The 46,114-nt window shown below is 64.2% G+C and carries 18 protein-coding genes and 1 riboswitch (1 of these 19 only partly in view); of the genes, 5 read left to right on the plus strand and 13 right to left on the minus strand.

What is annotated here, in order from left to right; genetic code table 11:
* On the minus strand, window positions 1–618 hold the 5' portion of the coding sequence (locus tag AC19YS_RS24230) for a polyamine ABC transporter substrate-binding protein (protein ID WP_106580308.1). 471 nt of this gene lie to the left of the window's left edge; 618 of the gene's 1,089 nt are visible here — the first part of the coding sequence; its start codon is at window positions 616–618; its stop codon lies beyond the left edge, outside the window.
* Window positions 619–641: 23 nt separating this feature from the next.
* On the minus strand, window positions 642–2,000 hold the full coding sequence (locus AC19YS_RS24235; protein WP_500602791.1) for a glutamine synthetase family protein: 1,359 nt from the start codon (window positions 1,998–2,000) through the stop codon (window positions 642–644).
* Window positions 2,001–2,139: 139 nt separating this feature from the next.
* Between AC19YS_RS24235 and AC19YS_RS24240 the strand changes: the two genes are divergently transcribed.
* Together AC19YS_RS24240 and AC19YS_RS24245 are read left to right on the plus strand one after the other, a co-directional pair.
* The gene (locus tag AC19YS_RS24240; RefSeq protein WP_106580310.1) at window positions 2,140–3,036 is read left to right on the plus strand and encodes a helix-turn-helix domain-containing protein; all 897 of its coding nucleotides are present in this window, start codon (window positions 2,140–2,142) and stop codon (window positions 3,034–3,036) included.
* A 97-nt stretch (window positions 3,037–3,133) separates the two neighbouring features.
* A complete protein-coding gene (locus tag AC19YS_RS24245; protein ID WP_500602793.1) occupies window positions 3,134–5,293 on the plus strand; it encodes a TonB-dependent siderophore receptor in 2,160 nt (719 codons plus the stop codon).
* On the opposite strand, the gene AC19YS_RS24250 is transcribed toward AC19YS_RS24245, so the two are convergent.
* On the minus strand, window positions 5,283–6,413 hold the full coding sequence (locus AC19YS_RS24250; RefSeq protein ID WP_500602794.1) for an MFS transporter: 1,131 nt from the start codon (window positions 6,411–6,413) through the stop codon (window positions 5,283–5,285). The two genes, AC19YS_RS24245 and AC19YS_RS24250, sit on opposite strands and share 11 nt — an antisense overlap.
* Window positions 6,414–6,510: 97 nt before the next feature.
* On the opposite strand from AC19YS_RS24250, the gene AC19YS_RS24255 reads away from it, so the two are divergent.
* Window positions 6,511–7,281, plus strand: coding sequence for an AraC family transcriptional regulator (locus AC19YS_RS24255; RefSeq protein ID WP_106580313.1), 771 nt, complete (start codon window positions 6,511–6,513; stop codon window positions 7,279–7,281).
* Between the two features lie 4 nt (window positions 7,282–7,285).
* On the opposite strand, the gene AC19YS_RS24260 is transcribed toward AC19YS_RS24255, so the two are convergent.
* Both AC19YS_RS24260 and AC19YS_RS24265 read right to left on the minus strand, forming a co-directional pair.
* Window positions 7,286–7,723, minus strand: a complete 438-nt coding sequence (locus AC19YS_RS24260) for a carboxymuconolactone decarboxylase family protein (protein ID WP_106580314.1) — start codon at window positions 7,721–7,723, stop codon at window positions 7,286–7,288.
* A 121-nt stretch (window positions 7,724–7,844) separates the two neighbouring features.
* On the minus strand, window positions 7,845–8,315 hold the full coding sequence (locus AC19YS_RS24265) for an Lrp/AsnC family transcriptional regulator (RefSeq protein ID WP_106580315.1): 471 nt from the start codon (window positions 8,313–8,315) through the stop codon (window positions 7,845–7,847).
* A 123-nt stretch (window positions 8,316–8,438) separates the two neighbouring features.
* Between AC19YS_RS24265 and AC19YS_RS24270 the strand changes: the two genes are divergently transcribed.
* Together AC19YS_RS24270 and AC19YS_RS24275 are read left to right on the plus strand one after the other, a co-directional pair.
* Window positions 8,439–9,686 carry a methionine gamma-lyase gene (locus AC19YS_RS24270; RefSeq protein WP_169366481.1) on the plus strand — a complete coding sequence of 416 codons (1,248 nt, stop codon included), beginning with the start codon at window positions 8,439–8,441 and terminating at the stop codon, window positions 9,684–9,686.
* A gap of 232 nt (window positions 9,687–9,918) precedes the next feature.
* On the plus strand, window positions 9,919–10,596 hold the full coding sequence (locus AC19YS_RS24275) for a helix-turn-helix domain-containing protein (protein ID WP_179677729.1): 678 nt from the start codon (window positions 9,919–9,921) through the stop codon (window positions 10,594–10,596).
* A gap of 56 nt (window positions 10,597–10,652) precedes the next feature.
* Here the strand turns inward: AC19YS_RS24275 and AC19YS_RS24280 are convergent, their stop codons facing one another.
* The 8 genes from AC19YS_RS24280 to cobW all read right to left on the minus strand — a co-directional run bounded on the left by AC19YS_RS24280 (window position 10,653) and on the right by cobW (window position 45,494).
* Window positions 10,653–12,611, minus strand: a complete 1,959-nt coding sequence (locus tag AC19YS_RS24280; RefSeq protein WP_106580317.1) for a MacB family efflux pump subunit — start codon at window positions 12,609–12,611, stop codon at window positions 10,653–10,655.
* A 3-nt stretch (window positions 12,612–12,614) separates the two neighbouring features.
* Window positions 12,615–13,766, minus strand: a complete 1,152-nt coding sequence (macA, locus tag AC19YS_RS24285) for a macrolide transporter subunit MacA (protein ID WP_106580318.1) — start codon at window positions 13,764–13,766, stop codon at window positions 12,615–12,617.
* A gap of 524 nt (window positions 13,767–14,290) precedes the next feature.
* Entirely contained in the window at window positions 14,291–25,615 is an 11,325-nt protein-coding gene (locus AC19YS_RS24290) for an amino acid adenylation domain-containing protein (RefSeq protein ID WP_500602795.1), read from the minus strand.
* Window positions 25,612–38,517 carry an amino acid adenylation domain-containing protein gene (locus AC19YS_RS24295; RefSeq protein WP_500602796.1) on the minus strand — a complete coding sequence of 4,302 codons (12,906 nt, stop codon included), beginning with the start codon at window positions 38,515–38,517 and terminating at the stop codon, window positions 25,612–25,614. The genes AC19YS_RS24290 and AC19YS_RS24295 overlap by 4 nt, the downstream gene beginning before the upstream one ends.
* A 214-nt stretch (window positions 38,518–38,731) precedes the next feature.
* Complete coding sequence (locus tag AC19YS_RS24300; protein ID WP_500602799.1) at window positions 38,732–39,334, minus strand: vWA domain-containing protein; 603 nt, start codon at window positions 39,332–39,334, stop codon at window positions 38,732–38,734.
* Between the two features lie 53 nt (window positions 39,335–39,387).
* On the minus strand, window positions 39,388–40,386 hold the full coding sequence (locus AC19YS_RS24305) for a magnesium chelatase ATPase subunit I (RefSeq protein ID WP_214248248.1): 999 nt from the start codon (window positions 40,384–40,386) through the stop codon (window positions 39,388–39,390).
* Between the two features lie 275 nt (window positions 40,387–40,661).
* Window positions 40,662–44,423 (minus strand): cobaltochelatase subunit CobN, encoded by a 3,762-nt coding sequence (gene cobN / locus AC19YS_RS24310; RefSeq protein ID WP_500602797.1) that lies wholly within the window; start codon window positions 44,421–44,423, stop codon window positions 40,662–40,664.
* A gap of 3 nt (window positions 44,424–44,426) precedes the next feature.
* On the minus strand, window positions 44,427–45,494 hold the full coding sequence (gene cobW / locus AC19YS_RS24315) for a cobalamin biosynthesis protein CobW (protein ID WP_106580323.1): 1,068 nt from the start codon (window positions 45,492–45,494) through the stop codon (window positions 44,427–44,429).
* Window positions 45,495–45,587: 93 nt separating this feature from the next.
* Window positions 45,588–45,792: riboswitch (cobalamin riboswitch) on the minus strand.
* Window positions 45,793–46,114: the final 322 nt, after the last annotated feature.

The following is a 46,114-nucleotide window of genomic DNA, read 5'->3' on the forward strand; positions in this document are numbered from 1 at the left end:
CAGCTTGGCTTCGGCCTGTTTGTAGTCCTCGGGGTTCTCGCTGCGCGGGTCCTTGCCCATGTAATTGAGGATCGCCGGGAACAGCTCGTCCGCCGAATCGAGGAAGGCGACGCCGCACTCGTGGAGTTTTTTGATGTTCTCGGGTTCGAACAGCACCGCCCACGAATCGATATGGTCGATGCCCAGCACTTGCTTGACCTTGTCGACGTTGTAGCCGATGCCATTGGTGCCCCACAGGTAGGGCACCGAATGCGCATTGCCCGGGTCGTTTTTCTCCAGCAGCTTGAGCAGTTTGGGGTCGAGGTTCTTGAAGTTCGGCAGCTGCGAGCGGTCGAGCTTGAGGAACGCGCCGGCCTTCACCTGGCGCGCCAGGAAGTGGTTGGACGGCACCACCACGTCATAGCCGGTGCGCCCCGCCAGCAACTTGCCCTCCAGGGTTTCGTTGGAATCGAAGACGTCGTAGACCACTTTGATCCCGGTCTTGGCCTGGAAATCAGCCAAGGTGGTCTCACCGATGTAGTCGGTCCAGTTATAGACGCTGACCGTCGGCGCGGCTTGGCTGGCACTGCTGAACGCGGCCACCAGGGCCAGCGGGAGAAGCTTTTTCACAAGACGCATATCGACACCCCTTTTGAGTTTTTTTAGACGCTCAACAGCAGGAACTCACGTTCCCAGGAACTGATCACCCGCTTGAAATTCTCATGTTCGGCGCGTTTGACTGCCACGTAGCCGCGCACGAACTTCTCGCCCAGGCACTGCTTGACCGTGTCGCAATCCTCCATCCGCGCCAGCGCGTCTTCGAGGGTGAACGGCAGGCGCAGGTTGCGGCGCTCGTAGGCGCGCCCTTCCACCGGGGCGCTGGGCTCGATCTTTTCGATCATGCCCAGGTAGCCGCACAACAAGCTGGCGGCAATTGCCAGGTATGGGTTGGCGTCCGCGCCCGGCAAACGGTTCTCCACGCGCATTGCCTCGGGGCTGGAAGTGGGCACGCGCAGGCCTACGGTGCGGTTTTCTTCGCCCCACTCCACGTTGACCGGCGCCGAGGTGTCCGGCAGGAAGCGGCGGAACGAATTCACGTTCGGCGCGAACATCGGCAGCAGCTTTGGGATGTACGTCTGTAACCCGCCGATGTGGTGCAAGAACAGCTGGCTCATCGTGCCGTCGGCATCGACAAACACCGGTTTGCCGGTGGCGATGTCCACCACGCTCTGGTGCAGGTGCATGGCGCTGCCGGGCTCGTCGGCTACCGGTTTGGCCATGAAGGTGGCGGCCACGTTGTGCTTGAGCGCGGCTTCGCGCAGGGTGCGTTTGAACACGGTGATCTGGTCGGCCAGGTGCAGGGCATCGCCGTGGCGGAAGTTGATTTCCATCTGCGCCGGGCCGTCTTCGTGGATCAGCGTGTCGAGGTCCAGGCCCTGCAGCTCGCACCAGTCGTAGACGTCTTCGAACAGCGGATCGAATTCGTTGGCGGCGTCGATGGAAAATGACTGGCGGCCGGTTTCGGCGCGACCGGAGCGGCCCACCGGGGTTTTCAACGGCAGGTCCGGGTCTTCGCAGCGCTGGGTCAGGTAGAACTCCATTTCCGGCGCCACAATCGGCTGCCAGCCTTGCTCGGTATACAGCTGCAGCACCTTTTTCAGCACGTTGCGCGGCGACAGCTCAATCGGGTTGCCCTGCTTGTCATAGGTGTCGTGGATCACAATCGCGGTGGGCTCGATAGCCCACGGCACCACGTACGTGGCGTTGGACACCGGGCGGCAGATCATGTCGATGTCGGCCGGGTCGAGCAGGTCGTAATAGATATCGTCGTCGACAAAGTCCCCGGTCACCGTTTGCAGCAACACACTTTCCGGCAGGCGCATGCCTCGCTCATGCAGGAACTTGTTGGTGGGCGCAATCTTGCCGCGTGCGATGCCAGTCAAATCACTGATCACGCATTCGACTTCGGTAATCTTGTGTTCTTTCAGCCAGGCGGACAGCTGATCGAAGGGGGCGTTCATAAGGACCTCGTCATGGGTTGGGTGCATGCGCCGGCTTGTACTCGCGGCGCATTGAGGTCTATCTTGATGCCGCCGCCCTGCGGCATCTATCCACTTTGCACCAACCACAACGCACCAATAGAGTGCGCCCAGGTTACCCATGACACAGGCAACAGCTTTGCGCGTACAGGCTTTCACTACCGGTGATGTGGCCGCTCAATGCAGTGCGACACCCGGTTGGGTGCAGCAGTATCAGCAGATGTCCCCGGGGCATTTTGCCGGGCAGATCCGTTACCTCGACCTGCAAGGCGTGCAGGTGTACGAAGAGTGCATGAACACGCGCGTGGAGCAGAACTTCAACGCGCCGCCCGGTGCATTGGCGTTCTGTTTCGATGGCAGCGACAACGCGCTGTACCTGCTCAATGGCGAAAGCCGCAACACCTGGATCACCCCGGAAAACTACCGCGAAGTGGCCGTGGTGTTCGGCCCGCAGTTCGTGCAGCGCCATGGCCTGGATGTGGCCAAACTCGAAGGCCTGTTCATGGCCCCGCTGACCTGTCAGCAGAACGCGCTGTTCACCCGTTGGCTCAGCGGCACCCTGACGCGGTTGTCCGCCACACTCGACCCGATCAGCCGCGATGCCCTCACCCAGCAGTTGCTCGACGATTGCCTGTTCATCCTCGACAACGCCTGCGTGTGCCTGGACCGCGGCTCATTGCAGCGACGCAGCGAAGAACGCCTGCTGATGGCGCGCATCGGCGAGTGGGCAGCGGATGCGCCGGATGAGACCGTCAACTTGCTGGAGTTGGCGCAGATCGCCGGTGTGCCGCTGCGCCAGTTACAGCAAGGCTTCAAGACCTACACCGGAATGAGCCCGGCGCAGTGGTTGCGTCTGCGCCGGTTGAACGGCGCGCGGCGCGAGCTGTTAACCGCAGCCGACACCACCGTGGCCGAAGTCGCGATGAACTGGTCGTTCTGGCATTTGGGGCGGTTTTCGAATAGCTACCGCGCATTGTTCAAGGAACTGCCCAGTGAAACCCTGAAGCGCTCCAGCTGAAAGATGGGACGACAGAACCGTTCTCAGTAACTTGTAAAACCCCGCACTTCCCCCTAGCTTATGCGCCCCCCGTCCTGCGCTATAAGGCCCTGCCTCCATGGTTTTGCGTTTTCGTCCTGCCGTTCACTCACGTTTCGCCCTCGGCCTGCTGCTCAGCGGCGGCATCGGTAGCAGCCTGGCGGCTGAAATAGAGCTGCCGGCGGTGAACGTCCAGGGCCAGGACGAGTCCGGCTACCGCAGTGAAACCGCATCGGTCGGCGGCTTCGATGAGGCGCCATTGCTGGACACCCCGGCCTCGATCACGGTGATCAACGCCGCGCTGATCAAGGACCAGCAAGCGCGCCTGCTCAGCGAAGTGCTGCGCAACGATGCCTCGGTCGGCGACAGCTATGCACCGATTGGTTATTACGAAAACTTTGTGGTGCGCGGCTTCTCGCTCAATGCGGCAAGCAGCTACAAGATCAATGGGCGTACCATCACCGGCGAGCAGAACGTCGCCCTCGAAAACAAACAGCAAGTGGAAGTGCTCAAGGGCTTGGCCGGTTTGCAGAGCGGCATTGCCGAGCCCAGCGGAGTGATCAACTACGTGACTAAACGCCCGCAAGACGTGCGCTCGGTCACGGTGTCCACCGACGATCGCGGCAGCGGTTACATCGCCACCGATGTCGGCGGCTGGTTCGGCAGCGAGCAGCAGTTTGGCCTGCGCGCCAACGTGGCCCATGAAGACCTCAACAGCTATGTGGAGCACGCCAATGGCCAGCGCGATTTCGTGTCCCTGGCGTTCGACTGGACTATTAGCCCCGACGCCGTGCTGCAACTGGATGCGGAATACCAGAACAAGCAACAGCGTTCGGTGCCCGGCTATCAATTGCTGGGCGGCACCGAGGTGCCGCATGACGCGTCGCCGAAGAAACTGCTGGGGCACCAGAGTGGTTCCAAGCAGGTGGGCATCGACTCGCTGAACCTCAACGGCAAGTTCGAATACCGTTTCAGCGATCAGTGGAAAGGCACTCTCAGCGCCGCGCGCAGCAAGGTGGTGATTGATGACTACAGCGCGTTTGCCTGGGGCTGTTATGGCTCGACCAGCTGCAGTTCATCGAGCGTGCCCAACCATTTCAGCCCCGAAGGTGACTACGACGTCTATGACTATCGCAGCCCCGACGACACCCGTCGCGACGATGAAGTGCAGGCGGCGATGACCGGGCTGTTCGACACCGCAGGCATCGGCCATGAGCTGACCTTGGGCACCAGCGCGTTTCGTCGGGTGATCGACAAGCGCAAATCGGTCAATGAGTACATTGGCACCAGCAACATCGACGCCGACTCACCGACATTCACGCCCACTGACGTGCCGCTCAATGATAGCCACCGCAACCTCGACAGCCGCCAGTACGGGCTGTTCGTCACCGACCGCATCCGTTTCAACGAGCAATGGCAAACCATTCTTGGCGGCCGTGAAGTGCGCCTGGATGAAAAAGCCTATGACGATAATGGCAACCAGGCTCGCCACACCCAGCAATACGTGTTCCTTCCTCAAGCTTCGTTGATTTACAAACCAGTGGAAAACATCTCGCTGTACACCAGCTACAGCAAAGGCCTGTCGCTGGGCGGCACGGCGCCTTGGTTCGCTGAAAACGCCGACGAAACTCTGGCTCCAACCGTGTCACGGCAAATCGAAGCCGGCGTGAAATACGACTGGCGCCGAATTAGCTTCGCCGCCGCCGTATTCCAGACTCATCAGGCCTATCAGTACGCCAAACCGGAAGATGGCAAGTTCACCTACGTGCAACAAGGCCAACAGAAAAATACCGGCCTGGAACTCTCCGCCAACGGCTGGGCCACCGACCGCCTGCAAATCGCAACCAGCGTGGCAGCGATTCGCGCGCGCGTGAGCAACAGCGGCACGCCGGAATACGAAGGCCATCAGGCGATCAACGTGCCCACATTGCGCGCCAGCATGTACGCCGACTACGCGTTGCCGTGGGTGAACGGTCTGGCGCTGCTCGGCGGTGTGCAATACAGCGCCAAGAAATACGCCAACCGCACCGGCAATGTTGAGGTAGGGGATTATGCAGTGGTCAATGTCGGTAGCCGCTACACCACCAAAGTCGACGGCTATGAAACCGTGTTTCGCCTGAGCGTCGACAACCTGTTCGACAAGCGTTACTGGCGCGACGCCGGCGAATACATGGGCGATGACTACCTGTTCCAGGGCGCGCCGCTGACGGCGCGCCTGAGTGCTTCGGTCAACTTCTGAACACTCGCGGCGCTGCCAGACACAGCGCCGCCAAGCCACAGATCAACAGGCTCCAGCCCAGGTTCTGGGCCCAGGCCACCAGCCCAAGCCCGGCGCCGATCATCAAGTAATACAGCAAGCCGAACACTGCGGCGGCCGTGCCAAGCCGGTCGGGATAGCGCACCAGCGCGGCACCCAGCACATTCGGGATTGCCATGCCGAATGCCAGCACCACCAACAGCATCGGCCATACAAACAGCCAGCTGTCTTGCAGCAGCACGACGAGCAAGCCCCCCAGTGCCGCCAGGCCGGCGGCGGTCAGCACCAACTGCTCACCGTTCATGCCACGCTTGAGCAGTCGCTTGTTCAGCCACGCCCCAAGCCCCGAACCCAGCGCCAGCAGCACGCCGCTGTAACCGAATTGGGCAGCGGACAAACCCAGCCGCGCAAAGATAAACGGCCCCACGCTGTAATAGCCGAACAGCGCAATATTGAACGCCGCCACCAGGCCGACCGAGCGCCAGATTCCTGCGTCCCTGAGCATCAGGCCCAGCGTTTCGGGCAGCGACGCCGTCGACACTGAGGCAGGACGCGTCTCGGGCAAGGCCCACAGGCACCAGCCCCACAACGTCAGCGCCGCCAGCAGCAACCCGGCCAGCATGCCGCGATAACCGAAGTACTGCACCAGCGTCGCGCCACTGAACAAACCCAGCGCAGGACTCGCAGCCAGTGCGATGCCCATTATCGAAAACACCTGGGCCAACTGCGCACCGTGGAAACGATCGCGCAGCACGGTCTGCGTCACCACCGAGCCGACCGCCGCACCGAACGCCGCCAGCGCCTGGGCCAGTAACAAGGCATTGAACGTGGTCACACTCAAGGCCAATACCGACGCCGCCACGTATAAGGCCAATCCGGCCAACATCACCGGCCGCCGCCCCCAGCGATCACACAGCCGGCCCCACACCACCACCCCGAATGCAAACGCCAGGAAATACACCGACAGGGTCTGCCCTGCCCGTTCGGGGCCCACCGCAAACGCTTCGCCGATATCACCCAGTGCCGGGCTGTAAAGGGTCTGGGCCAATTGCGGAAACATCAGCAACGCCACGGTCAGCACCAGCAGGTTTTGAACTTTCATTGACGACTCCCTCGTATGAACAACGCGAGGAGTTTAAGGACCGGCAACTGGGGTATTATCCAAACTTCGCCATTTTATCGATCAAATCGGACAACCTATGGCCTGGCTTGCCGCCGACGCGTCTTTCGACCCCGACCGCCTCCCGGCGCCGGTCATCGGCATCGCCGCGCTGCTCGGCGACCACGACTCCGGCCTGCATCGCCACCAGCGCGGGCAACTATTGTTTACCCAACAGGGTTGCACCCGCATCACCCTCGACAACCAACTGTGCCTGCTGCCGCCCTCCCGCGCGGCATGGATCCCCTGCGGTGTGCCCCATCGCGCGGTGATGCACAAAACCGTGGATTACCGTTCGGTCTACCTGAGCCCGGCATTGGCTGATCAGTTGCCCAAACAGGTGCGGGTCATCGAAGTCAGCGCCTTGCTGCGGGCGGTGCTGGAGCCCATGGCAATGGCGCCGTTCGAGACCGATTGGCACGCCGGTCGGCATGCCCACCTACTGGGGTTGTGCCTGGATGAAATCCAGCAAGCCGCCGAGCAACCGATGCTCCTGCCCTTGCCGCAGGACAAGCGCCTGGCCCCGTTGCTGGCCGATCTCGACAGGTTGCCACCAACGCTGCAAGCGCTGGAAAAACAAATTGGCGCCAGCACCAAGACCATCGGCCGGATTTTCCTGCGGGAAACCGGCCTGGGGTATCAGCAATGGCGCCAGCAGTGGCGCTTGATGCGGGTCATCGAACTGCTCGCCACCGGGCGCAGCCTGGGTTACTGCGCTTTCGCGCTGGGCTTTGCCAGTGACAGTGCGTTGATCGCCTTTTTCAAGGGCATGACCGGCACCACGCCACGTGGGTATTTCAAATCAAGCTGAAGGCTTACTTGGGCATCTTGCGAAAGCCCACGGCCAGGCGGTTCCAACTGTTGATGGTGGCGATGGCCACGCTCAAATCGACCTGTTCCTGGGCGCTGAACTCGGCGGCCAGCGCGTTGTAGTCTTCGTCTGCGGCGTGGGTCTGGCTGATCAGGGTGAGGCTTTCGGCCCAGGCCAGGGCGGCACGCTCACGTGGGGTGAAAAACGGCGTTTCACGCCAGGCCGACACGGTGTACAAGCGGCGCTCGGTTTCGCCGCCCTTGCGGGCGTCGGCGGTGTGCATGTCGAGGCAGAAGGCGCAGCCGTTGATTTGCGAGACGCGCAGGCGCACCAGTTCCAGCAGCGGGAGTTCCAGAGACAGTTTGCCGACAGCGGCTTCCAGGGCGAGCATGGCTTTCATGGCATCCGGGGAAGCGGTGTAGAAATCGGTACGGGTTTGCATGGTGATACTCCAGAACGGTGGGGATTGATGGCTAGAGTAGTCACCGTGAGTGCCTGGAGAAATATCCAATTGCGGGGAAGATTGGGTGGCCAATGTGGCGCCCGTGCGGGAAGGTAAACGATCACCCCGGCAACGGAATCACCCGCAGCCGCCTGACCGACTTGTACGAAAAGCTCGAATAGATCTCCTTGACGCAAGGCAACGTTTGCAACACCTCGCGCGCAAACTCCCCGAACGACTCGAGGTCCTTGGCCACCACCTCAAGTAAAAAGTCATAACGCCCGGACACGTTATGGCACGCCACAATCTCGGGAATTTCCAACAGCCGCTGCTCAAACGCGCGGGCGATTTCCTGAGTATGACTTTCCATCATGATGCTCACAAACGCGGTCACCCCATACCCCAGCGCCTTGGGCGACAGGATCGCCTGGTAGCCGCTGATCACCCCGCTCTCTTCCAGGCTGCGCACCCTGCGCCAACACGGCGAGGTGGTCAGGGCCACCCGGTCAGCCAGCTCGGCCACCGTCAGCCGGGCATTGCCTTGCAGCGCGTTTAAAAGTGCTTTGTCGGTGCGATCCAGACTCACGGGCATAATGTGCCTCTATTCATTGTTTTTATCGACGTTTCGACCCTTAACCCGCGCATTACCAGCAAACTTTGCAACGTTCATCTTTGGTTATGAGCATAGCATCGTAGGAAATAAGGAGCGTGCGACATGAACAATAAACACACTGCATTCGGCTTTTCCACTCGCGCCATCCACCACGGCTATGACCCCAAGGACCACCACGGCGCCCTGGTGCCGCCGATCTATCTGTCTGCCACGTTTGCATTCCCCACGGTCGAATACGGCGCTGCCTGCTTTGCCGGTGAAGCCAGCGGCCACTTCTATACGCGCATCTCCAACCCGACCCTGGCGCTGCTGGAGTCGCGCATGGCCACCCTGGAAAACGGCGAGGCCGCCGTGGCGTTCAGTTCCGGCATGGGCGCGATTGCCGCGACGTTCTGGACCCTGTTGCGTCCCGGCGATGAGGTGATTGTCAGCCAGACCCTCTACGGCTGCACGTTCGCCCTGCTGCACCATGGCATCGGCGAATTCGGCATCAAGGTGCGTCACGTCGACCTGACCGACCTGGCGGCCTTGCGCGCGGCGCTTTGCCCCGCGACCCGCATGATCTACTGCGAGACGCCGGCCAACCCCAACTTGCGCCTGGTGGACATTGCGGCGGTCGCCGCGCTTGCCCACCAGCAGCCCAACGTTACCGTGGTGGTCGACAACACCTACTGCACGCCCTACCTGCAACGGCCTCTGGAACTGGGCGCCGACGTGGTGGTGCACTCGGCGACCAAGTACCTCAGTGGCCATGGCGATATCACCGCCGGTATCGCCGTGAGCAACCAGGCCCTGGCGCAGCGCATTCGCCTGCAAGGCCTCAAGGACCTGACCGGCGCGGTGATGTCACCGCAGGATGCGTCGTTGCTGATGCGCGGCCTCAAGACATTGGCCCTGCGCATGGACCGCCATTGCAGCAATGCCCTGGCGGTGGCCGAGGCGCTGCAGGCACACCCGGCCGTGCAGTGGGTGACCTACCCCGGGTTGCGCTCTTTCCCACAATACGAATTGGCGGCGCGGCAGATGAAGCAGTCCGGCGGCATGATCGCCTTTGAACTCAAGGGCGGCATTGCAAGCGGCCGCCGGTTCATGAACGCCCTCAACGTGTTCACCCGTGCGGTCAGCCTGGGCGATGCCGAATCACTGGCCCAGCACCCGGCCAGCATGACCCACTCCACCTACACGCCCGAAGAACGTGCGCAACACGGCATCAGCGAAGGCCTTGTGCGTTTATCGGTCGGGCTGGAGGACATCGCCGACCTCCTGGAGGATATCCATCAAGCCTTGGCCAAGTGCACCCGCACCGTCGCACCCCGCCAGGCCTTGGTAGAAGAGCACAGCGTGAAATAAGCCTTGGGCACCCACCAACGCTTTCCTACAAACGGTGGTCGGACTGGTCTGACCATCGTTATGCGTTTTTAATCTGATTTTTTCCAGATTGGATCCCCATGCTTTCGCCAGGCTGTACTAGCATAGGTTCTCGACGGGTGCATTATCACTGCAGGTTATTCACCCTGGTTACCTTCTTAAATCCCGTCGCGATAAGGCTGAATACCTGCACTCGAAACTCATGGACGAATTGATGAACTCACACCTGTTCCCACATATAGGCAAGGTCATCGCCAGCACCGGCAGTCGCCATTTCCCACGCATGCTGCATGACCTTATCCTGACTCAACTGGCAGTGGACGCCACCCATATCACGCAATTGCGGGTCAGTGCCGAAGGCCACACTCGCCGCAGGATCAGCCCGGTCTACACCGATTCGGTAGCCGCATTGGGTGAAGAACAACCCGCCGCTCAACTGCACCTCACGCGCCGCAGGGACGATGTGCGCTATGTGCTGTCGGTGTACCGCTCGCACCAGTCAGAAAGCTTTTCGCCGCAGGAACGCAGCATGCTGCAGGACTTCTCCACGCTGCTGCTGCCCATGGTCGAAAAACACATCACCGCGATCCAGCCTTGCCGCCCGACCAGCGAACCGCTGATGCCGGAAAACCAGGGCATCGAAACCCTGCGCCGGCGCATTGAAGAACGCCTGGTGCAATCGGGCCTGACGCTTTCCAACCGCGAACTCGAAGTGTGCGTCGGCCTGCTGGCCGGGCGTACCGCACCGCAATTGGCAGAGCAACTGGCACTTAAGGTCAACACCATCGAGAGCTACCTCAAACGCGCGGCGATCAAGCTGGGCATCAGCGGGCGGCATTCGTTGTTGCGGTGGATGTACGCGACCGAGGAAGGCACGCTCACCCCCCTGTGAATCACACAAAAACCTGTGGGAGCTGGCGTGCCTGCTCCCACATTTGACCGCTGCCGTCAGTCCCTGGCCAACGCCTCAATCGGGTCCAGCCGCGCCGCATTCCTGGCCGGGACAAAGCCAAACACAATGCCGATCAGGGTCGAACACGCAAACGCGGTGATGATCGAGCCCAGGGAAAACACCATTTCCCATTCCTTCACAAACAATGAAAACAGATAGCCGATCGCAAAGGACAACGAGATCCCGATCATCCCGCCGATCAAACACACCATCACCGCCTCCACCAGAAACTGCTGGCGTATGTCCGACTGGCGCGCGCCCACGGCCATACGAATACCAATCTCGCGCGTCCGCTCGGTCACCGACACCAGCATGATGTTCATCACTCCGATACCGCCCACCAGCAGCGAAATCACCGCGATCAGCGACAACAGCAGCGCCAGCGAGCGGCTGGTTTTCTGCACCGTTTGCATGATGCTGTCGAGGTTATTGGTGAAAAAATCCTTGGTGCCGTGACGTTGCAGCATGAGTTTATTGACGTTTTCTTCCACCACTTTGCTCGGCTGGCCGTCCTTGATGCGCACGGTGATGCTGTCCAGATGGCGCTGGCCCAACAGACGCCCCGCCGCCGTCTCATAAGGCACCCACACGTTCAGCGCCTTGCTGGCGGCAAACATGTTTTTGTTGTCGGCCGTCACACCAATCACCGTGCACGGCAGATTGCCGACCAGGATCACCTGGCCCAACGGGTCCACATTCGGTCCGAACAAGCGATGTCGGGTGTTGTGGTCGATCACCACCACCTGGGCCTGGCGCCGCGCGTCGCTTTCGCTGAAGGCAATCCCGGCTTCCAGCTTCAACCCCTTCACTTTGAAGTAGCGGTCGCTGACGCCATTGACCTGCGCATCCAGGTCGATATTGCCAAAGCGCAGCAGCAGGTTGCGGCCCACCACCGGCGTGGCGCTGTCGACGTAATACAGCTGGTTCAACGCCTCCACGTCCGAGGGCATCAATGTTTCGATGGCGGAGGCGCGGCTGTCACCAAAACTGGTGCCGGAAAAGATATCGATGGTGTTGCTGCCAATCGCCTGGATGTCCTTGAGCACATAACGCTTGGCGCCCTCACCAATGGCTGAGATCGACACCACCGAGGTGATGCCGATGACAATCCCGAGCATCGTCAGCAGGGTGCGCATGCGATGGGAAATCAACGCCACCCAGGCCATGTTGAATGCTTCCTTGAACAACCCCAGGCTCGCCACCAGACGCCGTGCACCGCTGCGCCGGGTCTCGATGGGCGCCTCAGCGGGCACCTCCAGGCCGACGCTGTCGTTGGCCTTGTCGCTGACAATCTCACCGTCACACACCTCGACAATGCGCTGGGCATTGGCGGCCACCTTGGGGTCGTGGGTGACGATAATCACTGTGTGTCCGGCGGCGTGCAGCTCGGCGAGGATGCGCATCACCTCCTTGCCGCTGTGGGTGTCGAGGGCGCCGGTGGGTTCGTCGGCGAGAATCACTTCACCGCCGTTCATCAACGCGCGGGCGATGCTCACGCGCTGTTGCTGGCCGCCGGAAAGCTGGCTCGGCCGGTGGCTGGTGTGCCCCGCCAGGCCCAGGCGGGTGAGCAAATCCCGCGCGCGGCTGTGGCGTTGCGTCTCTGGCGTGCCGGCGTAGATCGCCGGCATTTCCACGTTGTGCAAGGCGCTCAGGTGCGCGAGCAAATGGTAGCGCTGGAAGATAAAACCGAAGTAATCGCGGCGCAGTTCCGCCAGTTGCTCATCGCCGAGCGAGCGGGTTTCGATGCCATTGATTTTGTAGCTGCCGGCGGTGGCGTAGTCCAGGCCGCCGAGGATGTTCATCAGCGTGGATTTACCCGAGCCCGAGGCGCCGATGATCGCGACCATTTCTCCGGCATGGATGGTCAAGTCGATGCCCTTGAGCGCGATGAATTCGCGCTCGCCGGCCATGAAACTGCGGGTGATGCCCTTGAGTTCCAACAGTGGTTGGGTCATGCGTCAGTTCCCCGCCGCAACAGGCGATGCGTCACCGATCACGACCTTATCGCCCTCGACCAGGCCGTCCAGAATCTGCACTTTGACGTTGTTGTTGATCCCGGTCTTCACATCCCGCGACACGGCTTTGCCCTTGGCATCCAGCACGCGCAGCGGGTAGCTGCCATCAGCGTTGCGCGAGCCGAGTGCCGCCACCGGCACCATCAGCGCGGCCTGGGCGGTGTCGAGCACGATACGCACCTGAGCGGTCATGGCGATGCGCAGGCGATGGTCAGGGTTGGGCACGTCGAACAGCGCGTTGTAGAACACCGCGGTGTTCTGCTTGGGCGTGCCGGCGGTCTGGGTTTCGAGGAAGTTCTGCGGCGCCGGCTCGGTCCCGCGCAGCTTGGCGTAGTAGCGCTTGTCGGCCTCGCCGAGGATGGTGAAATACACCTGCTGGCCCGGGCTGATGTGGATCACATCCGCCTCGGACACCTGCGCCTTGACGGTCATGGTGTCCAGGTCCGCCAGCTTGAGCAGCACCGGCGCCAGCTGGTTGGCGATCACGGTCTGGCCTTCCTGGGTGACGATGCCGACCACATCCCCGTCAATGGGCGCGACGATGCGGGTATAGGCCAGGTTGACCTTGGCGGTGTCGATCTGGATGTGCGCGCTCTTGATCTGCGCATCCAGGGACAGCAGGTTGGCTTGCTGCACCTGGAAGGTGGATTCCGCGTCTTCAAAATCCTGACGCGACACCGACTCGTCGATCTGCAAGCCTTTGTAGCGCTCGTAGACGGACTTGGCCTGCTTGAGCTGCGCCGCCGTGGCGCGGCGCTGGGCCTGCAGGTTCTCTTCATCGACCTGGGCTTTACGCAGCGTGTTTTGCAGGATCAGCGGGTCGATTTCGGCGAGCCATTGGCCTTTTTTGACCTTGTCACCGACCTTCACCTTGAGCGACTTCAACTGCCCCGAAACCTGGGCGCCGACGTCAACCTGTTTGATGCCTTCGAGCACGCCCGTGGCCAATACGGCATTTTCGATATCGCCCCGTTCGGCCGTGGCGGTGAGGTATTGCGGTGTGTCGGCGGGCGCTTGCACCGTGTACACGACAAGGCCGATGGCAACCGCCAATACCGCGAGCATTCCGAGTTTGCGAAACGTTGACTTATCCATAAATGACCATAAAAAGATGAAGAGGGTCTGAAGCGAAAACGGCCTGGCGTGGCCGCTGGATTACCTGTGGTTGCTGAGTGTCTGCCGCCCTATGTCAGGCTGATACGCCGCTGTCGCAGGCAAGCCAGCTCCCACCTTAGGAGCGCCACGCGTCAGGAACAGATCAAGCGGCTCTTGATTGGCTTTTGACCTTGATCTTGCTCTGAGACGCCCCGTTAAACCACGCTGGCCGAACGCAGGCTTTGGAGCGTGGGTAACCCGGCAGGACGCCGGGTTAGCCGAGTTGGGCCAAGGATGGCCCATCGCGGCGGCCCACGCTCCAAAGCCTGCATGAGGGCACACCGAGCCAAAGCGAGGTGCCGAGTGGTGGGGCGAAGACCTTTTGGTTACTTTTGTGTCTTTACAAAAGTGACCCGCTGTAAGAGCGGAACCATAAGTGGCCGTGACCGCAGCAATGGATAGGTACACTGCCGCACCGCTGTCGCCGGCAAGCCAGCTCCCACCTTCAGATCGGTGTATGCCGCTCACGACACCACCTCCCCAATCACCACACCCTCAAGCCACCACCGCGCCAGCCCCTGAACATTCGGCGTTTTAAGCAACGTAAAGTGGTTCCCCGGCCCATACCAAACTTCCAGCCCGCTGCCCTGCCGTCGCCACCCCTCAATCATCAGGCTCTGTTCGCGCTGATTGCCCGCCGCATCCAGCGAAGGGTCCTCAGCCAACACCAACCGCACCACGCCGTTGTAACGCTGATGCGGCTGATACACCGTGCGCAACGCCGCCGCATAAGTGCGCGCCGGTCCGTCCATGGCATCCACCGCAGAGCGCCCCGGCAACAGCCCAACGCCCACCATTGCCGCATGCAGCCATTGCCGCTGCGCCACTTCATCACGCCCGGCAAAGTCCACACGGTCGATACCCAGCGACTTGCCGGCGGCCAGCTGCATCGCCTCGATCAATCGCAACATCGCCGCCGTGGTGGTGTAAGGCCGCCCGGCGCCGCCCGGCGCTTCGCTGTCAATCACCGTCAACGACGCCACCTCACGGCCCATCGCCTGCAACCGCAGCGCCATCTCCAACGCGATCCATCCACCAAACGAGTGCCCCACCAAGTGCACCGGCCCCTGCGGACACTCCTGTGCAAGCGCCGCCAGATAACACTGCGCCGCCGCTTCGACCTGGCTATGCGGCACCGCCTGGCCATCAAGCCCGCGCGGCTGCAAGCCGAAGAGCGGCCAGTCACGCCCCAGCGCTTCGCTCAACCCCACATACCCGGTGACGCTATCGCCCGCACCCGGCACGCAGAACACCGGCGCATACCCTGCCCGCCCACTCTGAATGCGCAGCAGCGGTTGATGCGCCCCCTGCGCCACCGGCGAACACACGGCCAACGCCTCGCTCATCGCCCGCCCCAGCGCCTGAATATGCGGCGCCTGCATCATGCTCTGGTGATCGCCTGGCACCTCCACCCGGCGCAACTGCCCAGGCGCCAACGCATCCTCCCACCCCAGCGAAACACTGCGCCGCGACAACTCGGTGGGCCGCTCTTGCGCGCTGAACAAATGCACCGCGACCGGCAACGGGAACAGGCTGTAATGCGCCAGCGCATGCCCATGCCCGACCTCCCGTTCGATAAAACTCAAGAGGTCCGCGTCCGCAGCCGCTGCCATTTGCGCGTATAGCAAACCTTGATTGCGACAGCGTTGCAGCAGACCCGCAAAGTCCAGCTGTCCAATGCCCGCCTCCAAGTATTCAAGGCTCGCCAGCTCATCCACACCTCCCTGTGCTTTCCAATACGCCGTGCACTGCAGCAACAAATGCCGTTTGAGCGCATCCGGCCCGCTCCAGCGCGCCTTGCCCTGATCGGTCATGCGCGGCACATAGCTGTCGATCAAGCCGAGGAAGGCCACCGCCTCATCCAGCCCGAGTAATTGCATCGCCACTTCATAGGCCAGCACGCCGCCAAACGACCAGCCCGCGAGCCGATAGGGCCCGTGGGGCTGGATGCCCCGAATCAACCCGACCAGGCGCGCGGCCAGGCCTTCCATGGTGTTCAGATGCGCTTCGCCAAGCGCCGCGCCCGGCAGGCCATAAATGGGATAGTCGCCGGGCAGGTGTTGGCCCAGCGCCGGGAAGTACACGTCCATGCCACTGAACTCATGCAGCAGAAACAGCGGCGGCTGCGAACCGCTGCTGCGCACGGTAATCACCGACGTCTCGCGCGCCGGCGCCTGCGTGCGCTGCTGCAGCATCGCCGCGACGCCAGCCACGCTGGCATGCTGGAACAGCTCGGCCAGGGACACCTGCAACCCGGCCTCTTCCATCAGGTTGACCAGCCGGATTGCCAGCAACGAATGCCCGCCCAGCTCGAAGAAGCTGTCATGTCGCCCAACCTGCTCCAGCTTCAAGACTTCGGCCCACAGGTTGGCCAGTTGCTGTTCCAGCGCATCGCCAGGCGCTTCGAAATCACGGCGATTCAACGCGTCCAGCGCCGGAACCGGCAAGGCTTTGCGGTCGATCTTGCCATTGGCCGTCAGTGGCAAATGCGCCAGCGGTACATAGGCCGATGGCAGCATGTAGTCCGGCAGCTGGCCTTGCAGGTGCGCCCGCACGCTGTCGAGGTCAACAGGTGCATCAGCCCAGGTGAAGTAAGCCGCCAGGCGCTTGTCACCCGGCACGTCCTCACGCGCCAGCACCACCACGTCCTGAATACCTGCAAAGGTCGCCAGGCGCGCTTCGATCTCACCCAGCTCAATGCGAAAACCACGGATTTTCACCTGGTCGTCATTGCGTCCGATGCACTCCAGCAAACCCTCCTGGGTCCAGCGACCAAGGTCACCGGTGCGGTACATCAAGGCACCGGCGTTGAAGGGGTCGTCGACAAACTTTTCAGCGGTCAGCTCAGGGCGGTTCAAATACCCCCTGGCCACGCCATCGCCGCCGATGCAGATCTCACCGGTCACCCCCACCGGCACCGGCTGCAACCAGGCATCCAGCACGTGAATATGCGTGTTGGAAATCGGCCGGCCGACGGGCACGCTGTCGGCGTCATCGGCAATCGCCTGCACTTCATGGGTGGTGGCATAGGTGGTGGTTTCCGTCGGCCCGTAGCAATGCACCAAACGCAGCCCTGGCGCCTGCGCCAACAGGCTGCGGAACGCCGCCGGGTCGGCGCGCTCGCCGCCGCAGAGCAACATGCGCAAGCCGGCCAGCGCTCGCGGAATCAGCTGCACGTACTGGTTGAACAGCGCCGTGGTGACGAACAGCACAGTCGCGCCGTGCAGCGCACTGCCGAACGCGGCCGGGTCGAGCAAGGTCGCGTGGTCGATCACCTGTACCTGCCCGCCGTTGAGCAACGCGCCCCACACGTCCATGGTGCTGGCGTCGAACGCCGGGTTGGAGGCGAAGGCAATGCGGTCCGCCGCATTGAAGTCGGCGTAGCCGTTGTTGAGCACCAGCCGCGTGATACCGCGATGCGGCACCAACACGCCCTTGGGCGTACCCGTGGAGCCGGAGGTGTACATGATGTACGCCACACTGTCCGAGGCTTGTGACAGGTCCGGGTTGTGGCTCGGTTGCGGGTCAAGAGTCAGGGTGTCCAGGTCCAGACGCCGGGCGGCGTAATCGATGGACGCGTCGCTGCGGGTCAGCAGCCAGCTCGCGCCGCTGTCCTGCAGCATAAAGCCCTGGCGCTCGGCGGGCGCGTGGATATCCAGCGGCACATAGGCTGCCGCGCATTTGAGAACCGCCAGTTGGCTGACCAGCAGATCGAGCGAGCGCGGCAGCAGGATCGCCACGTTATCGGCGGGCCGCACGCCCAGGCTCAGCAGGTGATGGGCCAGGCGATTGGCGCGGGTGTTCAATTGGCCGTAGCTCACTGCCTGCTCGCCATGCAACGCCGCCAGCGCGTCAGGCCGCGCCTGCGCCTGGGCTTCGAAAAGGCGCTGTACCGTGTGCTCGCGGGGGAATGCACGCGCGGTGGCGTTGAACACCGCCAGCTGTTGGCGTTCGGCGCTGGGCAGTATCGGCAGGCGGCTGATGGCGATTTCACGGTTGTGCTCCAGCGCATGCGCCACCTGTTCGAGTGCCTGGTGCAGGTAGCCACACAAACGTCGGGCACCCCGCCCCATGGCGTGCACGCTGAACCCGTCGCCGAGGTCATCGACACTCACCGACAGCCCGTAGGTGGTGTGTTCCTCGGCCTTGAGCAACTCGATGCCCTGCCAGGCCTGCGCCACGCCGCCGGTTTGCGCCGCGCTGTGGCGGTAGTTGAACAGCACGCTGAACAGCGGCGTCGCCACCGGCACTGCGCTGCAACGCTGGGCCAGCGCCAGCGGCGCGTGCTCATGGCCGAGCAGTTGGGTCAGGCGAGCATGAGTCGCACGCAACGCCGTACGCACCGAGTGCTCACCCAGATCGACCCGCAGCGGCAAGGTGTTGATAAACACGCCCATGGCGCGCTCGGCGCCTTCGCCGCCCTGCAGACGGCCGAGCATCACGGTACCGAACACCACACGCTCGCGGCCGCTGACCTTGCCCAGCACATGGGCCCAGGCCAGGTGCATCAGGCTGGCGGCGCTCACGCCCGCTTGACGGGCCTGGGTGCGCAGGCGCTGGCTCAACTGAGGGTCGATGGTCAGATGCGCTTTTTCATCGACACCCAGGTTTTCGACCTCGGTGGGCTCGTCGATCTCAGCGAGCATGTCGCGGAAAAACGCCTCGTGATCGTTAACCGCCAAACGGGTCTGGGCCACGTAATTGCGGTACGGCACTGCAGCGCCCAACGCCGCGTCGCGACCCAACAGAAACGCCTGCATTTCGTGCTGCAGGATGTCCAGCGCGATGTGGTCCATCACCAGGTGATGAAACAGCAAGGTCGCCACCACGCGCTGCGGTTCCTGCACGTAAACCAGGCGCATCAGCGGCGCTTGAGCCACATCGAGACGCGACGGCAACGGCCCTGTTTCGACGCTTAACGAGGCTTCACGCCAAACCACCTGCACCGGCTCATGAAGGCCATCCCAATGGAATGAGGAACGCAGCACATCATGCCGCTGGATCACCGCCTGCAACGCATGGGCAAAAGCCTGCAAGCGCACCCGGCTGTCGAACGCAAACTGCGCCTGCTGCAGGTACGCATCGCCTTCGAGTACGGCGCGGTGGTGATAGAGAATGCCGGCCTGCAACGGCGCCAGCGGGTAGATGTCCTGCACATTGGCCGCCCCGCCGGGGATGCGGGCGACAATGCGCTCGATGGCCGGCTGATCCAGCTGGATCAGGGGCAGCAGGTCCGGCGTAATGTGCGTGCAGCCGGGTGCGATGCCATTGGCCGGCACCGCCACTTCACGCCCGCTGCCCAGCGCCGCCGCCAAGGCCGACAAGGTCGGCTGGCCAAACAGCACCTTCACATCCGCCGACAACCCGAGGCGGCGCATGCGCCCCATCAGGCTTACGGCCAGCAACGAGTGCCCGCCCAACTCGAAGAAGTTGTCGTGACGGCCCACACGCTCCACGTTGAGCAGCTCGGCCCACAGGCTGGCCAGGGCAATTTCGGTATCACCCTGGGGCGCCTCGTACTCGCGCACCACCACCGACTCCATGCCTGGCTCCGGCAAGGCTTTGCGGTCGAGCTTGCCGTTGGGGCTCAGTGGCAAGGCGTCGAGATGGACGAAAATCGCCGGCACCATAAACTCCGGCAAGTGGTGCAGCAGGTGGCTGCGCAGCACGTCGATTTCGCAGTGCGCGCCGGTGTAGTACGCCACCAGGCGTTGCTCGCGGGCGATGACGGCCGCTTCATTGATCGACGGATACTCGGTCAGGCGGGCCTGGATCTCGCCCAGCTCGATGCGTAAACCGCGGATCTTCACTTGGTCATCATTGCGGCCCAAATATTCGATATTACCGTCCGGCAAGTAGCGCCCGACGTCACCGGTGCGGTACATGCGTCCGCGGGTAAAGGGATCATTCAGGAAGCGCTCGGCCGTCAGCTCAGGCCGATTCAGATAACCGCGCGCCACTTGCACGCCACCGATGAACAACTCGCCGACCACCCCCAACGGCACCGGCTGCAACTGGCTGTCGAGCAGGTACATGCGCGTGTTGGCAATGGGTTTGCCGATTGGCGTGTTGTCCGGCGTCACTGCGCCCGCGCAATTCCACGCCGTGACATCCACCGCCGCTTCGGTCGGGCCATACAGGTTATGCAATTCACTGCCCGGCAACTGCTGCTTGAAGCGTCGCACCAGGCTGCCCGGCAGGGCTTCGCCGCTGCACATCACACGCACCAGCCCCGCCGCCTGGCGCACATCGCCATGGGCCAGGAACACATCCAGCATCGACGGCACAAAGTGCAGCGTGGTGATCTGCTCAGCCTCGATCACATCGCACAGGTACTCAGGCTGTTTATGCCCGCCAGGGCGCGCCATCACCAACCGTGCGCCCGTCAACAGCGGCCAGAAGAATTCCCACACCGACACGTCGAAGCTGAACGGGGTTTTCTGCAGCACCGAGTCCTGCGCCTTGAGGCCATATTCGTCCTGCATCCACAGCAGGCGGTTGACCACCCCGGCGTGTTCGTTGATCACGCCCTTGGGCTGGCCGGTGGAACCGGAGGTGTAGATCACATACGCCGTCACGCCCACTGCCTTCGGGTTATCCAGCGGCTGGTGCTGCCAGCAAGGGTGGTCCAGATCGACCACCGGCACCGCACCCAGCAACTCACGCGTAGAGCCTTGAGCCAACACCACTGCCGGCGCGCTGTCGTGCAGCATGTAGGCAATACGCTCCAGCGGGTAGGCCGGGTCCAACGGCACATACGCGGCGCCCGCCTTGAGGATGGCGTACAGGCCCACGACCATTTCCAGGCTGCGCTCCACGCAAATGGCCACGCGCGAATCCGGCTGCACACCCAGCGCCAGCAAGTGATGGGCCAACTGATTGGCCTGCCCATTCAACTCGGCATAAGTCAGCTGCCGTTCGCCGGCCTTGACCGCAATCGCGTCCGGGGTGCGCTTGACCTGCGCCTCGAACATCCCGTGCAGGGTCTGGTCGAGGTTGTAATTGACCTCGGTGGCATTGAAATCAAACAGCAGGTGCTGACGCTCACGCTCATCGACCAGCGACGCATGCTCAAGCACCGCCTGGTCGTTTTCGACCATCGCCTGCAAAGCGTGGGTGAAGTAGCCGACGTAACGCTGCACGGTCGACTCATCAAACAGCGCCACTGCATATTCCAGCGCGCCAAGAATGCTGCCCTGCACTTCGCCAAGGTTCAGCGACAGGTCGAATTTGGCAAAGTGGCTGTTTTCGACGATGCCTTCCAGGGCCAGGTCGCCCAATGCGAGGGTCGGTGCGCTGCTGTCCTGCCACGTCAACAGGGTTTGGAACAACGGGCTGTGGGCCAGGCTGCGCGGCGGCCGGGTGATTTCCACCACCTGTTCGAACGGCAGGTCCTGATGGGCCTGGGCTTCCAGCGTCAGCGCCTTGACCCGCGCCAGCAGCGCCTCGGTGCTCAACTCGCCCGAGGTGTCGATGCGCACTGCCAGCGTGTTGACGAACAGGCCGATCAGCCCTTCAACCTCGCTGCGCGTGCGGTTGGCCACCGGCGAACCGATCACCAGGTCGTGTTGCCCGGACAGCCGCGCCAGCAGCGAGGCCCAGGCACTCATCAAGGTCATGTACAGCGTGGTGCCGTGACGTTGGCTCAAGGCCTTGAGCCCGGCGGTGAGGCGTTCATCCAGGCGCACTTCGACGCTGCTGCCGGCGTAATCCTGCTGCGCCGGGCGCGGGCGGTCGGTGGGCAACGTGAGCAAGGCTGGCGCGCCTGCCAGCGCCTGCTGCCAATAGCTGCTCTGGCGCTGCAGCACGTCGCCGCTCAGCCACAGGCGTTGCCACACGGCGAAGTCAGCGTACTGGATCGCCAGCGGCGGCAACGGGTCGGGCAGGCCGTGACTGAAGGCCTGGTACAGCGCCATCAGCTCGCGGGTCAGCACGCCCATCGACCAACCGTCGGAGACGATGTGGTGCAAGGTCAGCAACAGCACATGGTGATCGTCGGCCATCACCACCAGCCGCCCGCGCAGCAGCGGGCCGCGCTCCAGGTCGAATGGCGCCGAGGCTTCGCCGTGAATCAAGGCATCCAGCGCCTGCTGGGGTTGCGGGTGGCGGCGCAGGTCCTGCACTTGCAGCGGCAGCACGTCTTCGGCCGGCACAATCAGCACCTGGGCGTCGTCGCCGTGTTGAGCAAAGCGGCTGCGCAGGGTTTCGTGGCGCGCCACAATCCGCGCCAGCGCCCGTTGCAGCGCCTCGACATGCAACTGCCCACGCAGGCGCAGGCCAATGGGGATGTTATAGGCGGTGTTGGCGCCTTCCATCAGAGCCAGAAACCACAGGCGCTGCTGGGCGAAGGACAGTGGCACGGGTTCATCGCGGCTGGCCGGGAGAATATCCGGCAACGTGCTGCGCCCCGATTGGGCCAGGACTTCGGCGACCGCCGCCAACTCGGCATTGGCAAACAGGTCGCCGAGGATCAGCTCGACACCCAGACGCTGGCGCACCTGGGAAACCATGCGCATTGCCAGCAACGAGTGCCCGCCCAATTCAAAGAAATGGTCGCGACGCCCGACGCGCGCCACGTGCAGTACATCGGCCCAGATCTGCGCCAGCACGCTTTCGATCTCGCCCTGGGGCGCCTCGTACTCGCGGGTAAACACCGCAGCCATGTCCGGCGCGGGCAAGGCCTTGCGGTCGAGTTTGCCGTTGGCGGTGAGCGGCAATGCCACGAGCTTCACGTAGGCAACCGGGACCATGTAGTCCGGCAGCTGCGCCACCAGATGGGCGCGGATATCGCCAACCGCCAACGGCGCGAACGACGGGTTTTCAGTGAAATACGCCACCAGCCGGTCCTCACGGACCAGCACCACCGCTTCCTGAATACCCGGCAATTGGTTGAGCTGGGTTTCGATCTCGCCCAGCTCGATGCGCACGCCACGGATCTTCACCTGGTCGTCGTTACGCCCCAGGTACTCGAGATTGCCGTCCGGCAGCCAGCGCGCCAGGTCGCCGGTGCGGTACATGCGCCCAGCGTTGAACGGGTCTTGCACGAAGCGCTCGGCCGTCAGCTCAGGGCGGTTCAGGTAACCGCGCGCTACGCCTTTGCCGCCCACGTACAGCTCGCCGGCAACCCCCAGCGGCACCGGCCGTTGCTGCTCATCCAGCAAGTACACCGTGGCATTCGCAACAGGCTTGCCGATATGCAGCGGCTGGCCCGTCTCCACCTTGCCGGACGTGGCGACCACCGTGGCCTCGGTAGGCCCGTAGTTATTGATCAACTCAAAACGCTGGGTCCGCGCGAACTGGCGCAGGCGATCACCGCCGATCAGCAAGGTGCGCAAGGTCGGGTGTTCGATCTGTTGGCTGAAGGCGTACTCGGCCACCGGCGTGGGCAAAAAGCACACGTCCAACGGCTGCGCGCACCACCACGCGAGCAAGGCGTCGATGTCTTCGGTGCCGTCATTGGCCGGCGGCAGGTGCAGGGTCGCGCCGACACACAGCGCCGGCCACACTTCCCAGGCCATCGCATCAAAGCCGAAACCGGCGACACTGGCGGTGTGGCGCCCGGCACACAGGTCAAAGGCGCGGCAATGCCAGTCCACCAGGTTGGCCACGGTGTGGTGTTCGACCATCACGCCTTTGGGCAGGCCAGTGGAACCGGAGGTGTAGATCACATAGGCGAGGTTGGAGGGCGTGACATCGACCGTGGGGTTGCTCGCCGAATGATGCTGCCAGGTAAAGCGGTCCAGGTTGATCACCGGCACTTGCAGCGCGGGCAGTCGGTCCAGCAGCCCCTGTTGCGTCAGCACCGCCACCGGCGCGCTGTCGGTGAGCAAATAATTGAGGCGCTCGGCCGGGTGGGACGGGTCCACCGGCACATAGCAGGCGCCGGCCTTGAGGATCGCCAGCAACCCGGCCAGGGTATCCAGGCCACGGCGGGCGACGATCGCCACGCGGTCGTCGGGCTTGACCCCCAGCGCCAGCAGGTGATGGGCCAACAGGTTGGCTTGCTGGTTCAGCTCGGCGTAGGTCAGTTGGCGGCCTTGCTGCACGGCGGCGATGGCCTCGGGCGTGCAGGCCGCCTGAGCTTCGATACGCCCGTGCAGCGTGGTGCCTTGAGGGAAGTCGGCGTGGGTCGCGTTGAACTGCTCCAGCACTTGTTGTTGTTCGGCGGCGGGCACGACCGAGACTTGATTGAGCGATGTCTGTGGCGCCTGCTCCAGCGCAGTCACGAGGTTTTCCAGCGCGGTTTGCAGGTAGGCGCAGACGCGCTGCGGGTCCACCTGGGTGCTGGCGAGCAAGCTCAAGGCAAAGCCTTCGCCGAGGTCATCCACGCTCAGGGTCAGCGGGTAGTTGGTGCGTTCTTCGGCGCTCAGCGCCGCGATACCTTGCCAGGCCGACACGGCAGCGGCGCTGGCGGCCGGGGCACTGTGGCGGTAATTGAGCAACGCGCTGAACAGCGGCGTCGGCGCGACCACGCCGCTGCAGCGCTGGGCCAGGGCCAACGCGGCGTGTTCGTGGCGCAGCAAGGTGGTCAGCCGCGCGTGGGTGGCCTTGACCCCGGCGCGCACGTCCTCGGCGCCCACGTCCACGCGAAACGGCAGCGTGTTGATGAAAATGCCCAGTGCCCGATCGGTGTCATGGCTGCCCTGCATGCGGCCCATCAATACGGTGCCAAACACCACGTGCTCTTTACCGGCCAGTACACCCAGCACCTGTGCCCAGCCCATATGGAACAGGCTGGCGGCGCTCACCCCCAGTTGCCGGGCCTGCGCACGCAGGCGCTGGCCCAGCTGTGCTGCCAGCGGCAGGCTGACTTCGGCAATCCCGCGGGCATCGCCTTGCACGTCTTGCAGGCCAAATGGCAAGGTCGGCTCGCTGATGTCGCCGAGCATCTGGCGGAAGAAGCTTTCGTGCTCCTGCTCGCTGATCCCCAACCGCGCCTGCGCCACATAGTTGCGAAACGGCACCGCCTGGCCCAGCGCTGCGCCCTGCCCCAGCAGGCACGCCTGCATTTCATGGCACACCACTTCCAGGGCGCTGTGGTCGAGGGCCATGTGGTGAAACAGCAAGGTGGCGACGATGCGCTGATTGGCCGGATCTTCGGCACGCACCAGGCGCAGCAGCGGCGCCTGGGTCACGTCGAGGCGATAGTGGCGGGCATCGAACAACGCGTGCAACTGCGCGGCGATATCGCCGTCAGCCGGGTCCAGCGCCAACACCTGCACCGGCAGTTGCGCCTGGCGCCAGACCACTTGCGACGGTTCCTGCAACCCGTCCCAGACCACGCCGGTGCGCAGGATGTCGTGTCGGTTCATCACGCTTTGCAGGGCGTGGGCAAAGGCCTCAAAACGCGCCAGGCTGTCGAACGCAAACTGCGACTGCATCACGTACGGGTCGCCCTGCTCGGCGCTGACATGATGGAACAGAATGCCTTCCTGCAACGGCGCCAGCGGGTAGATATCCTGGATATTCGCCACGCCGCCATCAACTGTGGCGACGATGCGGTCGATCTCGTCCTGGCTCAGGGTCGACAGGGTCAGCATGGCCGGCGTGATGCGCTCGGCGCCCGCCGGGATGCCATTGGCCGGCACCGTCACTTCACCGGCCTTGGTCGGCGAATACTCACCGGCCTTGATCAACTCGATCAACGCCGGCTTGTACTCGCGCAACGCGGCAAGAATCGCCGGGTCGCTCAGCGCCTGTTTATTGCCCTGCACCGACAACTGTTCGCCCTTGAGCGCCAGTTGCACATCCTTGGTTTTCAGCGTCGCCAACAGCTCAGAAATGCTCACAGGACGATCTCCATTCGTTCGGTTATGGCGGCGTAGCCGGCCAGCGTCGGCTGTTCGAACAACGCCCGCACATCGGCTTCCAGGCCTTCCTGGCGCAGGCGTCCGATCAAGCTCACAGCCAGCAGCGAGTGCCCGCCCAGTTCAAAGAAGTTGTCATGGCGCCCGACCCGCTCGACGTTGAGCAACTCGGCCCACAGCCTGGCCAGGAGGATCTCGGTATCACCCTCTGGCGCCGCGTACTCGCGTACGATCAGCGCGTCCATGCCCGGCGCAGGCAAGGCCTTGCGGTCGAGCTTGCCGTTGGGGCTCAGCGGCAGCGCGTCAAGGTACATGAACAGCGCGGGCACCATGAAGTCCGGCAGGTGCTGCAGCAGGTGCGCGCGCAGTTGCTCGATGTCGGTGGGTGCGCCGGTGTAGTAAGCGACCAGCCGGTCTTCGCGGGCCACCACCGCAGCCTCGTTGACCTGCGCATGTTCGAGCAGTCGCGCCTGGATTTCCCCCAGCTCGATGCGCAGGCCGCGGATTTTCACTTGGTCATCGTTGCGGCCCAGGTACTCGATATTGCCGTCGGGCAAGTAGCGGCCAACGTCGCCGGTGCGGTACAGGCGCCCATGGGTAAAGGGGTCCTTGAGGAAGCGTTCGGCAGTCAGCTCGGGGCGATTCAAGTAGCCACGCGCCACTTGCACGCCGCCGATAAACAGCTCGCCGACCACGCCCAACGGCACCGGCTGCAATTGCGGATCCAGCAGGTACATGCGCGTGTTGGCAATCGGTTTGCCGATCGGCGTGTTGTCCGGCACCTCGGGACGCGCGCAGTTCCAGGCGGTCACGTCCACGGCCGCTTCGGTGGGGCCGTACAGGTTGTACAGGCCGATGCCCGGCAGTTGCTGCTTGAAGCGCCGCACCAGGCTGCCCGGCAAGGCTTCGCCGCTGCACATTACGCGCACCAGGCCGTTCGCCTGGCTGACATCGCCGTGGGCCAGGAACACGTCAAGCATCGAGGGCACAAAATGCAGCGTGGTGATCTGTTCGGCCTCGATCACTTCGCACAGGTACTCAGGCTCTTTATGGCCACCCGGGCGCGCCATGACCAGGCGTGCACCGGTGAACAGCGGCCAGAAGAACTCCCACACCGACACGTCGAAGCTGAACGGGGTTTTCTGCAGCACGCTATCACTGGCCTTGAGACCGTACGCGTCCTGCATCCACAGCAGGCGGTTGACCACCCCGGCGTGCTCGTTGATCACGCCTTTTGGCTGGCCAGTGGAGCCGGACGTGTAGATCACATAGGCCTGGTGCCGGGCGGTAAGGCCCGGCACGTGGGGGTTGCCAGCGGGTTGGTGCTGCCAGGTGGCGTGGTCCAGGTTGATCACCGGCACCTCACCCAGCAACGCGCGGGTGGTGTCTTGCGCGAGCACCACCACCGGCGCGCTGTCTTGCAGCATGTAGGCCAGGCGCTCGCGAGGATAGGCCGGGTCCAACGGCACATAACCGCCGCCGGCCTTGAGGATCGCAAACAGGCCGATGACCATGTCCAGGCCGCGCTCCACGCAGATGCCTACGCGCGAATCCGGCTGCACGCCCCTTTCAAGCAAGTGATGGGCCAGGCGGTTGGCGCGCTCGTTGAGCGCGCTGTAGGTCAGTTGCTGATCGCCGGACTTGACCGCCACGGCCTGCGGCGTGCGCTCGACCTGGGCTTCGAACAGGCCGTGCAGGGTTTGGTCGAGGTTGTAGTTGACGTCGGTGGCGTTGAATTCCACCAGCAGCTTTTGCCGTTCCTCACTGCCCACAATCGGCAGGCGATTGAGCGGTTGATGCGGCGCCTGCTCGAGGGCTTCAACCAGCCCTGACAAAGCGGTCTGCATGTAAACGCACACGCGTTGTGCGTCGATTTGCGCCAGGGCGGTGACGTCATAACCATCGCCCAGGTCATCCACGTTCAGGGTCAGCGGGTAGTTGGTGCGCCCGTCGTTGACCAGCGTCTGCATGCCTTCCCAGGCCTGCTGCGCCTCGGCCGACCGCGTGGCGGCGCCGCGATGGCGGTAGTTGAGCATTGAGCTGAACAACGGCGCCGGGGCTGCTACGCCGCTGCAGCGCTGAGCAAGCGCCAGCGACGCGTGTTCGTGCCCCAGCAGCGCGGTAAGCCGTGCATGGGTGGCCCGCACCGCAGCGCGCGCACCTTGTGCGTCGATGTCCAGGCGCAGCGGCAAGGTATTGATGAACACCCCCAGCGCGCGGTCGGCGCCCTCGCCGCCTTGCATGCGACCCACCAGCACCGTGCCGAACACCACGCTGTGGCGACCCGAGGTGGCCGCCAGTACCTGGCCCCACGCCAGGTGGAACAGGCTCGCCGTGCTTACCCCCAGCAAGCGCGCCTGAGCACGCAGCCGGCGGTTGAGGTCAGTGTCCAGGCGCAAGCGGTGTTCCTGGATCGCGTTGCCATCGCCGCGCACATCCTGCAAGCCGAACGGCAAGGTCGGTTCATCGACGTCACCGAGCATCTGGCGAAAGAACGCTTCATGTTCCTGTTCGCTTACGCCCAGACGCGCCTGGGCCACGTAGTTGCGGTACGGCATCGGCGCCGCTGTTGGCGCGGCGTGGCCAAGCAAGTGGCCCTGCATTTCGCGCAGCACCACGTCGAATGCGGTGTGGTCGAGGGCGATGTGGTGATAGAGCAACACCACCACCACACGCTGGTTGGCCGGGTCCTGGGCGTACTTGAGGCTGATCAACGGCGCCTGGCTGAGCGTCAGGCGATAGCGTCGCGCATCGAAACGCTGATGCAGGCCGGCCAGTACATCACCTTGCAGGTGCAGCTCTTCACGCGGCAGTTCAGCCTTGCGCCACACCACTTGCAGCGGTTGCGCCAGGCCTTCCCAGACCACGCCGGTGCGCAGGATGTCATGGCGGTCGATGACCTGTTGCAGCGCCTGGGCGAAGGCGTTCAGACGCTCAATGCTGTCGAACGCCAGGTGCGATTGCAGCAGGTAAGGGTCGCCCTGCTCGGCGGTGATGTGGTGGTAGAGAATGCCCTCCTGCAACGGCGCCAGCGGGTAGATATCCTGCACATTGGCAGCGCCGCCGGGCACGCGGCTGACGACGTCGTCGAGGGTTGAGGGGTCGAGTTCTACCAACGGCAACATGTCCGGGGTGATGCGCTGGCAGTCGGCGGTGATGCGGTTGGCCGGTACCTGCACTTCGCGGCCACTGCCCACGGCGGTGGCCAACGCCGCGAGCGTGGGCTGGCTGAACAGCACACGCACGTCAGCACTGAGGCCGACCTGGCGCATGCGTTCGATCAGGCTGACCGCCAACAACGAATGGCCGCCGAGTTCGAAGAAGTGGTCATGCCGGCCGACTTGCTCCACCTGCAACACCTCGGCCCAGATCCGCGCCAGGGTGGTTTCCACCGCGCCTTCCGGCGCTGCGTAATCGCGGCTCGGCAACGCGGCTTGGTCGGGTTGCGGCAAGGCCCTGCGGTCCAGCTTGCCGTTGGCGGTCAGCGGCAGCGTGTCGAGCCTGACGTAGGCTGCTGGCACCAGCGCGTCGGGCAGCTGTTGCTGCAGTTGCGCACGCACGGTTTCAATCGCCAGCGGCCAGTGTTCGGTGAACCAGGCCACCAGACGCCCCTCGCGCACCAGCACCACGGCTTCGCGGATACCGTCCAGCGCGGCCAGGCGGCTTTCGATTTCGCCGAGTTCGACGCGCACACCGCGCACTTTGACCTGGTCGTCGTTACGGCCCAGGTACTCGATATTGCCGTCGGGCAGCCAGCGCACCAGGTCACCGGTGCGGTACATGCGCCCAGGGTTGAACGGGTCCTGCAGGAAGCGTTCGGCGCTCATCTGCGGGCGGTTCAAATACCCCCGCGCCACGCCACGGCCGCCCACATACAGCTCACCGGCGACACCCACCGGCACCGGGCGCAACTGCGCGTCGAGCACGTACACGCTGGCATTGGCGATGGGCCGGCCGATATGCAACGCCTGCCCGGCGCGCACGCGGCCGGAGGTGGCGACCACCGTGGCCTCGGTAGGCCCGTAATTGTTGATGACCGCAAAGCGCCGCTCCTGGGTGAATTGACGCAGGCGATCACCGCCAATCAACAGGATGCGCAAGGTCGGGTGGTGCAGGTTCTGACTGAAGGCATACTCGGCCACTGGCGTGGGCAGGAAGCTGACGTCCAGTGGCTGCGCCAGCCACCAGGCGAGCAATTCGTCGATGTTTTCATTGCCGACCTCCGCAGGCGGCACGTGCAAGGTCGCGCCTGCACAGAGTGCCGGCCAGACCTCCCAAGCCATCGCGTCAAAGCCAAACCCGGCGACGCTGCTGGTGTGGCTGCGCGCGTCCAGGCCGAAGGCCTCGCAATGCCAGTGCACCAGGTTTTCCACGGTGCGGTGTTCGACCATCACGCCTTTGGGCTGGCCGGTGGAGCCGGAGGTGTAGATCACGTAAGCCAGGTGCGCCGGGGTCAGGCCGGCCAGCTGCGGGTTGCTGACGGCGTGGTGCCGCAAGCACTCGTCGAACAGGTCGACAGTGGCCTGCGTGCCCAGCAGGTCACGGGTGCTTGCCTCGGCCAAGACCGCTACTGGCGTGCTGTCCTGCAGCAGGTAGGCGATACGTTCGGCAGGGTAAGCCGGGTCGATAGGCACGTAGCCGGCGCCGGCCTTGAGAATGCCCAGCAGCCCGACCAGCATCTGCGGTCCACGGCGACAGCAGATCGCGACGCGGTCGTCCGGCTGCACGCCGAGTGTCAACAGGTGGTGGGCTACCTGGTTGGCGCGTTGATTGAGCTGCTGATAGGTCAGGACTTCGCCGTCCTGCTGCACGGCAATCGCGTGAGGCTGACGTTCGACCTGGGCTTCGAAGGCGCCGTGCACGGTGTGCCCGGTCGGGAAGTCTGCGGCCGTTGCGTTGAATTCGCGCAGCAGGGTTTCGCACTCTGCCGGCGGCAGCACTGGCAATTGATTAAGTGGGGTGCTCACCGAGCGTTCCAACGCCGCCACCAACTGCTCCACGGCGCCGTGCATGTAGCCACACAAGCGCTGGGCGCCGATCTGCGGCAGTGCCAGCACGCTCAGGCCAAAGCCTGTGCCGAAGTCATCGACACTGAGGGTCAGCGGGTAATTGCTGCGCTCCTCACCGCCCAGCAGTTGCACGCCTTCCCAGATGCCATGGCCATCGCGGGCCATTTCGCCGGGGGTGCTGTGACGGTAATTGAGCAAGGCGCTGAACAACGGCACGGCCGTCGGTACGCCGCTGCAACGCTGGGCGAGGGCCAACGACGCATGCTCGTGCCCCAGCAGCGCGCTCAAGCGGGCATGAGTCGCCTTGACGGCCGCCGCAGCAGCGCACGCCACATCGACGCGCAGCGGCAAGGTGTTGATGAACATGCCCAACGCACGGTCAGCGCCCTCACCTGCCTGCATGCGCCCCATCAGCACCGTGCCGAATACCACCTCATCACGCCCGGACACCAGCCCCAGCACTTGCGCCCACGCCAGGTGCATCAGGCTGGCCGCACTCACCCCCAGCACCCGCGCCTGTTCACGCACCCGCATTGCCAACGCCGCGTCCAGCGGCTGTTCGGCCTCTTCGATAGCGCGGCCGTCGCCCTGCACGTCCTGCACGCCAAAGGGCAAGGTCGGTTCATCGACATCGGCGAGCATGTCGCAAAAGAACTGCTCGTGCTCCGCCACGCTGACACCGAGGCGCGCCTGGGCCACGTAGTTGCGAAACGGTGCAGCGTCAGGCAGTGCCTCGGCCTGGTTGAACAGGAACGCACGCATCTCCTGGCCGACCACTTCCATGGCGGTATGGTCGAGCGCCAGGTGATGGAACAACAGGATTGCCGCGACCCGATTATTCGCCGGGTCCTGGGCATAGACCATGCGCAGCAGCGGCGCCTGGGTGATGTCCAGGCGATAGTGGCGGGCATCGAAACGTTCGTGCAGTTGCTCGATGACGCCGCCCTCAGCCGGGTCCAGAACAACCTCTTGCACCACCAGCCGGGCCTCGCGCCAGACCACTTGCACCGGGCTGTCCAGACCTTCCCAGACCACGCCGGTGCGCAGGATATCGTGACGGGCCGCCACCTGTTGCAGCGCGCCCATGAAGGCGTGCAAACGCTCAAGGCTGTCAAACGCCATGCGCGACTGCAGCAGGTACGGGTCACCCTGCTCGGCGCTGATATGGTGATAAAGAATACCTTCCTGCAGCGGCGCGAGCGGGTAGATATCCTGCACATTGGCCGCGCCACCCGGCACCGTGGCGACGATACGCTCGATCGCCGCCTGGTCGAGTTGCACCAGGGTCAGCATCGACGGCGTTATCTGGGTGCAGCCGGCTGGAATGCCATTGGCAGGCACCTCGACCTCACGCCCGCTGCCGACTGCCGCTGCCAGCGCCGCCAGGCTTGGCTGGCTGAACAACACACGCACATCCGCGCTCAGGCCCACCTGACGCATGCGCTCAATCAAGCTCACCGCCAGCAAGGAATGCCCGCCCAACTCGAAGAAATGGTCATGCCGGCCGACACGCTCAAGCTTGAGCACGTCCTGCCAGATCTGCGCCAGCAAGGTCTCCACCTCGCCCTCCGGCGCCTCGTAACCCCGGCTGAGCAGCGCGCTCTGATCGGGTACGGGCAGGCCCTTGCGGTCGAGCTTGCCGTTGGCGGTCAGTGGCAACAGTGCCAGCCACACGTAGGCCGACGGCACCATGTAGTCCGGCAACCGGCCTTGCAGATGAGCGCGCAGTGCCTGGATGTCCAAGGGTGCCTGGGCGGTGTAATACGCCACCAGGCGCTTGTCGCCCGGCTCGTCTTCGCGGGCCAGCACCACCGCGTCTTTTACGCCGGGGAACGCGGCCAGGCAGGTTTCGATTTCGCCCGGCTCGATACGAAAACCGCGGATCTTGACTTGCAGGTCGTTACGCCCCTGGTACAGCAAGGTAGCGTCGGCCTGCCAGCTGGCCAGGTCGCCGGTACGGTACAGCAGGCCTTCGCCGAAGGGGTTGGGGATGAATTTTTCTGCCGTCAATTGCGGCTGGTTCAAATACCCGTTGGCCACACCGGCGCCGCCGATATACAGCTCGCCAACCACACCCAGCGGCAACGGTTGCTGGCGCGCGTCGAGCACGTAGGCCTGGGCATTCGCGATGGGGCGACCAATCGGGATACTCCCCGCACCCGGCGCGGTGATTTCAAAGGTGGTGGAGAACGTGGTGGCCTCGGTCGGGCCATAGCCATTGAGCAGGTGCTGGGGTTTGCCGTGCTGCAGCACACGGCCGATCACCTGCGGGTCGAGCACATCGCCGCCGACGATCAGGTAGCGCAGTTGGCGGAACACCGGCAGCAACGCATCGGCGTATTGATGGAACAGGCCTGCGGTCATCCACAACACGCTGACGGCTTGCTCCTGCAACAGCGAGGCAAACGCCGCCTGGGACAGCAGCACCGCATGCTCGACCACCACCACACAACCGCCGTTGAGCAACGGCGCCCACACGTCGAGGGTGCTGGCATCGAAGGCCGGGTTAGAGCCGAATGCCACGCGGTCGCGCTCATTGAAATCGGCATAGCCGTTGTTCAGCACCAGGCGCGAGATCGCGCGGTGCGGCACTTGCACGCCTTTGGGTGCACCGGTGGAGCCGGAGGTGTACATGATGTACGCCACGCTTTGCGCCGACTGGGCCAGGTCGGGGTTGCGCGGCGACTGCGCGTCCAGGTTCAGGTCGGCCAGGGTATTGAGCACGCGGTGCGCACCGCTGTCCTGCACCATGAAAGCCTGGCGCTCGACCGGCGCATTGACGTCCAGCGGCACATACACCGCCGCGCACTTGAGGATCGCCAGTTGGCACACGAGTAAATCCAGCGAGCGCGGCAGTGCGATCGCCACGCTTTCGCCCGGCTGCACGCCCTGGCTGATCAGGTGGTGGGCCAAGCGGTTGGCACGGCGATTGAGGTCGCGATAACTCAACGACAGCGCGCCCTGCACCGCCGCCACAGCGTCGGGACGGGCCAGCGCCTGAGCTTCGAACAGTTGGTGCACCGTGAGCTGCGACGGGTAGTCACGCGCGGTGGCGTTGAACGCCACCAACAGTTGGTGGCGTTCGGCAGCCGGCAGGATCGACACGGCCTGCAAGGGTGTGGTCGGCGCTTGTTGCAGCGCGGTCACCAGATGGCTCAACGCAGTGAGCATGTAGGCGCCCACGCGCTGTACATCCAGGCTGTTCACGCCCTGCACGGTCAGGGAAAACCCGCTGCCCAGGTCATCGACGTTCAGCACCAGCGGATAGTTGCTGCGCTCTTGCGAACTGAGAATCTCGATCCCGGACGCGGCGAACGGGCTGTCTCCCGGGGCTTCGCCCGGCGCGCTGTGGCGGTAATTGAGCAGCGTGCTGAACAGCGGCAACGAACCCGGTACGCCGCTGCAACGCTGTGCCAGCGACAGTGAGGCATGCTCATGCCCAAGCAACTGCGCCAGGCGTGCGTGGGTGGCGCGCACGCCGGCTTGCACACTGACGGCGCCAAGGCTGACGCGCAGCGGCAAGGTATTGATGAACATCCCCAGCGCACGGTCGGCACCTTCGCCGCCCTGCATACGGCCCAGCAACACCGTACCGAACACCACGTCCTGCTGGCCGGAGACCTGCGCCAACACCTGAGCCCAGGCCAGGTGCACCAGGCTTGCGGTGCTCACGCCAAGTTGCCGCGCCTGTTCGCGCAGGCCGTGACTGAGCGCCGGCTCCAGTGGCACGTGCGCGTCGACGATGCCGCTGCCGTCGCCATTCACGTCGTGCAAACCGAACGCCAGCGTCGGCTCGTCGATATCGCCCAGCATGTCGCTGAAGAAGGCTTCGTGTTGCGCCTGCGTCACCCCCAAGCGCGCCTGGGCCACGTAGTTGCGGTACTGCACCGCGTCCGGCAGCTGCGCGCTGGTGCCGGCGAGGCTGGCGCTCATTTCTTCGACCAGCACTTGCAAGGCGGTGTGGTCGAGCAGGATGTGGTGCAGCAGCAGAATGCCGACGTAACCGCCCTGCTGCTCGGCGTAGCCAAAGTGCATCAGTGAAGCGCGCGACAGGTCGAGGCGATAATGGCGTGGATCGAAGCGTTGTTGCAGTAGCGCCAGGGCATCAAGGCCGTGCGCGTCAATGCGCTCAACCGCCAAGGGCGCCTGGCGCAGCACCACCTGCACCGGTTCATCCAGGCCTTCCCAGACAATCCCGGTGCGCAGGGTGTCGTTGCGTTCAATCACGCTGTGCAGCGCCTGGATAAACGCATCCACCGCCGCCTGGTCGGCAAAGCGCAACTGCACCTGCAACACGTAGGGGTCGCCCTCGGTGGTTGCCAGGTGGTGGTAAAGAATGCCGGCCTGCAACGGCGCCAGACCGTAGATGTCCTGCACGTTGGCAATGCCGCCAGGCACGCTTTCGAGGATGTGATCGATAGCGGCCTGGTCCAGGGCCACCAGAGGCAGCATGTCCGGTGTGATGCGCTCGCAGGGGTCGACGATCAGGTTGGCCGGCACCTGCACCTCCTGCTGCCCGCCCACCGCCGCGGCCAGTGCAGCCAACGTGGGTTGGCCGAACAGCACGCGCACATCACAGCTCAAGTCCACTTGGCGCATGCGTTCGATCAGCTTGACCGCCAGCAGCGAGTGGCCGCCGAGTTCGAAGAAATTATCGTCGCGGCCGACCTTGTCGAGCTTCAACAACTGCTGCCAGATACTGGCGATGGCGGCTTCAACCGCACCTTGCGGGGCGGCATAGTCACGCCGCGCCAGCGCGTCGGCGTCCGGTGCGGGCAAGGCCTTGCGGTCGAGTTTGCCGTTGGTGGTCAGCGGGAATTGATCCAGCCGTACGAAGGCGCTGGGCACCATGTACTCGGCCAGGCTGAGCAACAGGTGATCACGCAGCTCGGCAGCCCCAAGTTCACGCTCGGCGATCACGTAGGCCACCAGGCGTTTGTCGCCCGGTGCGTCTTCACGGGCAATCACCACCGCATCATGCACGCCGTCGGCGGTGGCCAGGCGCGCCTGGATTTCACCCAGCTCGATACGGAAACCACGGATCTTCACCTGGTCGTCGTTGCGGCCCAGGTACTCGACACTGCCGTCGGGCAGCAGGCGGCCGAGGTCACCGGTCTTGTACATGCGCAGGCCGGTGGCCGGGTCGGCCAGGAAACGCTCGGCATTGAGCGCGTCACGGTTGAGGTAACCCCGCGCCACCCCGGCGCCGCCGACGTACAGCTCGCCGACCACACCAAACGGCAACGGCTCGCGACGCTCATCCAGCACGTACAGCTGCAGGTCGGGAATGCGCGCGCCAATCGGGCTGACCCCGACCAACTGCGCGTCCGCGGCCTCCAGCGCGCGATAGGTCACGTGCACGGTGGTTTCGGTGATGCCGTACATGTTGACCAGCTGCGTACCGGCGTTGATGGCGCGGGCGTACCACGGCTTGAGCATGCCGGGCTCAAGGGCTTCGCCGCCGAAAATGACCTGACGCAAGGAGTGCGACTGGGCGCTTTGGGCCGCAATCAACTGGCGGAACGCGCTGGGCGTCTGGTTGAGAATGCTCACGCCCGCGTCGCAGATCAGCGCGTAGCACTCATCCGGCGAACGGCTGACCAGTTGCGGCACGATCAGCAATTGGCCGCCGTGCATCAGCGCGCCCCAGATTTCCCACACCGAGAAATCGAACGCGAAGGAATGGAACAGCGCCCATACATCATTGCGGTTGAAACCGAACCAGTGGTCAGTGGCGGTGAACAGCCGTGCGACCTGGCGATGTTCGATCATCACGCCTTTAGGCAGGCCGGTGGAGCCTGAGGTGTAGATCACGTAGGCCAGGTTCGCCGGGCTGAGGGAGATGCGCGGGTTGACGATGGATTCGCCGCGCAGGCTGTTGAGGTCGATCTGCGCCAGCTCGCCCACCAAGTGGCGGGTGTTGGCTTGCACCAGCACGGCCAGCGGTTCGCTGTCAGCCAGGGTGTAGGCGATGCGCTCCAGCGGGTAGGCCGGGTCAATCGGCACATAACCGGCGCCGGCCTTGAGGATGCCCAACAGACCGATGATCATCTCGGGGCCACGTTCAACGCAGATCGCCACGCGGTCATCCGGGCGCACACCCTGCGCAAGCAAACGGTGGGCGACCTGGTTAGCGCGTTCATTGAGTTGGCGGTAGGTCAGGCGCTGAGTGTCGAAGCGCACGGCGATGGCTTCGGGACGGGCGGCGGCATGGGTTTCGACTTGCTGATGGATCAGGGCGGTGTCGGCGTAGTGCGCGGGGCTTTGATTGAGGCGGTGCAGCAGGTGGTGGCGCTCGGTGTCAGGCAGGATGTTCAGGCCGCTCAGCGGCTGATCCGGTCGCTGCTCCAACGCATCGGCCAGGCTGTGCAGCGCGGTGTGCAGGTAAGCCGCAACACGTTGTGCGCCGATGACGGCATCGACCATCACCGTCAGTGCAAAGTCTTCGCCCAGATCATCCACGTTGACGGTCAGCGGGTAGTTGGTGCGCTCCTGGGCGCCGAGCACCTCGATGCCTTCGGCGACGTCGATGACAGCGGCCATATCGGTAGCGGCGCTGTGACGGTAATTGAGCATGGCGCTGAACAGCGGCGTCGGCGCCGCCACACCACTGCAACGCTGAGCCAGGGCCAGGGACGCATGTTCGTGGTTGAGCAAAGCCGTCAGACGCGCATGGGTGGCCTTGACCCCGGCGCGCACGCCCTGCTCGCCCACATCCACGCGTAACGGCAAGGTATTGATGAACATGCCCAGGGCCCGCTCACCGCCTTCGCCGGCGCCCATACGGCCAAGCATTACCGTGCCGAACACCACCGCATCACGACCGGACACCACGCCCAATACACGCGCCAATGCCAGGTGCATCATGCTCGCCACGCTCACGCCCAATGGTCGCGCCAGGCTGCGCAGACGCCGGCTGAGGGCGCTGTCCACGGGGATGCGTGCCTCGTCGATGCCCTGCCCATCGCCTTGCACATCCTGCAAGCCGAAGGGCAAGGTCGGCTCATCGATATCGGCCAGCATTTCGCGGAAGAACGCCTCGTGCGCCTGCTCGCTGACGCCGTGGCGCACCTGGGCGATGTAGCCGCGAAACGCGACCGGCGCACCCGCCTGGGCTTGCTCGCCGGCCAGGTACAACTGGATTTCATGGCGCACCACATCAAGGGCGGTGTGGTCGAGGATGGTGTGGTGGAACAGCAGCATCGCTACCACCCGACTGTTGGCCGGGTCGTCGGCAAACACCAGGCGCAGCAGCGGCGCCTGGCCAAGGTCCATGCGGTAGGTGCGTGCGTCGTAGCGCGCGAGCAATTGGGCCAGGGCGTCGCCGCCCTTGAAGTGCGCTTCTTCGCACACCAGGTTTGCCTTGCGCCACACCACTTGCAGCGGCTCGTCAAGGCGCTCCCACGCCATGGAGGTGCGCAGGATATCGTGACGGTCGATGACCCATTGCAACGCTTGCGCAAAGGCGTTCAAGCGTGCGCGGCTGTCGAACACAAACTGCGCGTGCAGCACGTAAGGGTCGCCCTGCTGCGCCGAAAGGTGATGGTAAAGCATGCCTTCCTGCAGCGGCGCCAGCGGGTAGATGTCCTGCACATTCGCCGCGCCGCCGGGGATGGCCGCGACGATACGGTCGATGGCCGGCTGGTCGAGGCTGACCAGCGGCAGCATGTCCGGGGTAATCCGGTAGGCCGGGCTCAGCCAGTCGCCGCCCTGCTCGGCCACCCACTCAAGCAAGCGCGGCTTGTGCGCGATCAGTTGATCCCACAGCGCATCATCCAGCGCTTCGTCGTCGCCCAGGATGATCAGGTCGCCTTCTTCCAGTTGCAGACGGATCGCGTGGGTGGAAATCGCTGCCAATAATTCGCTGAACTGCATGGGGGTAACCTGCCTGATAAGTCACGGTGAAGGAGAAAGTCCGTTTTCAGCTGCCGTTAGGATCGGGTGTGCTGGGCGCCTGATAAAAAGCAGGCGCAGCCGCAAGCCTGAAGAGGCTTCCGGCAGGCTTGGAAAATTAAGGGATTTGGCAGGCGGGGAGTGACATGGGAAGCGGGGACAAGCGGAATTCGGCCAGAGTTCAGTTTTATTGACGCTACAGACTGTCGATATGCCGATAGTCCAGGTTCAGCGCCAGCGCCAGCTGTGCTGCTCGCCCAAGTGTGATCGGGCCGCGCTCGATATCCACCAGCAGCCCCGGGCAATCGAGCGCTGGCAAACCGGCAATATCCTTGAGCCGGCCATCGGTGATCACCAGCAGACGCTGTCGCTCGGCGGGGTAACGCTGGCGTCGCGCCTGCAGCCAATGCCCCGCCTCGGACAGCGCCGCCAGCAACGGCGTGCCGCCACCCGCGCCGAGTTGCGCCAGCCATCCGGTCAAGCCTTTGGCGGCCTTCAAGCCCTGCACTTGCCAGGTGGGCGACTGCCCGCTGGCCGTGAGTAATGCCATGCGCGCGCGTTGGCGGTAGGCATCGTCGAACAACTGCGCGAGCAGGCCTTTGGCGTCGCTCAACGCATCATGGCGCCGCGTGGAGGCCGAGGCATCAACGATCACCAGCCACAACTCGTGGGCCGCGCGGGTGCGCAGGTGGTAGCGCACATCCTCACGGCAGTGCGGCCGCCCGCCGAGCAAGGTGCCCGGCCAGTTGATCGTGCCGTGTTTGGCGCTGCGCGCCTTGCCGTGCCTGCCGTTGTTCAGTCGCCCCGCCTTGGGCCGGGCATCCGCCCCCGCGTCAGGACGAGGGCGAATGCCTAAGGCTTTTTTGGCCAGGCAGGCACTTCCCGGCGTGCGCCCGTGGGCAAGGCTGGCGCGGGCATGTCGCCCCACTGGCCCTGGCCGGGTGAAGAGTCGGAAGGTTTGGGGGCCTGGCCTTGATTGGGCGGGCTCGCCGGCGGGGATTGCTCTTGCCGCCGATGGCGCAAGGCAAACTCGGCCACGGCTTCGATGTCTTGCTCGGCGATGGCGCTCGCGCCACGCCAGGCGGCATGGGCGCGTGCGCCGCGCAACCACACCAGGTCCGCGCGCAGGCCGTCGACACCGGCGGCGAAACAGCGCTCGGTGATCTGCGCCAGGGATCGGTCATCCAGCTCAATGCTGTCGAGCCGCGCCCGCGCCTGCGTGCAACGCTCACGCAAGGCGCCTTGCTGCTCGGCCCATTGGGCGCAGAACGCGGCGGGGTCGCTGTCGAAATCCAGGCGCCGACGAATGATTTGCCCACGCTCGGCGGGCAGGGTTTGCCCGCTCAACGCCACGTTGAAGCCGAAACGGTCGAGCAGTTGCGGGCGCAACTCGCCCTCCTCCGGGTTCATGGTGCCGATCAGCACGAAGCGCGCCGAATGCCGATGCGAGATGCCATCGCGCTCGATCAGGTTGGTGCCGCTGGCGGCAACATCCAGCAGCAGGTCCACCAGGTGATCGGCGAGCAAATTGACTTCATCGACGTACAGCACACCGCCATCGGCCTTGGCCAGTACGCCAGGGGAAAACTGCGCGCGGCCTTCGCCCAATGCGGCGTCCAGGTCCAGCGTGCCGACCAGCCGTTCTTCGGTGGCGCCCAACGGCAGGGTGACGAACTGGCCGCTGGCGAGCAGGTCCGCCAGACCACGCGCCAGCGTCGACTTGGCCATGCCGCGCGGTCCTTCGATCAGCACGCCGCCGATTTTCGGGTCGATGGCGGTCAGGCACAGCGCCAGTTTCAGTTCATCGGCGCCGACCACGGCGGACAGCGGGAAATGTGGAATGTCGGTCATGCAAGTTCTCGTTAAATTCTGCGGCACAGGCAATCCCCTGAGGTGGCCGGGCTTATCGTGGCTAGCGCTCGTTGTGGCGAGCGGGCTTGCCCCGCGTTGGGCTGCGAAGCAGCCCTAATACAAACAACGCGGTTTTTCTGAAAGAACCGGGCGTGCGGTTTTGGGGCCGCTTCGCGACCCAACGCGGGGCAAGCCCGCTCGCCACAACAGGCCCGCTTGCCACATGTCTGCTTGCCACAACAAAGCTGCTCGCGACAACAGTCGGTGCTCGTACGCTAGCTGTCTTCTTCTATGTCCAGCAACAGGTTTTCCAACGCCTCGCGGTATGCGCCGGGTTCTTGCCACAGGCCACGTTGCTGGGCTTCGAGCATGCGTTCGGTCATGTCGCGCAACGCGTCAGGGTTGTGCTGCTGCACGAAGGCTCGGGTGTCAGCGTCCAGCAGGTAAGCGTCGGCAAGCAAAGCGTACTGGTGATCATCGATCAGCGCCGTGGTGGCATCGAACGCGAACAGGTTGTCCACCGTCGCGGCCATTTCGAACGCACCTTTATAGCCATGGCGCTTCACGCCTTCGATCCACTTGGGGTTGGCCGCGCGGGCACGGATCACCCGGTTCAGCTCTTCCTTCAAGGTGCGGATCTTGGGCAAGTCCGGCTGGCTGTGGTCGCCATGGTAACTGGCGGCCTTGTCGCCGCTCAGGGTTTCCACGGCGGCGAGCATGCCGCCCTGGAATTGATAGTAGTCGTTGGAATCGAGCAGGTCGTGCTCGCGGTTGTCCTGGTTTTGCAAGACCGCCTGCACCTGGCTCAGGCGCTGGGCGAACTGTTCGCGGGCGGCGGTGCCTTCATCGGAACCACCGTAGGCGTAGCCGCCCCAGTTCAAGTAGACCTCGGCCAAATCCTCGCGGCTCTGCCACAGCCGTGCGTCAATCGCGCCTTGGACGCCTGCGCCGTAAGCCCCCGGTTTGGCGCCGAAGATACGCCAGCCGGCTTGTTTTGCAGCGGCGCTCTCATCCAGACCGGCGCTGAGCAGTGCCTCACGTTCGCTACGCACCTTGGCCGCCAGCGGGTTCATGTCATCCGGTTCATCCAGCGCCGCCACCGCCTGCACCGCCGCGTCGAACAGGCGGATCAGGTTGGCGAAGGCATCACGGAAGAACCCGGACACGCGCAGCGTTACGTCAACGCGCGGGCGGTCCAGGAGGCTGATCGGCAGGATTTCAAAGTCGTCCACGCGCTGGCTGCCCGTGGCCCAGACCGGGCGCACGCCCATCAGCGCCATGGCCTGGGCGATATCGTCGCCGCCGGTGCGCATGGTCGCGGTGCCCCATACCGACAGGCCAAGCTGGCGCAGGTGATCGCCGTGGTCCTGCAGGTGCCGTTCAAGGATCAGGTTGGCGGACTGGAAGCCGATACGCCAGGCCGTGGTGGTGGGCAGGTTGCGCACATCCACGCTGAAGAAATTGCGCCCGGTGGGCAGCACGTCCAGGCGTCCACGGCTCGGCGCGCCGCTGGGGCCGGCCGGTACGAAGCGACCGCTCAAGGCATCCAGCAAGCCGCGCATTTCCGCCGGCCCGCAGGCATCCAGGCGTGGCGCGACGACGATGCGCAGGCTCTCGATGACCGACTTGACGTCTTCCCAGCCGGGCTCTTCAAGCTGCTCAAGCGGCCCTTCCAGCGCCTGTTCGATCAAACGCGCGGCATACAGCTCCAGGCGCTCGCGGGTATCACCGGCGGTGCGCCACAGCTGTTGATCGATCTTTTGCAAGACCTCGGGTCGGCGCCCGGTCCAGGGCTCGGCCAGGGCGCAATCGAGCGGGTCAAAACCCAGCTCGAAGGCCTTGGCCAATACGCGCAGCAAACTCGATTGCGGGCCACGGCCATCGCCGCGCGGGATGCGCAGCAAGGCCAACAAGGTGTCGATGCGCAAGCGGCCGTCGGGCGACTCGCCAAAGATATGCAGACCGTCGCGGATCTGCGACTCCTTCAAGTCACACAGGTAGGTGTCCAGGCGCGGCAGCCAGACCGCGGCGTCGGCGTCGTTATCCAGCTCAAGTTCCTGGTCGATACGGGTTTCGCGTACCAGCTTGAGGATGTCTTTTTGCAGTTCGAGCGCGCGGCGCGGGTCGAGCAATTGCGCTTCGTAGTACTCGTCCGCCAACAGCTCAAGGTTACGCAACGGGCCGTAGGTTTCGGCGCGGGTCAGCGGCGGCATCAGGTGGTCGATGATCACCGCCTGGGTGCGGCGCTTGGCCTGGGCGCCCTCGCCCGGGTCGTTGACGATAAAGGGATAGATGTTCGGCAGCGGCCCCAGCAGCGCATCGGGCCAGCAATTTTCCGACAGCCCCACGCCTTTGCCCGGCAGCCATTCGAGGTTGCCGTGCTTGCCGACGTGGATCACGCCGTGGGCGCCGTAGGTGTGGCGCAACCAGAAGTAAAACGCCAGGTAGCCGTGCGGCGGCACCAGGTCCGGGTCGTGGTACACCGCACTGTGGTCGACCTGATAACCGCGCGCGGGCTGGATGCCGACGAAGGTCTGGCCCAGGCGCAGGCCGGCGATCATCATGCGCCCGTCGCGGCACATCGGGTCGTTGTGCGGCGTGCCCCAGCGCTCCATGACCGCTTGGCGATTGGCCTCGGGCAAGCGTTTGAACATTGCCTCGTAGTCGTCCATGCCCAGGCTTTGATGACACGGGCGCAGGTCGAGGCTGTCCAGGTCATTGGTGACGCCGCCGAGCAGTTCATGGATCAGCGCGGTGCCGCTGTCGGGCAACTCACTCGGCACCGGGTAACCTTCGGCTTGCAGCGCGCGCAGGATGTTCAGCGCCGCTGCCGGCGTGTCCAGCCCCACGCCATTGCCGATGCGGCCGTCACGGGTCGGGTAGTTGGCGAGGATCAGCGCAATACGTTTTTGTGCATTCGGCACCCGCGCCAGCTCGACCCAGCGCCGTGCCAGCTCGGCGACAAAATCCATGCGCTCGGGCGCGGCGCGGTAGCACACCACGTCGGACTGGCTGCGCTCGCTGCGCCAGGCCAGGTCCTTGAAGCTGATCGGGCGGCTGATGATGCGCCCGTCCAGCTCCGGCAGAGCGATGTGCATGGCCAGGTCGCGCGGGCCGAGGCCTTGTTCGCTGGCCTCCCAGCCGGGCTGGTTGTCCTGAGCGCAAATCGCCTGGATCACCGGGACGTTGCGACGAAACGGGCGCAGGTGCGGCGCTTCGGGGCTGGATTGGGCAAAGCCGGTGGTATTCAGAATCACCGCCGCCTGCACTTCATCCAGCAAATCCTCGACCACTTTCAGGCAGCCGGGCTCTTTCAGACTGGCCACCGCCATCGGCAACGGGTTGAGGCCTGCCGCCTGCAAGCGCTGGCAGAACACGTCGATAAAACCGGTATTGGCCGCCTGCAAATGCGAGCGGTAGAACAGCACCGCCGCCACCGGAACATCGGCCTGCCAGTCCGCCAGCCAATCATTGAGGCGAGCGTTAGCTTTGTGCGGGTGATAAATCGCGGTGCGCGGCAGGGTTTGCGGCTCGGCCCAGGCGTAGTCGCGGCCCAGGTAGCTGCTCGCCAGGCAGCGATAGAAATCCAGCGCATTGCCCAGGCCGCCCTGGCGCAGGAAGTGCCAGAGTCGATCGCGCGCTTGAGCATCTACGGTGCTCAAGCCGCTGAGTTCCGGGTCTGGGCGATCATCGCCCGGCACCAGAATCAGTTGCACGCCGCGCTCGGCCAGCTCCACCAGGCGTTCAATGCCGTAGCGCCAATAACCGATGCCGCCGTGCAGCGAAATCAGGATGACCTTGGCGTGGCGCAGCACCTCATCGACGTACAGGTCGACCGAGGCATGGTTTTGCACCTGCATCGGGTTGGCCAGGCGAACGCTGGGGTAGTCGTCGGGCAACTGCTGAGCCGCTTCGGCCAGCAGCGCCAGGCTGGAGTCGCCGCTGCACAGGATCACCAGTTCAGCGGGGGTTTGGCCTAAGTCGGCGATATTGTCGTCCGAGACGAAACCACCGGGCTGGGTCCTGAGCAGGTGCATGGGTTAAACGCTGAGGGCGGCGCGCAGTTGCGCTTCAAGACCCGCCGCATCCAGTTCCTGGCCGATCAGCACCAGGCGCGTGATGCGCGCTTCGTCGGCGCCCCAGGCGCGGTCGAAATGTTTGTCGAAACGCGTGCCCACGCCCTGAATCAACAGGCGCATCGGCTTGTTCGGGATTGCCGCAAAACCTTTGACGCGCAGGATGCCGTGTTGCACCACCAGCTGGGTCAGGGCGTCGAGCAGCAGCGCTTCGTCGGCTTGCGGCAGGTCGATGGAGATGGAGTCGAAGGCATCGTGATCGTGGTCATGGTCGTCTTCACCGTCGTGGTGATGATCGTGATGGCTGTGGCGGCCGTCGATGTGTTCTTCGGAGCCGGCGCCCAAGCCAATCAGCACATCCAGTGGCAGGCGACCGCTGCTGGCTTCGATGATTTTCACCGCGGGCGGCAGCTCTTCGGCGACTTCCAGGCGCACGCGGGCCAGGTCTTCAGGGCTGATCAGGTCGGACTTGTTGAGGATCACCAGGTCGGCGCTGGCCAGTTGGTCGGCGAACAGCTCGTGCAGTGGCGACTCGTGGTCCAGGTTCGGGTCGAGTTTGCGCTGGGCGTCGACCTGGTCCGGGAACGCGGCGAAGGTACCGGCGGCCACGGCCGGGCTGTCGACCACGGTGATCACGGCGTCAACCGTGCAGGCGCTGCGGATTTCCGGCCACTGGAAGGCCTGCACCAGCGGTTTTGGCAGGGCCAGGCCTGAGGTTTCGATGAGGATGTGGTCGAGGTCGCCGCGACGGGCGACCAGTTCGCGCATGACCGGGAAGAATTCTTCCTGCACGGTGCAGCACAGGCAGCCGTTGGCCAGTTCGTAGACGCGGCCGTTGGCTTCTTCTTCGGTGCAACCGATGGAGCACTGCTTGAGGATTTCACCGTCGATGCCCAACTCGCCGAACTCGTTGACGATCACGGCGATGCGACGGCCCTGGGCGTTGTCGAGCATGTGGCGCAGCAAGGTGGTTTTGCCCGAGCCGAGAAAGCCGGTAACGATGGTGACGGGGAGTTTGGCCAGTGTTTTCATCGGATGCCCTTTGGGGCGGGCATACGGGACGATAGGCCCTGCGGCGGCGCGCAGGAGCGGATTTCGTCACCGGATCACCCCGCCCGGTTGAAGTAGAAAATCGGTTACGAGGCAGGTCTCCTGGCTTGGGGCTTGCGGGTCTTGCGACCGGCGCTGGCTGCGCCTTCCCGCCATGGGTTAATGGCAGTGGCGTGGCAGGCAGTTGAACCCTTTACAGTTGCGGGGGCAGCCGCGGCTTGGACCGCGTTCCCTTCTTAGCTTCGGCGTGGGCCGAAGAACCTCGAGGGTGCAAGGCTACGCAGTGCGTGGGGGATGGTCAATGATGGGGTTGGGCTGGGTTGGTTGGTTGGTTGGTGTACATATCCGTTGCTGCGGTCACGGCGGCTATAGGTTCCGCCCTTACGGCGGGTCACTTTGGAAAAGCCCCAAAGTAACCAAAGGGCTCTTGCCCCACCACTCGGCACCTCGCCCAGGCTCGGTGTGCCCGAACGAAGGCTTGAATCCGTGGGCCGCCGTGACGGGCCATCCATGGCCCAACACGGCTAACCCGGCGTCCTGCCGGGTTACCCACGGATTCAAACCTGCGTTCGGCCAGCGTGGTTTAACGGGGCGCCTAAGAT

Source organism: Pseudomonas sp. MF08831, from assembly GCF_059862645.1.

Coding starts and splice junctions, on each gene's coding strand:
- AC19YS_RS24245 (WP_500602793.1), top strand. CDS start 3,134: ATGGTTTTGCGTTTTCGTCCTGCCGTTCACTCACGTTTCGCCCTCGGC.
- AC19YS_RS24250 (WP_500602794.1), bottom strand. CDS start 6,413: ATGAAAGTTCAAAACCTGCTGGTGCTGACCGTGGCGTTGCTGATGTTT.
- AC19YS_RS24235 (WP_500602791.1), bottom strand. CDS start 2,000: ATGAACGCCCCCTTCGATCAGCTGTCCGCCTGGCTGAAAGAACACAAG.
- AC19YS_RS24295 (WP_500602796.1), bottom strand. CDS start 38,517: ATGCAGTTCAGCGAATTATTGGCAGCGATTTCCACCCACGCGATCCGT.
- AC19YS_RS24260 (WP_106580314.1), bottom strand. CDS start 7,723: ATGCAAACCCGTACCGATTTCTACACCGCTTCCCCGGATGCCATGAAA.
- macA (WP_106580318.1), bottom strand. CDS start 13,766: ATGGATAAGTCAACGTTTCGCAAACTCGGAATGCTCGCGGTATTGGCG.
- AC19YS_RS24240 (WP_106580310.1), top strand. CDS start 2,140: ATGACACAGGCAACAGCTTTGCGCGTACAGGCTTTCACTACCGGTGAT.
- AC19YS_RS24255 (WP_106580313.1), top strand. CDS start 6,511: ATGGCCTGGCTTGCCGCCGACGCGTCTTTCGACCCCGACCGCCTCCCG.
- AC19YS_RS24265 (WP_106580315.1), bottom strand. CDS start 8,315: ATGCCCGTGAGTCTGGATCGCACCGACAAAGCACTTTTAAACGCGCTG.
- AC19YS_RS24275 (WP_179677729.1), top strand. CDS start 9,919: ATGAACTCACACCTGTTCCCACATATAGGCAAGGTCATCGCCAGCACC.
- AC19YS_RS24280 (WP_106580317.1), bottom strand. CDS start 12,611: ATGACCCAACCACTGTTGGAACTCAAGGGCATCACCCGCAGTTTCATG.
- cobN (WP_500602797.1), bottom strand. CDS start 44,423: ATGCACCTGCTCAGGACCCAGCCCGGTGGTTTCGTCTCGGACGACAAT.
- cobW (WP_106580323.1), bottom strand. CDS start 45,494: ATGAAAACACTGGCCAAACTCCCCGTCACCATCGTTACCGGCTTTCTC.
- AC19YS_RS24305 (WP_214248248.1), bottom strand. CDS start 40,386: ATGACCGACATTCCACATTTCCCGCTGTCCGCCGTGGTCGGCGCCGAT.
- AC19YS_RS24270 (WP_169366481.1), top strand. CDS start 8,439: ATGAACAATAAACACACTGCATTCGGCTTTTCCACTCGCGCCATCCAC.